Origin of the sequence: Phyllobacterium chamaecytisi, assembly GCF_020164455.1 — a bacterium.
GTDB classification, from domain to species: Bacteria; Pseudomonadota; Alphaproteobacteria; order Rhizobiales; family Rhizobiaceae; genus Phyllobacterium; species Phyllobacterium chamaecytisi.
Genome location: NZ_JAIQWW010000012.1, coordinates 1 through 56,908, shown reverse-complemented (window position 1 = coordinate 56,908; position 56,908 = coordinate 1). Strand labels below are relative to the sequence as shown.

Here is a 56,908-nt window from a genome sequence, read left to right as displayed (position 1 = left end):
TTGGACCGAGCCCGCGGATCTGATGCTCGGCCGGAACAGGGCTTCTGTCCCACGGGTGCGACGCTCCGGTGCCGCCATCATTGATGAGCCGGAACCGTTGTCCTTCGCCATCTTCAAAATCGAGCGAGTCATAGCCACCAATTTCGGCAATATCACCGGACTTTACGCCGAGTTCGGTAAAGCGAGCTTTCCACCAAACCAGACTTGCTTTGCTGGCCACACGCAAACCCGTACGCGAAATGCTGTGCGTACCGCGACTTTCGGGTCCAACCGGCCAGTCGAAGAACGTGAGATCGGTGCCAGGCGTTGCCTCTCCATCTGCATAGAAGAGGTGATAGGCGCTGGTGTCGTCTTGATTGACGGTTTTCTTGACCAGTCGCAGGCCAAGCGTTTGCGTATAGAACCGCAGATTTTCCGGCGCATTCGCCGTTACAGCAGTCAAATGATGAATACCTGTCAGTTGTAAGGTCATCGAAGCCTCCTGAATTGGTTCGTTCGGGCATAATCGCCGTTGGCCTCAATATCTGCGTTGTGTAGAGGCCGATAAAGAGCGGATCTCTGCAACTTGTGTTCGACAGAAACGAACCAAGGAGGGATACAGGTGTTTTAAATCGGCCTAACGTCCACTATAACCAAACAATGAAATGGCGCTTTGATGATCTTCTCACTTTTCTCGACGTAATGGAAACCGGCAGCGTCACCGCGACTGCCGCGCGCCTCAACCTTTCGAAATCAGTAGTGAGCAAGCGCATTTCTGATCTTGAAGGCGCACTGGGTATAGAACTGTTTCAACGTTCGCCACGCAAGTTACTCGCATCTGACCACGCCCGCGACTTTGTCGAGCGTATCAGGCCCTTGGTTAGGGAGATCGTTGAGGCCGCCGATACCGTTGGTGAGCGACATAGCGCCATCAGGGGCAGTTTGAGGATTGCCGCTCCGATGTCATTCGGCACTCTTTATCTTGGACGAATGATTGCCGATTTCGCCAGACAATATCCTGATCTGGAAGTCGCGGTAGAACTTGAGGACCGCATGGTTGATCTGGTGCGTGGTGGTTATGATGTCGGCATCCGTATCGGCATCCTCAAGGATTCAAGCCTTATTGCCCGCAAGCTTTGCACGGACGCCCGGGTTATTTGCTGCAGCCCGGCTTTCGCCGCAGCCAATGGCTTGCCAAAGCGACTCGAAGAACTGAGCTCTTTCGCCTGCATCGACTACTCAAACGTTAATACCAGCCAGCTATGGCAATTCGAAAACCCGGCTTCTCCCAATGATCCGATCTCGGTGGCCATGCATGGCCGCATCGTCGCCAATAATGGCGAAGCCATGCGCGACATGGCAATTGCCGGTCTGGGGCTGGTCCTACTTCCAATGTTCATTGCCGCCGACGCCCTGCGAGCGGGTACTCTCATTCCGGCGCTGCCAGATGTGACGCCAGTTCCCTACAAAATATATGCGGTGTATCCGCCTACACGGCATGTCGCGGCCAAGGTTCGAGCGTTTGTAGACCACCTTGTGCGCCATATCGGCGACCCGCCCATCTGGCAAATGATGGATCCTTTCCATGCTGAACGGCCCTAATTGAAGCCCACACTCTGCGAATCACTTGGCGCGGTTTGCGAGCCTCTTCAGAGCGTAATCTTGAATTTCATAGCCGGTTTTGAAAAAAACCCTGTAAACACTGGGTATAAACCCGCTTTTTGGGCGTTCTTACTGATGACAGAGCGGGAATCGCGTGCCATACAGACGCCTCCGATCAACGAATATACTGAGGAAACCGCCAAAATGAATACGTCCGATCTCATTGAAAAGCTCGTCGCTGATCAGGGTCTTACAAAAGTTCAGTCCAAGGCGATTGTTGATAGCGTTCTTAAGGGTATCACTGATTCCGTCGTAGCCGGCGATGAAGTTTCGCTGCCTGGCTTTGGCAAGTTCAAGGTCCAGTCGCGCGCCGCTCGCGAAGGCCGTAACCCTGCTACGGGCGCAACGATCAAAATCGCAGCGTCCAAGAAAGTTGCTTTCCAGCCTGCAAAGGCCCTGAAGGACGCGTTGAACGGCTAATTCGTTCGTCGTAAATTCAAAAAAAGGCGGTGCAGGTGCGCCGCCTTTTTTGTTCAACTCGGGCCAAGGCACATCACGGGATTTAGGAACACAGCGCTTCGCCATAAATCCGCCCTGTCTTCGTTGCAGGTCACGTATGTGCAATTGAGCAATTTGCTCAAGCGAAGTAAGGCTTTATCAACTATAACAGATGCATTTATGATGTGGCGGACCAGAGATCCGTACGTTTTAGGGGCCCTCGCGAACACAATTGATGGACTGGCAACAGCTGCAATAATGAAGACACTGGCACATATCCTTGCGGCATTCATGCTAACCCTGCTTGTTGCGGGTTGCCAAAACTCGTCGATCGACGACCTGTCTCCTAATGGTGCCGGAACGCAGTTGCCGGAGAAACTCGTCCGCAGCATGAAGGCGAAGGGCATGAGCCTTACATCGCCCGTCATGTTTCGCATATTCAAGGAAGAAAACGTCCTTGAAGTGTGGAAACGCAAGGACAATGGCCGTTACGACATGGTCACGAACTACCAGATTTGCAAATGGTCCGGAAAGCTTGGCCCCAAGTTCATCGAGGGTGACCGTCAGGCACCTGAAGGATTCTACGCAGTTCGACCGGCGCAGATGAATCCGAAATCGAGCTATTATCTCTCTTTCAACACTGGCTTTCCCAATGCATTGGACCGCGCCCTTGGCCGAACCGGTGCCAATTTGATGGTCCATGGCGCGTGCTCGTCATCAGGTTGCTACTCAATGACTGATGCACAGGTCGCGCAGATTTATGCTTTTGCCCGGGATGCATTTAAGGGCGGTCAGGAATCTATCCAGCTTCAGGCCTATCCTTTCCGTATGACCGCAGCCAATATGGCGCGCTACAAGGATGATCCGAATTACACCTTCTGGAAAAACCTGAAAGAAGGTTACGACCACTTCGAAATTACCAAGGTGCCCCCTAAGGTGGATGTCTGCGAGAAGAAATATGTCTTCAACCACACGTCCGATCCTAACGCGCCGATTGCAGCGACCGCAACCTGTCCGCCTTCCGATCAGCCAGAATCGCTAAAAATGGCGTATCAGTCGTATCAAACCAGCTACGAGACAGCGTTCTCTACAATGGTCGGCAAAGGCAAGATCACACCACCCAGCCGCTCCATCCAGGGCATTGCAGAAGCCAAGATCATTGCTGACTGGAGCGCTCGCCGTGCTCGGGGTGAGCGCGTGACGCAAGAACCGCCGTCTCTTTCGCCGCAGGACAAGGACTCTGCAACCAAGCCACAGGTCATGGTTCGGCTGGCTTCCGCCGTCGCAGCGGACAAGGCACGTGAGGAGCGTGACGCTTCTAAAAGAACGCGAATGGGAAAGAGCATGGCCTCCGCTGCGCCAGCACCCATCACCCTCGCACAGCCATCAGCTCCATCAACTCCAGCAGCCACCCAACAATTGACGCCTGCCCCGCAAACCACTGCCGCTGTTGCACCGGAAGCCCCTGCTGCTGCCGTCGAGCAGCCGGCGCCGGCGAAGAAGGCCTGGTGGAAGATTATCGGCAACTAGCGACCAGAAAAGTGATCATGCCGGAAAAAGCAATCATGAATGCCGCGATATATGACCTTCGCGGCTTGAATTGCCCCTTGCCGGTGCTCAAAACCCGCAGGAAGCTTGGCGATATGGTTGCCGGCAGCCGCCTATGGGTTGAAACAAGCGACCCGCTGGCTGTCATCGACATGCCTAATTTTTGTCTGACCGAGGGTCATAGGCTGATCGAAACACTCAGCGTCGACGGTGGCCACCGATTCCACATCGAATGCGGCTGATTTAGCCTAGTTTTACACCAGAAATTGCCAAGGGATTGTCAAAGAGCGCAGCACGGTCCGGCATATCGACCTGTGGCCGATCAAGAAATGCGTTGAAGAGCTGGCTGACATAGCTCTCGGGCAAATCCTTGACGATCATCACCAGGCGTGTTTCGCGAACGCCATCCGGCCACGCTGCCAGCCGCGCCGGTGGATGAAAAATCTGCTGTACGCCGTGTATGACAAGCGGCCGTTCCGGATTGTCCTCCAACTGCACGATACCCTTTACCCGCAGCAATTTTTCACCATGGGCCGAACGCAACAGGTCAAGGAACATGTCGAAGCTGGCCAGCGGTATCGGGGTATCGTGTTTCAACGAGAATGACCGGATATTCGCGTCGTGCCTGTTGACGTCGTGATGATGGTCCTCGCCGTGGTCATGGTGGTGCCCATGATCGATCTTGGCGTGTTCATACTCGCGATCACGGTAGGCTTCCGCCTTTAGCCAACGCTGAACATCGACGGTCTTGGTTTCTGGATTATAGACGCCGCATTCGAACAACGCCGCGTATCCGGTGCGCGGGTTAGCGACATCGATCAGGTCGGCCCCTGGATTTAACGCAGCGAGCCTTGCGCGCAGAACTGGGAGGCCTTCTTGTGCTTCCGGCAAATCTGTCTTGGTTATAACGATGCGATCGGCAACAGCAGCCTGCTTTATCGCTTCCTCGTGCGCGTCGAGCGTTGCCATGCCATTGATCGCGTCGACGGTGGTGATCACGCCATCAACGCGAAAGGCCTGCAACAACACCGGATGTCCCATGACGGCATGCAGAACCGGTGCGGGATCGGCAAGCCCGGTCGTCTCGATTATGACCCGTTTCAATCGCTGCAATTTGCCCGTCTGCAATCGGTCGATCAGATCTGAAAGCGTGTCGACCAGGTCTCCGCGTACGGTACAACACAGACAGCCATCGGAAAGCTCTATGATGCCGTCTGTGGCTTTCTCGACAAGTAGATGATCAATGCCCACATCACCGAATTCATTGATAATCACCGCCGTATCGGAGAGAGCCGGATCCTTCAGCAGCCGGTTGAGCAACGTCGTCTTTCCCGACCCTAGAAAGCCGGTTAGTACCGAGACCGGTATGGGAGCGTCGACCATTAATTCACTGCCTTCAAGGCCTCGCTTGCATCCGTCACCGACGAGCGATCTGGCCGCGGCATCGGAACAGGAACCCGGTTCAACTCCATCCCCAATGAATTGATCTTCGCCGGCAGCAGCGCAACTTTTTCCACTGCCGGTTCATGTTCCATCCTTTTCATATAAGGTGACCCCTGAACGATGTGCCCTTCGAGGTCCTTGCCATCCCAGGTATCGGACCCCGATGCCTCCTTCGAACAAACACTCGGCCGCATGTTGACAGCCACGTCGCGTGTAGGTGCACCATAGGGCTGCAATGTATCGATCGTCGTGCCACTGCTCTGAGTCTCGAAACCTTTGGCAAGAAGTTCCGCTGCCTTCGTAGCCCGCGTTGTTAGCTTTAATTCGCCCAGCACCACCGTGATAATCGTCCTGCCGTTGCGAGTTGCAGAGCCGATCAGATTGTAGCCTGAGGGGCAAACAAATCCGGTCTTCATGCCATCCGCACCCTCAAACCGACCGATAAGCGCGTTCAGATTGGGCTGAAGCTTCTTGCCGCCATAGTCGATGGCTTCAATATCGAAATAATGCGCGTACTGCGGAAATTCACGGCGCAGCTGCAGTGTCAGGATCGCGAGATCCCGCGCAGTCGTATAATGGTCATCCGAGTGAAGACCGTTTGGATTAACGAAATGCGAACCTGTCATGCCGAGACGTTTGGCTTCGGCGTTCATGAGCACAGCAAACTTGTCGGAAGAACCGCCCAACGTCTCACCCACCGCCATGGCGATATCGTTGGCGGACTTGACCATCATGATCTTGAGCGCATTGTCCAATGTCAGCTCGGAGCCAACTTTGTAACCCATCTTGCTTGGAGGCTGTTTGGCGGCAAGCGCAGTGATCTTGATTGGCGTATCCAGGGTAACCTGGCCCGATTCAATCATCCGGAACACCACGTAAACGGTCATCAATTTGGTCAAAGACGCGGGATACCAGCGCTGGAAAGCGTCCTCTTGCGAGAGGATTTCGCCGCTGCCGGCATCGACTGTAATGTTCGCACCAGCAAGGGCCGCCGATGCAGCGGTCATCGATATCACGCAACACGAAAGAAAGAGCGCTACAGTTTTCCGCATTCCTGAAATCCGACCTGTCTATATAAACAACCTGGAAAGGCGTTAAGCCGCGCTTCACACCGGGCTGCAATGCCCTTATCTATCTTATGTGGCAGGCAAAAGGCAAAACACCTTTATTCTGTTCACTGAAATGTCAGACCTGGATTTTGGAGTTGCCCTCGAATGCCTTTGCTCAATCGCGCGATCGAAATGCAGGACGAGGTTTCCGCGTGGAGGCGTCATCTGCATGAGAACCCAGAAATAATGTTCGATGTGCACGAGACAGCGCGGTTCGTTGCAGAAAAGCTGCGACAATTCGGTTGCGACGAGGTGGAGACCGGCATTGGGCGTACCGGTGTCGTAGGAATCATTCGCGGGCGTCATGGCGAAGGTCCGACTGTGGGCTTGCGCTCCGATATGGATGCGCTGCCACTCACTGAAATTACCGGAAAGCCCTGGGCATCCCGTACGGACGGCAAAATGCACGCCTGCGGACATGATGGCCACACCGCAATGCTCTTGGGTGCCGCGCAATATCTGGCCGAGACCCGTAACTTTGGTGGTTCAATCGCGGTTATCTTCCAGCCCGCGGAAGAAGGCGGTGGCGGTGGCCGTGAAATGGTCAAGGACGGCTTGATGGAGCGCTTCTCCATATCGGAAGTCTATGGCATGCACAATATTCCCGGACTTGCCATTGGTCAGTTTGCCATTCGCAAGGGCCCGATAATGGCAGCAACGGATGAGTTCACCATCATTGTCGAAGGTCGCGGCGGCCATGCAGCGCAGCCGCACCGGACGATTGACCCCGTCGTCATCGGCGCTCAATTGGTCAATGCCCTGCAAACCATCGTCTCGCGCGGTACAGACCCACTTGATTCTGTCGTTCTGTCCGTCACCAAGTTTCATGCCGGCGATGCCCATAACATTATTCCTCAACGGGCCGAACTCGCTGGCACCGTTCGCACCTTGCGCCCAGAAATGCGCGACTTTGCCGAAAAGCGCCTGATCGAGGTCGCTGAAGGCGTTGCCGGAGCTTTGGGCGCAACCGCAACTGTCAATTATGCCCGCAACTATCCAGTAACGTTCAACCATGCTCGAGAAACCGACTTCGCGGCTAATACCGCTCGCAGGGTCGCTGGAAATGATGCGGTCAACGAGGAAGTCGCGCCCATGATGGCCGGCGAGGATTTCTCCTACATGCTGGAAGCACGTCCAGGCGCGTTTATTTTCATAGGCAATGGTGAAAGCGCCTCGCTGCACAATCCCTCCTATGATTTCAACGACGATGCAATCCCGCACGGCATCAGTTACTGGGTGCAGCTGGCCGAAGCAGCTCTCCCCCCGTCATCCTGATTGGCACCGGACTGCTGGAAATTTCCACTGATCTTGAGACTTGGCGACCGCCGCGAAAAACAGTATGTCAGGTCAGTTGGTCCCGTAGCTCAGTAGGATAGAGCGACAGATTCCTAATCTGTAGGCCACTGGTTCGAATCCAGTCGGGATCACCATACTGCCTTCCACCACATTTTTCGGTCAAGGAACGATCCAGAAAGCGTCCGTGCTGTATTCATTCGAAAGCGGTACTTGCAGTTGCAAAGCAAATGCAATATCGTGTAGTGATATGCCCTATACTAAGTTTATGGCCGCTTCGATCTGTAGTCGAAGCGGTCCTTTTTTGATGTCCGGGGTCAACGAGGCGTTGTTGTCTGGTTGTTCGCCAAATTAGCGATTCGACTCTGCTTTAGCTGCCATCGTAGCCCGCACGCTTTTGTTAAGATCGGCTTTGGCAGACTGATATTCGTTGACTGAAGTCCAGTAGCGTAATGTTATTGCTGCGGTTGCATCACCCAACTCGGCCACAAAGGCTGAAGGAGTCGGGTCTTTCTTGACTCGCTTGTCGGCTTCAGTCAGCTCAATCAAGGATTTCTGCACCTGGTCCAAATCATCCTCGTTGGAAACAGTAATTGTGATGTCATTGCGACGAATACCGTTTCGGGTAAAGTTTTTCACGGGCAAGGTCCAAAGCGTCGAATTTGGCGCAAGGATGTATATGCCATCCGCCGCACGCAATCGCGTCGCAAAGAGTCCAATTTCTTCGACTGTACCGCTTATGCTGCCCACCTCCACATATTCGCCAATGCGAAGGGGACGGAGCGCCAACAGCATGATGCCTGCGGCGATATTCTGCAGAGTTCCCTGTAAAGCCAGCCCGATTGCTAAGCCAACGGCACCGATGGCGGCAATAACCGAGGCCGTCTGGATGCCGAATTGACCGAGCACCATAACCACGACAAGGCCGAGCACCACATAGCGCGCGATCTTGGAAAAAAAGCGGCGTAATGTCAGGTCGAAGCCGCCGACTTGCCCAAGCCCGGCATAGACCCAACGCTCGACGAGACCTGCAACGACGAATCCGATAATCAGCAAGAGAACCGCGCCAATTACCGAGAACGCGTAAGCAACAACAAGGGCGCTTGCCTCGCGAATACCAGTCTGAATTGCGGAAAACGCGTTCTGAGGATCAAGTTCCATGAGAGATTCCTTTCCGGCAAGAAAACACCAACCTTAAAACTGCGATGTTGGTTCCCCTATTGAAGGCAAAACGCCAGTAAATACTCGTAATGTTTCCTGCATTGAACGCGCAATCACATCGGCTTGCGAACCGCATAGACAGTAACTGGCAGGGCAGAACGCCAAGCATCGAAACCACCGAGAGGTTGCGCGTACGAAACAGCAAGCTTTGTGAGTTCGCCGCCATGGGCGGAGCGCCAGCCAACGATTGCCATTTCACTCTGAATTGTCACAGCATTGGCAACCAGGCGCCCACCTGGCTTGAGGCCCTCCCAGCACGCCTCCATTACCCCCTCATCGGTAACGCCGCCACCGATGAAAACGGCGTCGGGTTCTGCAAGCCCCTGCAAAGCCGCCGGTGCTTCACCGCGTACAAGTTGAAGGTCCGGCACACCCAATGCCCGGCTGTTGCGCAGGATCAAATCCTGCCGCTTGTCATTGGCTTCAATTGCCAAGGTCTGGCACGAGTTGTGTGCGCGCATCCACTCAATGCCGATCGAGCCACAACCCGCCCCGACATCCCATAAGAGTTCGCCCGGGAGCGGCGCAAGACGCGCCAGAGTAATGGCGCGGATATCCCGTTTGGTCAATTGTCCGTCATGTTCGAACGCTTCGTCGGGCAGACCGGCAAGCATAGGATAAAGCCGGGCTGGTGGCATCGCTTTGCCACAATCCACAGCAAGCACATTGAGATCGGCACAGCGAGGATGGTTCCAGGCATTTGCAGTCCCGTCAATTCGCCGCTCCGTCGCACCCGCCAGATGCTCCAGCACGGTTAATCGCGCTGAGCCGAACCCAGCGTCGCTCAGCATCTGCGCAACCTGGGCAGGTGTGCCGCCATCATTGCTGAGAATGAGCAACTTTGCCCCTGGCGCGAACGCCTTGAACAACGTCTCGATTGGCCTGCCATGAACACTCAGCAGTTGTGTTTCCTGTATCGGCCAGCCCATGGCAGCGGCCGCCAGCGAGAATGATGAAGGAGCCGGAATTATTCGCATCTCATCGGCCGCGAGATATCTCGTCAGAGTGGCGCCCATGCCGAAATGCATCGGATCGCCGCTGGCCAACACAGCGACAGGCTGGCCGCGCGAGGCAAGGAGCATGGGGTACGCATCTGAGAATGGGCTGGGCCATGCGATGCGTTCACCAGTCAGCCCTTTGGGCAGCAAATCCAGATGGCGCTTGCCGCCGAAAATCGTTACGGCCCCTGCCAGTGCATCACGGGCGTTCTGACCGAGACCACTATATCCATCCTCGCCGATCCCGATAATCGTCAGCCACCGCGCTATCATACATTCCATCCTTTTGTGCCCACCATGCATGCCCCAAACCGCTTGATGGGTCAACGAAGCGGGGCGCTACGAGAAAGGTTGGCACGCCCCGAGGCATCCTGTAAAACCGACAACGCCATGAGCCATCTGACAACCACTATCCAACGATCAACCGTCGAGGCGCGGCGCTCTGCCTGCCCGGGGTTGTTCCGCATGGCAAAGGCCCTCGACGGCGGTATCTGCCGTTTGAAACTGACCTTTGGCGATCTGAGCGCAGTGCAGGCGCGGTGCGTCGCCGATGCGGCACAGCGTTGCGGCAACGGCACGATCGAAATCACCAATCGCGCCAATCTGCAAATTCGCGGTGTGCGTCCGGAAATGGAAGAATCGTTAATCACGGCTTTGCTGGAAGCAGGGCTCGGCCCATTGAACGACCGAGGCGATGACGTTCGCAATGTCATGATCAGCCCGTTTGCCGGATTTGACCGGACGAGGCTGGACGTGCGGCCATTGGCCTTGCGCGTGCTGACGATCCTGCAGACGAATCTGCTCTACCAGACTCTTTCGCCTAAGTTTTCCATTCTCATTGATGGAGGCGAAAGCGTTGCGATGGTTGATCACCCCCATGATCTTTGGCTCAGTCCTATCGATCTGGAAAGTAGTGCGCCGCGCTTCGCCTTCGGCGTTGCAGGTGTGCCGCCCACACAAGCCGATGCTCAGCCTGCTCTAGGCAGCGTTGCAACCGGGCAAGCATTGGGGCTTATCACTGGCATTCTCGATATCTTCATCGAATGGCGCCGTGCACACCCGCAAGCTTCGCGCCTGCGTCATATGATAGGCGAGACGGGGGCAGACTATCTCGTAGACCAGCTCGAACTGCGCCTCGGAGCTCCGTTGCGAAGTGAGAAGATTGCGAACTGGCGCAGAGCCCCTGCCCGGGAAAATGGCCATCTTGGGCTCTGGCCGGAAGTGGACAACTCAAACTGTTTCGTGGGCGCCATGCCTCTACTCGGCCGCCTTGATCCGTACCTTTTGCAATCGCTTGCGGAACTTGCCGCCAAGTATGGCAACGGAAAACTACGCATGACGCCCTGGCAAAGCGTTCTCTTGCCGCAAGTTTCAATCGACGATGCAAAAACTACGCTCGCTGCGCTCGAAGCACTCGGACTTGTCACCAATCCTAAAAAGGTTCTTGCGACGATGATCAGCTGTTCGGGGTCGGCGGGATGCGGTTCGGCTTTGGCGGCCACCCAGTCAGACGGGCTGAAGCTGGCGTCACTATTACAGAGTAGTCCGGCAGTTCCGCCAATCCATATGAGTGGTTGCAGCAAATCCTGTGCGTCGCCCTCGGCAAAACCCATCACGCTCGTGGCAACTGCGGCCGGACGTTACGACATCTTTCTGTGCGCGACCAATGGACCGTCGCGTTTTGGCAAGCTATTGGCTGCCAATGTCACTATCGACGAAGCTGCCGAATTGATCGGTGAGAATTCCGGCTCCGGGGGGCCACTATATGCTTGACTATATCCGCGATGGTCAGGCGATCTATGATCGCTCGTTCGCTATCATTCGTTCCGAAGCCGATTTGAAGGGCATTCCAGCCGATCTGGAAAAGCTGGCCGTGCGCGTCGCCCATGCTTGCGGCATGGTCGATGTGATACAGGATCTGGCGTTTTCCGAGGGTGCCGCAGCGGCTGGTCGCAATGCATTACTGAGCGGCGCACCGATTTTGTGTGACGCACGTATGGTTGCGGAGGGTGTCACACGGTCGCGTCTGCCGGCCGGAAATCAGGTGATTTGCACGCTAGGAGATCCCTCGGTTGCCAAATTGGCGCTCGACATGGGAAATACCCGCTCCGCCGCAGCGTTGGAACTATGGCGCCCATACCTACCGGGCGCAGTTGTTGCCTTCGGCAATGCGCCCACTGCCCTTTTCCGATTGCTCGAAATGATCGACGAAGGTTCTGCAAAACCGGCGCTGATTCTCGGCTTTCCAGTCGGCTTTGTCGGCGCGATGGAATCCAAGGCGGCGCTTGCCGAGGACAGTCGTGGGATTCCCTATGTCGTCGTGCACGGCCGCCGCGGCGGCAGTGCTATGGCTGCTGCAGCCATCAATGCTCTCGCTTCGGAGAAAGAATAATGCCGAATCCCGGGCGACTTTTTGGACTGGGCGTTGGTCCCGGCGATCCTGAACTCATTACATTGAAGGCGTTGCGTCTGCTTCAGGCTGCCCCCGTGGTCGCTTATCATGCAGCCAAAGGCAAGAAGGGCAACGCCCTAGCTATCGTCGAGCGCTATCTCGATAACAAGCAACTCCTCGTCCCGCTGATTTATCCAGTCACGACGGAGATACTACCCGCTCATATGAATTACGATGCTATCGTCAGCGATTTCTACGGCGAGATAACTACGCTTTTGCGTACCCATCTCGACGCGGGAACGGATGTCGCGGTCATCGCCGAGGGGGATCCATTCTTCTACGGCTCCTTCATGTACATCCATGACAGACTGGCTGAAGACTACGAAACCGAAGTCGTGCCAGGTGTCTGTTCCATCCTGGGCGGAGCCGCCGTGCTTGGTGCACCCCTAGTTTATCGTAATCAGACGCTTACCGTTCTTTCCGGAGTGCTTTCTGCACAAGATTTGAAGACCCGGCTCGCCGCCACCGAAGCCGCAGCGATCATGAAGCTTGGTAAAAACCTCGCGAAAGTGCGCGGTGTAATCGAGGATCTTGGCCTGCTCGATCGGGCGCTTTATGTCGAACGGGCAACGATGGAGGCACAACGCATCATTCCACTGGCTGAAGTCGATCCGGAATCCTCGCCCTATTTCTCATTGATTCTCGTGCCGGGAGAAAAATGGGCGGGTAGCGCCGGATGACATATCCAATAGCCATATTGGTCCTTTCGGCGCTCGGCATGAAAACCGCATTGCGAATCAAAGCGAGCATGCCAGAAGTAACTATTTATGGGCTGGAAGCCCGTGTCGAAGGCGCCGATTTCTCCTACACGAACTTCGGCGAAACAGTCCGACAGCTCTATCAGAACGGTCATGCAGTCATCGCTCTCTGCGCCGCCGGCATTACTATCCGCTCCCTCGCCCGGGTTCTTGGTGACAAGGGAGCCGAACCGCCCGTTCTGGCGATAGCCGACGATGGCAGTGCGGTTGTTCCCCTCTTGGGTGGCACAACGGGCGTGAACGTTCTTGCCCGGCAGATTGCAGCTATTCTCGAGGTCTCACCAGCAATAACGACATCAGGTGAACTGCGGTTCGGCACTTGTCTGCTCAATCCTCCCCCGGGCTTCGAATTGAAAAATCCCGAGGACGCCAAGACATTCATTGCTGATTTGCTTGGAGGCAAAACTGTTAGAATAGAGGGGGACGCGCCCTGGCTTCAGGACGCTAACCTTCCTCTGGATGACGACGCGGAACTGCGCATTCTGGTGACGTCTTCGGATGTTGCACCCCACAAAGGCGATCTGGTTTTTCAACGCAAGCCGACAGATACCAAGAGCGTGTCCTCCGCGGAAGCTACCACCCTTGCTGGCCACAAGCATGGGCGACTCGCAGTGGTCGGTCTAGGGCCAGGGAACCCCGATTTCATGATTCCGGCGGTCAAACGCGTATTGAACAACGCCGACGATGTGCTTGGCTACGAAACCTACGTCCGCATGGCGGGACCTTTCCGCTCAGACCAAACCTTGCATATGACCGACAATCGCGAGGAAATGCAGCGCGCGCGACGCGCTTTCGAGCTCGCCGCAACGGGCCGGTCCGTCGTGATGGTTTCTTCCGGTGATCCAGGTATTTTTGCCATGGCTACTGCGGTGGTCGAGGCATTGCACGAATCTGTCGATGCTTCCTGGCACGCGGTGGAGCTGGAAATCCTGCCCGGAGTTTCCGCTGCGCTGGCGGCAGCCAGTCGCAGCGGCGCACCGCTCGGTCACGATTTCTGTGTTCTTTCGCTTTCCGACAATCTGAAGCCCTGGGAGATCATTGAAAAACGCATTTCATTGGCGGCCGAAGCGGACCTTGCGATGGCTTTCTACAATCCGATTTCAAGGCATCGTCCCTGGCAATTGCCACGCGCCATCGATATCCTGCGCAAGTACCGGAATGTTGATACCCCTATCGTCCTTGGCCGTGATATCGGCCGGCCTGCGGAAACCTTGCGTGTCATCACGCTTGCCGAGCTAACCCCCGATCAGGTGGACATGCGAACGGTGATCATCGTCGGATCATCGCTCACGCGCAGTTTTGAACGCAGGGACGGCGGCAAATGGGTCTATACGCCCCGCTGGTATGGAACCAAGCCCGAAAGTTGAACAGAAAGCCGTTCATTATCCGACTGGGGTCCATGCCGGAAAAAGGACTGAGCGCTTCGCTTTTGTATCGACGCCTTTCAATGCCGCTCACTATGATCCTGCAAGATCAGATCGCCTGCACCCGGAGTTATCATGCCAGACAAAAATTATGTTCTTACCCTTTCCTGTGAAGATCGACCGGGTATCGTTGCGTCGGTAACGACGGAGCTTGCCGGCATGGACGCGAATATTGCCGAGAGCAATCAGTTCTGGGACAGACAGACGAACCGCTTCTTCATGCGCATCGCCTTCACGGCGGCCGAAGGCACAACCAAGGATGATGTCGAACGGGCTTTGAAACCCGCCATTCAGCGCTTCGACATGAAAACCAGCCTTGTTGACCAATCGAAAAAGCCGAAGATCATCATCATGGTATCCAGGTTCGACCATGCGTTGTTGCATCTGTTCTACCAGATCAAGGTTGGCTGGCTGGACGCCGATGTTGCTGCGATCGTCTCCAACCATGAGGACAGCCGTCGCTTTGCCGAACATGAGAGCATCCCTTATCACGTCCTGCCGGTCTCCAAGGACAACAAGATCGAGCAGGAAGAGGCTCTGCTCAAGATCGTCAAAGACACGGGCGCAGACCTCGTTGTTCTGGCCCGCTACATGCAGGTCCTGTCAGACAATTTGTCGAAACGGTTGTTCGGCAAAGTCATCAATATCCACCATTCGTTCCTGCCGAGCTTCAAGGGTGCCAAGCCCTATCACCAAGCTTTCGAGCGCGGCGTGAAGCTTATTGGTGCGACAGCGCATTATGTGACGCCTGACCTCGATGAGGGTCCCATCATCGAGCAGGAGACCGAACGCGTTACCCATGCCATGAGCGCCGAGGACTTTGTCGCCACTGGCCGCGACATCGAAAGCCGCGTGCTGGCGCGGGCAGTAAAGAAACATCTTGAATCGCGCGTCATGCTCAACGGTCACAAGACGGTTGTATTCGGATAATCGCCAGCGGCTTCACCTGGCTGAAAAGTAGTTGTCCAGATTGGAAACGACACGGTCGGCCATCGCCTTGCGCGTTTCGACCGTGGCACTTCCCATATGCGGCTGCAGCACCACATTATTCAGTGCAAACAGTGCCTCGGGAACGTTCGGTTCGTCGACGAACACGTCGAGGCCCGCGCGCCCCAGTTCTCCCGATTGCAAAAGCTCGACCAAGGCAGTTTCATCGACGACGGTGCCGCGTGCGATATTGACAAAGGTTCCCTCGGAGCCAAGCGCCTGCAGGACCTCGCGCGAAATGACACCTTTCGTTGCATCCCCGCCGGGCAAAATTGCGATCAAGGCAGAACACCTGCGGGCCATTTCGACCAAATCGCTGTAGTGCTCGTATGAGACGTCGTGTTTCTTGTTGCGCGTGTGGTAGACGACCTCGCAACCAAAAGCAGTCAACTTTCTTGCGATGACGCTACCAATCCGGCCGAGCCCCACCAGTCCGATCTTCTTGCCTTCGATTCCCAACGCCAGGGGTGGTGTTTCCCCTCTTGCCCAGCGTCCCTCCCGAACGAACCGATCATTTGCAACGATGTCGCGGGTCGCAGCCAACAGAAGCGTGATCGCCATATTTGCCGTGTCTTCGTTAAGAACATCCGGCGTGTTGGCAATCTTTATTCCCTTGGTCTCTGCGTATGCAATATCGAGCGAATCCGTGCCGACACCAAACGAAGAAACGATCTCGAGTGCAGGCAGCAAATCGATCATATCCGCCTTGAGGCCAGTGAACGTACTCGTGACCGCCGCGCGAAAGCGTTCTGCATTTTGCTGCAGAAAGCCCAGAGCGTCTGTTTCCTCATAGAGCTTTTCAATTGCGTATCGCTTCTCCAACTCCTCCGTCAGGTAAGGCATGAGAGGGCCAAGCAAGAGGAGAGGTTGTTTTTCCATCAAATCGTATCCTGTCGAGTGCTTCCAGACCGAGTTAGGACAATAGCTATACTCGGGCATTAAAGACAAACCATTTGCTTATGAAGTATGCCTTTATCTGTGGTCATTTCGTGAGTTGGCGCTTGCCTTTTTGGATGCATTGGTGTGAAAACCATCGCACCATTGCTGCGGGACGGAACATGATAAAGACAGTTGAAATTGCCGATCTGAAAGAAATCGCCAAGCGGCGCGTACCAAAAATGTTCTTCGACTACGCCGATTCCGGTGCATGGACGGAAAGCACCTATCGCGCGAACGAAGAGGATTTCCGCAAGATCCAGTTGCGCCAGCGTGTTGCGGTCGACATGACCGACCGTACCCTCGAAAGTACGATGGTCGGTCAGAAAGTTTCCATGCCTGTCGCTCTCGCACCAACCGGCTTGACGGGTATGCAGCATGCAAATGGCGAGATGCTGGCGGCGCAGGCGGCCGAAGAATTCGGCGTTCCGTTCACGCTCTCAACAATGAGCATCTGTTCAATCGAGGATGTCGCATCGGTTACAACCAAACCTTTCTGGTTCCAGCTCTATGTGATGCGCGACCGCGACTTTATCTATAATTTGATCGACCGCGCCAAAGCTGCCAAGTGCTCGGCCCTGGTTCTGACGCTTGATCTGCAGATTCTGGGTCAGCGCCACAAGGATTTGCGTAACGGTCTTTCTGCACCCCCCAAGTTTACACCGAAACACATCTGGCAAATGGCCACTCGTCCACAATGGTGTATGGAGATGCTCAGGACCAATCGGCGTACATTCGGCAATATCGTCGGCCACGCGAAAGGCGTGGGCGATTTGTCATCCCTGTCAGTCTGGACAACCGAACAGTTCGATCCTCGCCTCTCCTGGAACGATGTCACCTGGATAAAGGAACGGTGGGGTGGCAAACTTATCATCAAAGGCATTCTCGATGTCGAAGATGCGAAAATGGCGGCGGCGACTGGAGCCGATGCGATAATCGTATCCAATCATGGTGGCCGCCAGCTTGATGGTGCACCCTCGTCCATATCGGTTCTTGCAGATATCGTCGACGCCGTTGGCGACAAGATTGAAGTGCACTTCGACGGCGGTATCAGATCTGGACAGGACGTGTTGAAGGCGCTCGCCATCGGGGCCAAGGGCACATATATCGGTCGAGCCTTTCTTTATGGTCTGGGTGCCGGCGGAAAAAGAGGCGTCACCGAGGCATTGGAGATCATCCGCAAGGAGCTCGATATTACGATGGCCCTATGCGGTGAGCGCGACGTCAAGGTTCTCGACCGAAACAATCTCTACAAGAGCGGGCTCGAAACAAAACCCCGAATGGCCGAGGTGAGGAAGAAGCGCGCCCGCACAGCCGACGCGTGAAATCTAAAACACGCTTTTGAAGAAGCCAAGACCGGACAACTGCTTCGAGTTCTCGAACTTTACGGAGACATCCGAAGTAAGGTTGTCGAGCCTGCCAGCCGTGATTGCCTCCAGCATGGTCTTGTAAGCGCGAGAACCCTTGAAGTATTGGCCGCCTTCTATCGCCTTTTTTACGAACTCTTCTGTTTCACTGAAGAATTTGAAATGCAGCAGTGAGCCGTAGATGGGAGAAAAGTTGCGGTGGAATGGCCATGGCTTGTGGATGCTGATGGTAAACGCGATGTCATGTTCCACGTAGAGCAGCGGGTATTTCATCAATTCATCGTAGTGTTCGGGATAGTCCAACAACCGCTCTCTTGGCCCTCCCATCATCGACATGGCCGAGTTGGTGCGGAACAGCCGATACCCTTGCCGGTCGAAGGTGTTGGCGATCTCCCAAGGCATGACGTCCGAGGAGCCGTCGAAGACCGCAGACTTGAGCGAGGCCGATGGATAGCAATCGATCATCGGTGCCGGGCAATGCAGCACTCCCTTTGCTTGCAATCCCGCAATTAGCTCGGGCAACTTTTTCGTCTCACACTCGTCGTAAATAAAGTACTCGTCGCAATCGACATTCATGTACCAGCGCTTGGTCCCATAAATCCGGACCAGAGCCTCACGCCAAAGATTGCCGCCGTTTGCCTGGCGATACCGGATATTCGAACCAAAGAGATCGACATCATTTTCGTCGAGCAGTTTTTCTCGAGTACCATCTGTCGATTGGTCATCCACGCACAAAAATCGCGTTATTCCCAATTTGCGGTAGTGTGCGAGGAACGACGGCAGAAACTGAATGCTGTTATGCGTCAGAAAGATGAGTGGTATGTCTTTCGGCCCAAGCCGGCGGATGTCGCCTTTCCTTAAAGACAATAGTTGAACCGGGTCATGACGCTTCTTTACATTGAAGTTGCGCCAACGCGTGAGCAAGGACTGGCTTCGACTGCTCGGGAAAGCGACTGGACTGTCAGGACGGTATGGAAAGGGAATTTCCGGTCTTGGAAACAAGAAAGATTGGTGTCGTTTCAACAGTGGTTCCGCCTTGAACGAGAGTCAGTTCTTTGGTGAGTGTGACCCCAGGAGGCCGACCGATTAAACTTGCGCGTGTGGAAGGTCAAGTGCAGCCAGATGAGCGCCGGCGCCCGGCATTACTGACTTGAAAGCCGGAATGTGTGCCGCAATTTGGCGGCAATGAGGGGTTTTCCTTTTCCGCATTTGGTTTAAAACCCTACCCTGACTCTCAGAATATAAAGCGAGGCATTATGCAGAATGAACTTGATATCTATGTGGGATGGGACTCACGCGAACCGATCGCCTATGAGGTCGCCAAGAGCACTGTATTGAAACATGCGACCATCCCCGTTCGAGTAATTCCGATCAAGTTGGAAGAGCTTGTGGAAAAAAGCGCGTATACGCGTGACATCGACCCCCTCGCCTCGACTGAGTTCACCTATTCTCGCTTCTTCACGCCTTGGCTCGCCGGCTATAGGGGTTGGGCACTATTCTGCGATTGTGATTTCCTGTTTTTCGGCGATGTGGCGAAACTGCTCGAATACCGAGATGAAACGAAAGCGGTGGTCTGTGTCAAGCACGACTATACGCCGAAGGAAGGCACGAAGATGGACGGCAAAGTCCAGACCAGCTATCCGCGCAAAAACTGGTCATCCTTCATGCTATTCAATTGCGATCACCCGTCGACACGCCAACTCACCCCGGAACTTATCAATCGGGAGAGCGGTGCTTATCTGCACCGGATGCAATGGGCGCAAGACAACGAAATTGGCGAAGTTCCGGTTGAATGGAACTGGCTGGAAGGCTGGAACGAAAAGCCGGCGGACGGTTATCCAAACGCTGTCCACTTCACCAATGGCGGACCTTGGTTCAAGGATTGGCAAAATGTGGACTACGCCGACGAGTGGCGCGCGGCCGCCAGCGCGGTCGATCCGAATTGGAAAACGATCTGAATCTCAGATAGTCCGGATTTGCAATAATAAACCGCGTTGATATGGCGCGCGGTTTAAACTGCTAAGCGCCAAGCGATGCGTCCGCATTTACCGCATTGAATCTGCTGAAAGTCGCGTCTGTCCATAAGGGAAGGCCGGAGTTTTTGGCGACTTCGTGGTCAGCGGTGTATATCGGATATCCTCGATCGATAAGCATCTGTAGTATTTGCTTGTCGGTACCCGCGTGCAAACGTTTCAGATTAGCGTCGTTGTAAACATGTCCTGACGAATCGGGATTGATCCCACTGATGATTACAACCTTGGCTCCGCTCAGAATGGCATAAAAGACTGCCGTAATCCCATTTGAGAACTTCATATTATCGTCGATTTCGACATTGAGGCCTCCCATGACAGCCTCATACATTGCCATGCGCTTGAAGCGGTTGATCACCTTCACGTCGTCATAAGAATAGTTGAACGCGGCGAGCCCCTGTTTAAGCAGGTCCAAGCTTTTAGGCCAGCGTACGACGTAGAGGAGCCGCGTACGTTTGCCGTCAAGCACCTTGCGAACGTGCAAAGCGTTGGTCGTTTGTCCCTCGACCTGATTGAACTGCATGAAGGTCGCATCAGGAACGTCAACTCCCCACTTGTCCAGAATGCTTTGCGAACCGTTGACCGTGATCACATGAAACTGTGTGCCGAAGCCGGCGGGAACCGTCGAAACGGGTGCCGACCCTACGACAACGACTGGTCCCGCGAATTCAACCGGATGCGTGGGCGCACGGGGTCGCAAAATCCAGTAAATCACAGACCGCCGGATCTTGGTCAGGATTTCAAACCGAGGCAACCTCATAAAGCGCAGCCTTTCACAATGCGGTTCGAACATCCTCGCGCACAAAGGTAATGATATGCGGATATACTGGTACGCCCAAGGGGAATCGAACCCCTGTTTGCGCCGTGAGAGGGCGCCGTCCTGACCGCTAGACGATGGGCGCGTCGCAGGTAGCTATGAGGGGGTATAATCAAGCGTACGGCAAAGTGCAATAATGATTTCTCATCGGCTTTCAACTCACCCCTCGCCCATTCAATTGCCAGCGGCTTCTGAAATTCGTGCCACCACGCGTTTGGTTGCAATATCGTAGAGAAGGATTTGCCGTGTTCCGTCAGCCAACCTCGTTTCCAAAGAAAGCGTATTGTTTGCTAGATTGTGGGAAAGTATCCGCGTCCCTGGATCGAGCGTTATGGCCTCTCCGGTCAGCGCCGTACCGAGAGGTTGTCCAAGAACCTCGGAACGAACAGCCGTAGCGACTTCAGGAACCGGCTGGCTAATCTTGTAGACAATGGCCGCCAGCACCGCCATAAGACCGATCACCATGATACCGATGGAAACAGCCAATAGCCGGATCATCTTGCGCCGGACCCGTTCCATTGCCGGATCAAGGGGCTGTTCGTCCCCATCGATGTCCGGGTTGATGTTGGCCATAAATAGTGTTCTCCGAGGTTTCAAACCAAGCCTCCTGTAACGAAGGGACCGAGGTTTTGAAAGAGCTAATTACCGATACTGATTCAAGCGGCAAGAGACTGGACGCCTGGCTTTCGGCACAGCTGACGCCAGATCTTTCCCGCAATCGCATCCAATCGCTCATCAGCGGAGGCCAGGTCAGCATTGACGGTAAACCAATCCGCGAGACCAAACACAAGTTGCGCGAGGGTCTTCGCGTTACAATCGAGATTCCCGAGCCTGAAGATGCGGCTCCCAAGGGCGAAGATATCGCACTCGACATACTCTACGAGGACGCAGACCTCATCGTCATCAACAAACCTGCCGGCCTTGTGGTCCATCCCGGAAATGGCAATTGGACTGGTACCTTGGTCAATGCGTTGATCCACCATTGCGGCGATACACTGTCTGGCATCGGCGGCGTCAGGCGGCCCGGCATCGTACATCGCCTCGACAAAGAAACCAGCGGCATCATGGTCGTTGCCAAGAACGATCTCTCTCATCGCCATCTCAGCGCTCAGTTTGCTGATCACGGACGCACAAACGATCTGGAACGCGCATATCTCGCCATTGTTTGGGGAACACCTGATCGGACAACTGGTACGATCGATGCTCCGCTTGGCAGATCACATCGAGATCGCACCAAGCAAGCTGTTGTCCATGAAGAACGCGAGGACGCCCGTCATGCAGTGACGCATTTCGAGGTTAAGGAGCGATATGCTGCCAAGGAGGATGCAACCGCTCTCGCATCGCTCGTGGAGTGCCGCCTGGAGACCGGCAGAACGCATCAGATCCGCGTCCACATGGCTCATACGGGACACCCGCTGGTAGGCGATCTGGAGTATGGCAGTTCTTACAAAACCAAGGCCAACAAGCTCGACGAACCCTTGCAAAGCATTGTCAAAGGGTTCACCCGGCAGGCACTGCATGCCAGGCTTCTTGCTTTCGAGCACCCATCGACCGGCGAGCTTCTGCGGTTTGAAGCACCAGCACCGCAGGACATGGCCGAATTGATCAAGGCTTTTCGGGAAAGAACATGATATAGTTGGCGCGACGGAACCTTTGGCGCGGTTGGGAGTTCGTTAAACGAGGCTAAAACCTGACCTTATTGTTCACATTTATGTGACGGATTGTTTCGCTGCTTAATGCACCGTGTTTTTGACAAAATGATACCTATATATTGATAGCGCTAATCTGTCCGCGCCAAGCTATTGGGTGGGCAGTCGATGCGGACCTGCCGATAATGGGGGTCTATTCCAAAATGAGGAGGGGTGCTCAGTGGCCCAAAATCTTCCAAGTATTTTAGGTGGTGACGGTGGGTTGACCCGTTACCTAGAAGAAATTCGTCGCTTTCCGATGCTCGAACCGCAGGAAGAGTATATGCTCGCCAAGCGGTATCTTGAGCATGCCGATCCGAAAGCGGCGCACAAGCTTGTCACAAGCCATCTGCGTCTCGTTGCCAAAATTGCAATGGGTTATCGCGGCTATGGCCTGCCGATCGGCGAAGTTATATCCGAAGGAAACGTAGGTCTGATGCAGGCCGTAAAACGCTTCGAACCGGAACGCGGCTTCCGTCTTGCCACCTACGCGATGTGGTGGATCAAGGCTTCGATCCAGGAATATGTCCTGCGTTCGTGGAGTCTTGTCAAAATGGGCACGACCGCAAACCAGAAGCGTCTTTTCTTTAACCTTCGTAAGGTGAAGAGCAAAATTCAGGCGCTCGATGACGGCGATCTCAATCCTGAACAAGTCAAGGAGATCGCCACACGTCTCAGTGTTTCTGAAGAAGAGGTGGTTTCGATGAACCGCCGCTTGTCTGGCGACGCGTCGTTGAATGCGCCAATTCGTTCTTCCGATGGTGAAGCCGGTGGTGATTGGCAGGATTGGCTTGTCGATGACCACGACAGCGCTGAAACGATGCTGATCGAGCAAGACGAGTTGGAAAATCGCCGTGAGATGCTCACGGGGGCGATGTCGTCACTCAATGACCGCGAACGTCGCATCTTTCAGGCACGGCGCCTTGCCGATGATCCTGTAACCCTGGAGGATCTTTCAACGGAGTTCGGCATCAGCCGCGAACGTGTTCGCCAGATCGAAGTTCGCGCGTTTGAAAAAGTGCAGGACGCCGTTAAGGCGGCAGCTATCAGGCAGCAAAAGGCACTCGTTTCGACGGGTTCTGACGCGCGCTGAACTGGTTTGCCGGTTCAAAAAGGCCGCCTAGGCGGCCTTTTTTTGCGTCTGCTTAGCCTCCGGCCTTCGCGGCCCAGGACTTTAAAACCTCATCAAACGCTTTCTCACCAGGTAAGCCCTTCTCAAGCGTAATCAGGGCGCGCCTACCCGTCTTATAGGCGATAGGTATGTCGATCCACGATTGGCGCCGTATCAGTGACATGTTGGTGTCGACGGCTGTCTTTGCGTCGTTCATGGCAATGATGAAAAAATTATCGGCGATCTTGGCCGGAATAGCGACAAGCGGGCTTCCCGGAGCTTGTTCGGTGTCCTTGAAGGTCATGCGCGAGACATTATCGATCGATCCGCCTGGAAAGCCTTCCGGCACGGTAAAGATCATCTCCACCAGATGGCTGGCGGGAAGGGACTTATCGCCATTGCGCCGTATGATCATGCGCAGATTAATACCCCGGTCGGGAATCGCGACGTCAGCCTTGATGGCCGGCTCCGGCGGAAGATCATTGCCAGGAGATTCTTGAACAACAGACCAGACTACACCGCCTGCATCGGCAGTCCCTGCATCCTGCCCGGAGCGCTCTTCATAGAAGAAGGCTTTCTGGCCGATAGGCAGAGCCGCAGGTGGCTGTGATTGGCCAGCGGCTTGCTCCTGACCTTGCGCCTGAGGTGGCTGTGCCGGCTGATCCGGCGTCGACGCGGCTACGGAAGTGCCCTCTCCCAATGAAGGAGTGTCATTCGCAGGGCCAGGATTAATCTCTTGGCCGTCCGGGAGGAGACGTTGAGTAAGCTTTGGTTCAGGCTTTGGCTCACCGGTCTCGGGCTTGGATGACGGACCAGGCGTGGGCTGAGCCGGCTTGGCCGGTGATGCTGGAGTGGCTGGCTCGTTCGTCGCGGTCTTGGCCGGCGTCGTATCCCTGTTGGTCAGATTGGCCAGGTAGGTTTTTAAGGCAGTCGCCTCTTGAGCAATTCGGTCGCGATAGTTCCAGCCCGCATAACCGGCGCCAGCTATGATCAGTAGCAACGCTGCTATACCAAGCAGAGGCACCAGCGAACGTCGTTGCGCCGGTCGTTTAAGGGGACCGCGCGTATAGACACCATAATCGCCTGAAGAGCGATCCTCGGTGGCGATGCGCAGATCATCATCCTGTTCCTCAGGACCGCGTCCTGAATCCACAGACGACCTGGCTACGGGAAAGCCGTCATGATTGTCTTTCTCGCCACGTGTTGATCCGCCCGCATCGTGGCTTGACAGAAAGTCTTCCAGTGCATCCGGCTGAGTTTCGACTTTGGTAAAGGAGGGCGCAGCAGATTTGGTCGAAGCAGCGGGCGCCAAAGTTGCCGATGCCGGTACTGATACAGGTGTTGGAATGGGTGGAGGCGACGAAACCGGAGTGGGCTCGGGTATGATATCCTCGACTGCAGGCGCAAAATCGGACTCGACCTCGGCAATGGCGTCTTCAAGCGCCTTTATCTGACGTGTGGTCACGGCCTCTGGAGCATTCAGCGTTACAAGCTTCTGCTCAATCGTTGCACGAGCTTTCGCATACACACGCTGCCGTAGCGCTGGCGTTGGGTCTGCCAGCCCGTCAATTGTCTTTCTCAATACCGCAACGAAATCTGCCATTCACCCAAACCCATGGTTTTGTTGTGAGATTATCTCCAGGACGCGCTCCTGACTCTAATCATGAAACGGGTCAGTAACAAGTATCGTATCGTCGCGTTCAGGGCTGGTGGACAGAAGCGCGATCGGCGCACCGATCAACTCTTCTACATAACGCACGTACTTGATCGCCTGCGCCGGAAGTTCGCTCCAGCTGCGGGCACCGGCCGTGGTCCCTTTCCAACCTTCCAGTGTCTCGTAGATCGGCGTCACCCTCGCCTGCTGGCCTTGACCCGCCGGGAGATAGTCAATGACTTCACCATCGAGCTCATACCCCGTACAGACCTTGATCTCATCGAGCCCATCCAACACGTCAAGCTTGGTCAAAGCGATACCGCTGATACCGTTATTGGCAACCGCTTGGCGGACCAGAACAGCATCGAACCAACCGCAGCGGCGCTTGCGCCCCGTAACGGTCCCAAATTCATGGCCGCGTTCGCCGAGAAATTGTCCAACTTCATTTTGTTGTTCCGTCGGGAAAGGACCCTCTCCAACGCGCGTCGTATAAGCCTTGGTAATACCAAGAACATAGTGCAGTGATCCTGGGCCAATCCCGGACCCGGCTGACGCCTGTCCAGCAACCGTGTTCGATGAGGTCACGAATGGGTAGGTGCCGTGGTCGATATCAAGGAGGGTCCCCTGCGCGCCTTCAAAGAGGATGCGTTCACCGGCTCGTTTCTTCTGGTCGAGCACATACCAAACCCTATCCATAAATGGCAAGATATGTGGTGCAGCTTCATTGAGTTCAGCAAGCAATCTTGCGCCGTCGACTTCCTCTATGCCGAGACCGCGTCTTAGGGGATTGTGATGCGCAAGCAAACGTTCGATCTTGGCAGGCAGCGTGTCCGGATCAGCAAGATCGAGGACGTGGATTGCGCGGCGGCCCACCTTGTCTTCATAGGCCGGTCCGATGCCGCGGCCTGTCGTTCCGATCTTCGTACCCGAATTGGAAGCTTCGCGTCTGCGATCGAGCTCGCCGTGAATTGAAAGAATTAGCGTCGTGTTTTCGGCAATCTTCAGCGTTTCGGGCGTAATAACAACGCCCTGCGCTTCAAGTTTCTTCTTTTCAGCGATGAATGCGTGTGGATCGAATACTACACCATTGCCGATAATTGAAAGCTTGCCCTGGCGCACGACGCCCGATGGCAGGAGCGACAATTTATAGGTCACGCCATCAACCACCAGCGTATGCCCTGCATTGTGACCGCCCTGAAAGCGAACAATGACATCAGCACGTTCTGAAAGCCAATCGACAATCTTACCCTTGCCCTCATCACCCCACTGGGAACCGATCACAACAACATTTGCCATCCAAAACTCCTCAAGTCACAATCTCGTAGTGCTTATGCTCGACTACCTCTCGGATGCAGCAACAACACCTTAATGGCGCACAATCCTTCGAAAAACCGATTCTCGTTTGAGGTTATGCGCTAAATGCGGTGCTTCTATACAGGCTGGTTCATAAAAGCGCGACAATTCTTTCGATTGCCAACCGACCAATTTGGCTTTATCGCGCGATTAAACCTGTCGTCTCGGTGATTCATGCGGGATGATCAATTGTAGGCGACAGAGCTATGAACCGCACGGCTTACGTTTTTCTTTTGACGACCGCCCTGTTATGGGGCGGCAATGCTGTTGCGGGCAAATTCGCTGTTGGTCATATTTCCCCAATGCTTCTGACGCTGTTGCGTTGGCTGCTTGCCTTCCTTTTTATTAGCGTTTTCAGCTTGAAGCAGGTTCGGCGAGACTGGGAACAGTTGCGACCAAATCTACCCATGCTGGCCGCACTAGGCGCTTTCGGCTTCACATTTTTCAACATGGCCCTCTACAGCGCACTAAATTACACCTCGGCAATCAACGTCACGATCGAGCAAGCAGGCATACCGATGGTAATTTTCGTAGCAAATTTAATGTTGTTTGGCACACGTGTGCAACCAGGACAGATTTTTGGGTTTAGCCTCTCGCTTGTTGGAGTCGCCTTGACAGCCGGCCATGGAAGTTTCGTACGTTTGGCTAGCCTCGACGTCAATTTTGGCGACGCGCTGATGCTTCTCGCGGTACTTCTCTATAGTGGCTACACCGTTGCGCTACGCTTTAGACCAAGCATCAATTGGCAAAGCCTCATGACGGTAATGACCTTTTCTGCTTTTGTTACGGCCATTCCGTTCACGATTTGGGAATGGCAGAATGGGACGATGACCCCGCCCGACCCAACAGGAACAATGGTTGTCCTTTATACCGCCGTCTTTCCTTCGCTCGCGGCACAGGTACTCTTCATCAAGGGCGTCGAATATATCGGTGCGAACCGCGCGGGCTTATTCATCAATGCAGTTCCGATTTTTGGAACATTGCTCGCAGTTGCATTGCTGGGTGAGGACTTCCAAATCTATCACGGTATAGCCTTGGTCCTCGTCCTGGGCGGAATCTGGATAGCCGAACTCAGCGGACGCAAGCATGCCGGTACTAGCGAAGCTGGCGCAGCATGAAACAGGCGTCATCAGAATAGGTTGCAAGCTTTTCAACTAGTTCCGGTCGATCAACCGTCTCAAATCCGTGTCTCTTCCAGAAAGCCGATGATCCATTGACTGCAACGAGCGAGATCGTTTGGCAGCCGAGCTGTCTGGCGTGGTCGATAACCGTTGTTATGATTTCACTTGCGGCACCATGGCCCCGTCCCTCATTCACCAACGCTATGTCGTGGATATAATAATTATCTGGCCAATCCGCCAAAGCCACGAGCACCGTGTTCAGAGGCGGAATGTCAAAGCTTTTCCACGGGTGAGTGATCGCATAACCAAGAGTGGTTGCCCCGTTCTCAAAAACATATGCACCTTGCCCGTGCAATGAAAAACGATTGAAAAAAACCGCGTCATCTTCCGGAAAATGGGGATGAACCTCAGCCGCAACCGCGCTGACAGAAGCAAGATCGCTTGCTTCCATCAAACGCCAGCGCGGCACATTTCCGACGGACTTCATAGCCGGGCGTCCATATGATCAACCGATGTCGAATTCCAACGGTTTTGCGGAAACGATCGCCTTGTTAACGCGCAATTCCTCCAAAACATGGTCCGGAATCCGTTCATCAAGATAGAGCATGGCAATTGCGTTTCCACCGGGATTGTCACGACCAAGCGAGAAGTTCGCGATATTGACATTGTTGTTGCCGCAGATAGTACCGAGCAAGCCAATCATTCCCGGCGTGTCATTATTGGTTGTGTAGAGCATATGCTGACCGACTTCGGCATCGAGATTGATACCCTTGATCTGGATGAAACGTGGCTTGCCATCCGAGAAACAGGTGCCGGCAATTGACCGCGTCAACGATGCAGTCTTCACGGTGAGCTTTATATAACCATCGAATACGCCGGATTTATCGCGCCTTACCTCGGAAAGAACGATACCACGCTCCTTCACCATGACCGGCGCCGAGACCATGTTCACATCGGCCACCTGAGGACGAATAAGGCCGGCCAGAGCAGCGCTTACCAGCGCACGCGTATTCATTGCAGCAGTGGAGCCATCAAACAGAACCTCCACTTCCTGAATAGGATCTTCTGTGACCTGGCCAACAAACGCGCCGAGCACCTCTGCCAGCTTGACGAATGGCCTCAATCGCGGCGCCTCTTCTGCAGTGATGGATGGCATATTGATCGCGTTCGAGACAGCACCCTTGATCAAATAGTCCGACATCTGCTCGGCCACCTGCAGCGCGACATTTTCCTGTGCTTCGCTGGTAGAAGCACCAAGATGCGGCGTGCAGACAACGTTGGGAAGATGGAACAATTCATTCTCGGTAGCAGGTTCCACCTCAAATACATCAATGCCAGCGCCGGCCACTTTGCCGGACTTCAATGCGGCAATGAGGTCCTTCTCGACGATGAGTCCGCCGCGAGCGCAATTGATGATACGCACGCCATCCTTCATCTTTGCGATATTTTCTGCATTGATGATGCCCCGCGTTTTGTCGGTCATCGGCGTATGCAAGGTTATGAAATCAGCGCGCGCCAGCAGCTCATCGAGTTCGACTTTCTCAACGCCCAGCTCTTCGGCCCGGCCTTCCGAAAGGAAGGGATCGAAGGCAATCACATGCATTTTGAGGCCGACACCACGTGTGGCGACGATGGACCCGATATTACCACAGCCGACGATTCCAAGCGTCTTGCCCGTGATCTCGATACCCATAAAGCGGTTCTTCTCCCATTTGCCTGCGCGCGTGGACGCATCGGCCTCGGGCAATTCGCGCGCGACTGCAAACATCAAGGCAACGGCATGCTCGGCCGTCGTTATAGAGTTACCAAACGGTGTGTTCATTACGATAATGCCGCGCCGTGAGGCGGCTGGAATATCGACATTATCAACGCCAATGCCTGCGCGCCCGACAACCTTCAGATTCTTTGCAGCAGCAATCAGCTTCTCCGTGACCTTGGTCGCAGAGCGAATAGCCAGCCCGTCGTATTGGCCGATCACTTCGAGCAGTTTTTCCTTATCCGGACCAAGGTCTGGAAGATAGTCGACTTCGACACCGCGGTCCTTGAAGATCTGGACCGCTGTAGGAGAGAGTTTATCGGATACGAGTACACGTGGTGCCATCATGGCCTCCATCTTTCAATAAGTAGCGTTGAACCGGAATGATGCGATTGACGGCGGCCGTAATGCTGCGGCCGCATCGGCCGGAATTCAGGCCGCCTGTTTCAAAGCGGCTTTTTGCGACTGGAAAGCCCAGTCGAGCCAAAGCGTCAAAGCTTCAAGGTCAGCCGCCTCGACAGTGGCACCCGCCCAGATGCGTAGGCCCGACGGCGCATCGCGATAGGCGCCAATGTCATAGGCGACGCCCTCTTTCTCCAGCACCGCCACAAGGTTCTTGGCGAAATTTGCCTGGGCTTCTGCATCAAGAGCGATAATATCCGGGTCGACGATCGTCAGGCAGACAGAGGTGTTGGATCGCGTTGCCGGAACCCTCGCGAGATTGGCAATCCATGGCGTCCGCTCGACAAAAGCATCTAGAACAGCAAAATTTTGGTCTGCACGGCCAACTAGTCCATCAAGCCCCCCGATGGACTTCGCCCAGGCCAATGCATCGAGGTAGTCTTCAACGCATAGCATCGAGGGCGTATTGATTGTCTCGCCAGCGAAGATGCCTTCGATCAGCTTGCCCCCCGAGGTGAGCCGGAAGATCTTCGGCAAAGGCCACGCGGGCTTGTAAGTGAGCAGCCGTTCAACCGCGCGGGGGCTAAGGATCAACATGCCATGCGCACCTTCGCCACCGAGCACTTTTTGCCAGGAGAACGTCACAACGTCGAGCTTGTCAAAATTTAGTCGCTGCGCAAAAGCCGCGGACGTCGCATCGCAAATGGTGAGTCCTTTGCGATCAGCGGGAATGAAATCACCATTCGGTACCCGCACGCCCGAGGTCGTGCCGTTCCAGGTGAAGACCACGTCGCGGTCGAAATCTACTTTGGAAAGGTCGGGTAACTCGCCATAGCCTGCTTCAATGGTGCGTGCATCGCCAAGTTTAAGCTGCTTGATAACATCCGTCACCCAACCGGAGCCGAAGCTCTCCCACGCGACCATATCAACGCCGCGCTCGCCGAGCAGCGACCAGAGTGCCATTTCGACGGCGCCAGTATCCGAGGCCGGCACGATACCGATGCGATAATCGGCGGGAACCTCTAGAATTTCGCGAGTGAGATCGATCGCCTGTTTCAGCTTGGTCTTGCCGACCTTGGCGCGATGGGAGCGACCAAGCGGGGCGCCGGAAAGCGCGTCGAGCGACCATCCGGGACGTTTTGCACAGGGACCTGATGAAAAATTAGGATTAGCCGGGCGCTGCGCCGGCTTTGATAGCGTCGTCATTTTTTCTCCTATCCTTACAGATAGCTCGCCTCTCGTTGGGGAGAGGTGGCCCACTCCGGGAACTAGGAGAAATGTCGTTGACAGTCAAGAAATATGTTTGTGCGCGACATCAAAATTGTGCGGAGCACAGTATAGGCAATAAAGAAAACACAAAACGCCGACGGCAGGAGAAACCTCCTGCCGCTCGAATTTCCATTGGAAAATCAATCAGAATGCGTAGCGCACGCCAACCTTGAAGTCATGCGACGTAATGTCCTTGAATTTGAACGGTTCCGGGTTGGGCCGCGTTTGCGAGGGGATGAAGTTGGATGCATTAGCTGTCTGTCCGTCTCCAAGATCCAAGTAGCTGTAACCGAGATCTATTGTCATGCGGTCAGTCGCCTTGATGCCCACACCGGCATGCAGCGCCCATGCGAATTCCCACTGGGAATCCGAACCAGCAAAGCCGCCGCCCCCGGTAATTGCGTTATTGTCCGTGAAATTCGAAATTGTATTTCGCGATGCACCAATGCCTGCACCGACGTATGGTGTGAGGCCGGCATAGGTGCCAAGGTCGGTATAGGCGTTGGCCAAGAACAGCCATTCTGACTTCTTCGCGTGGTATTCGTTCGTTGCCTCATCGCCATTGTCCGGAATGCCATCCGTGTCATAAAAGTCCAAGGCGCTAAACTCGGTCTTACCACGATACTGGCCCGTGACATCTGCGCGAAACCAATCGTTAAACTGGTATCCGACACCTATCTGTCCGGTTATGCCGGCATCGAAATCTCCCTCATCGTGCCAGCCGTGAACGGCAGGATCCGCGAAGCCCACATAATCCAACCCGTCGAACTGCTGGTTGCTCATGCCGATGTCGCCGCGCAAGTACCATCCGCCAAACTGTTGGACTTCCACTACCTGCGGATCCTGTATGTCGGCCGAATATGCCGGGACAGCGCCCAGGCACAGAAGCGCTGCGCTCATGGCAGCATGTTTGAAAGTGCTCATTTCCGTTTCCCTCACGAAGCCCAATGATTGAAGTGCAGCGAATGCTACTAAGGTGTTAGAAACCAATATGAGGGGGAAAAGTTAAATCTCGCTTAACCGTATTTCTTCACCATATCCATTAACGTTAATGAATTGGAAACAACGTTCTTTGCTGTCCAAATACAAAATGGGCCCGAGTGGGCCCATTTTGTATTTAGATGCAAGTACTGCTCTATGCCGCTGAAGAAATCACTGAAATGATATCGTTGACGACGGTCTCGACAAGTTTGCGGTCGTCGCCTTCTGCCATGACGCGGATCAAGGGTTCCGTTCCGGATGGCCGGATTACAAGACGACCAGCCTGCCCCAGACGGTCTCGAGCCTCGTCGATGGCGCTCTTGACCTTCTTATTCTCCAACGGTTTTCCGCCAGTCGTTCGAACGTTTTTCAACAACTGCGGCACAGGATCGAACTTGCGGCAAACTTCACTAACTGGCCTGTTCTGTTCCTGGACCACCGCAAGGATCTGCAGGGCCGATACCAGGCCATCGCCGGTTGTGGAAAAATCGGACAGCACGATATGGCCGGACTGCTCGCCGCCAATATTGAAGCCATGGCTGCGCATATGCTCGACTACATATCGATCACCTACCTGCGTGCGTGCCAGCGTCAAACCACGATCCACCAGGAAGCGCTCAAAGCCGAGATTGGACATGATTGTCGCAACCACGCCGCCACCGACCAGGCGGTTTGACTCTTGCCAGGATTGGGCGATGACGGCCATGAGCTGGTCGCCGTCGATGATCGCACCGTTCTCATCCACTATCAGCACGCGGTCGGCGTCGCCATCAAGCGCAATGCCGATATCAGCCCTGACTTCATGCACTTTCTTGATCAAGCCTAGAGGATGAGTTGAGCCGCAATCCTCGTTGATGTTCGTGCCATTGGGCTCGTTGTTGATCGTAACGACGTCTGCGCCAAGCTCCCACAATGCTGCGGGTGCAACCTTGTATGCCGCTCCGTTGGCGCAATCGACCACAATCCGCAACCCAGCCAGCGAGATGTTCTTTGGCATCGTCCGCTTGGCGAATTCGATATAGCGATAGATATCGCCGTCAACACGCTTCGCCCGGCCAAGCGCATCGAAACTGGACAGCCGATCTGTCAAATTCTCTTCCATCAATCGCTCAATTTCGAGCTCGATCTCATCGGAGAGTTTGAAGCCATCCGGGCCAAACAGTTTGATGCCATTATCATGGTAAGGATTATGCGATGCCGAAATCATGACGCCAATGTCGGCGCGCAACGACCTGCAGAGCATGGCGACAGCCGGCGTCGGAATCGGGCCGAGAAGAAATACATCCATGCCTGTCGAGGTAAACCCGGCCACAAGAGCCGTCTCGATCATATAGCCGGAAAGCCGTGTGTCCTTTCCGATCACGACGCGGTTGCGATGTTGGCCGCGCTTGAACGCAAGGCCTACAGCCATACCCACCTTCATCGCGATATCGGGCGTCATCGGATAGGCGTTTGCCTGCCCGCGAATACCATCTGTCCCAAAATACTTGCGAACCATTTTTATTATCCAACGCTTGGGGACTCTGGCTCTATCGTATGGCCAAGAGTAGCCCTCGTTTGCTCGTGCTCGATCTCCGCTTATTGCAGAAGACCAGCGATTTCGCATCTCACAATTTGTGTGGGGATTATACTTGACGCAAATGAATGAACAATTCGTACAAACGGCCGGTTTTCACCGGCCGTTTGTATAAGTTGGATACCCCATTCAGGACTGTGGCTGAGGCTCTAGACCCTTGTCCGGTTCATCGCCTTTGCGTGGTTTCTTGGCACCAGCCTTCGGGACAGCCGAGCCGCGTGACGGTGGCGTATCATCGCCGAGATCACGAGCGGGCTTGTTGCCTGCCATCAACGCCTTGATCTCTTCGCCAGTAAGCGTCTCGTATTCAAGCAGCCCTTCCGCGATGGCGATCCATTCCTTCTTCTTCTTGGTCAGGATCGTGCGGGCATGGGTATAGGCATCGTCGATCAGTTTACGCACTTCTGCATCGATCAATTGTGCAGTCTCTTCCGAAACGTTCTGCGTGCGTGCAACGGAGTGCCCGAGGAAGACTTCCTCCTGATTCTCGCCATAGGCAACTTGGCCAAGCTTGTCCGAGAAGCCCCAGCGCGTAACCATGGCGCGCGCAAGCTTGGTTGCCTGCTCGATGTCGGAGGATGCACCCGAAGTGATGTTTTCCTTACCGAACTTCAGCTCTTCGGCAATGCGGCCACCCATCATGATGGCCAGTCGGGAAATCATCCACTTGTAGCTCATTGAGTAGCGATCACCTTCAGGCAATTGCATGACCATGCCGAGGGCACGGCCGCGCGGGATGATGGTCGCCTTGTGCAACGGGTCGGCCACCTCGACATTGAGCGCGACAATGGCGTGGCCCGCTTCATGATAGGCAGTCAGTTCCTTTTCCGCCTGGGTCATGGCGGTCGAGCGACGCTCTGCACCCATCATGATCTTGTCTTTGGCGTCTTCAAATTCGAGCATGGTGACAAGGCGCTTGTTTCGGCGCGCCGCCATCAATGCAGCCTCGTTGACAAGGTTCATGAGGTCGGCGCCGGAAAATCCGGGGGTACCACGAGCCAAAACCTTCAGATCAACATTCGGTGCCAGCGGTACATTGCGTGCATGCACCTTTAGGATTTTTTCGCGGCCCGTAACATCCGGGTTTGGTACGACGACCTGACGGTCGAAGCGGCCCGGACGCAATAGCGCAGGATCAAGCACGTCCGGCCGGTTGGTTGCAGCAATGAGGATCACGCCCTCGTTGGCTTCAAAACCATCCATCTCCACCAGCAGCTGGTTGAGAGTCTGTTCGCGTTCGTCATTGCCACCGCCAAGGCCAGCGCCACGATGACGGCCAACCGCATCGATTTCATCGATGAAGATGATGCATGGCGCATTCTTTTTCGCCTGTTCGAACATGTCGCGAACACGCGATGCGCCGACGCCAACGAACATTTCGACGAAGTCCGAACCGGAGATGGTGAAAAAAGGCACATTTGCTTCGCCAGCGATAGCACGCGCGAGCAGCGTCTTACCGGTACCGGGAGGGCCAACCAACAGCACTCCGCGTGGAATACGTCCGCCGAGCCGCTGGAATTTCTGTGCATCGCGCAGGAACTCGACGATTTCCTCAAGATCTTCCTTGGCTTCATCAACGCCAGCGACGTCCTGGAACGTCACACGTCCATGCGCCTCGGTGAGAAGCTTGGCTTTGGACTTGCCAAAGCCCATGGCACCGCGTGACCCCCCTTGCATCTGGCGCATGAAGAATATCCACACACCGAGAATAAGGATCATCGGCAGCCATGAAATCAGCATGCCAACGAGCGATGTCGAACCATCGGATTCAGGCCGCGCGGCAATCTGAACACTCTTGCTTTCGAGGCGGCCGACAAGACCAGCATCCCCGGGTGAGTAAGTCTGAAAGCTTGCGCCATTGTCGGAATAAGTACCCGTGATCCGGTTGCCCGCGATCGTCACCGATTTAACTCGGCCGCTGTTCACGTCGTTGATGAACTGCGAATAAGGTACATCGCTCGACGCCGAACGAGAGCTTGGACTTTGGAAAAGGTTGAACAACGCAATTAGAAGCAAGGCGATAATCGCCCACAGTGCGAAGTTCCTATAGTTAGGATTCATATCGGGTCCCATCAAAACATAACCGCAAGGACGCGGAATTTATACGTAACATAGGTTCGAAGCATGTCCTTGCCAAGGCTGGCGTTCAAACTCACGTCAATTCTTATTAATCTGGTTTACCGGAGAACGCTTGTACTCCTGTAGTTGAAAGGTTTCTGCAACGGATTGAGCAAGGATTTCATCATAGCCCGAAAGAATATGGTCGAACAGGGCAAGGTGCCGCGTCAAAGAAATTCCTTCAGCCAATTTCGCGTGATTACCGAAAGCCGGAACGTCGACAATGTCGCCGTCGAGAAATACGGCAGGGCTCGACAAAGTCGATGGTCGGTGAAAATTGGCTGGGTGGGTATCACCCAGGAACTTCAGCCCCAACACACCGGTCGCGCTGATCCTGATTAATCTGTTGGTATGATTGCCGATCCGGTAGCGACCATCCCAAATGGCAATCCCGTCTGGTTCAATGGCGATGTCCGGCAAAGAGCGCATTTCACGATAGATGACAGCTTTGTTCTTGCAGAGTTGAATAACGCAACGGTTCATTGTGATACGCCCCGACAACCGTTGCGAACAAATATGCTCGAGAGCTCTCTCGCAATTTTCGACCGGCGGCAGATATGATTGCCCGCCCATCGCTGCCATTAGTATGGCCACGACAAGTTGTCGGACGCCCTGCTCTTGCAAAACCAAGTCTGCGCGGCTGACCTCAGCGCGGATTCCATGGTAAATAGTCACGCAATCCGGTAGAAATTCCGCAACCTTATCGTTCAGCGCGCGTCTTCTGCTTGCTTTTTCAACGATCTCGCAGACCATTTCCCGGGAATCCACGAGCCGCAGCGCCTTGCGAATTCGAACGCGCTCGTATTTTGGGTTGTCATTTGAAGGGTCCTCTCGCCAGGCAATTCCTCTGGCGCGGAGATAATCGCGCAACTCTTCCCGTGAGACATCGAGCAAAGGTCGCATGAGCCAAACCTCGCGATCAAGCAAGGTCACCAATGCCATACCGGCCAATCCCCGTTCGCTCCCTCCTTCACCCGTTCGTGCTGAGCGCATGACAAAGGTCTCAATCTGATCGTCAAGCGTATGGCCTGCAAGAATCACGTCGGTACCTGCATCGCGCGCTGCGCGACACAGGAGTTTATAGCGGACATCGCGCGCCTTGGCGGACAGGCCCGTATCCGGTTTGGGTCCGTCCCAGTTCAAGATCCGGTGTTCAATTCCTGCTGTTTTGCAGAGTCCTGCGACAAAATGCGCTTCATCAGCAGATTCAGGTCGAAGTCCATGGTCAATCGTAACGGCAATGATTTTTGGAAAGGTGCTTTGTGCCGCGCGATAGCTGATCAGAAGGTACAACAAGGCCAAGGAGTCACTTCCACCCGACACAGCAACCATGACAGATCTCAGCTCCCTGAAATCAATCGCGTCGAAAACGCTGGCAGGATCAATATCCTGGTCAGCATTTGTTGGCGGCACGTTCATTCTTCACGCGCTCTTTGATCGCTGCAGAAATATTTGGATAGCGGGAATTGACCGAGGCAAACGTCGCACAGGCAACCTCATGATCCTGCATTTTTGCCAGAGTCATGCCAAGCTTCAGAAGATTTTCGGGGCTTTTCTTGGCGTCAGGAAATTGCTTGTGATTATCGAGGAAGACTGAGGCGGCCTCCTGGAAACGCCCTTGGCTGTAAAGCGATTCACCGAGCCAATATCGCGCATCAGGATCCGCCGGATCTTTCGGGAAACGATCCACGTGGCTGCGAAACGCCGCTTCAGCGCTTTTATAGTCTCCAGACAGGAACAGTTGATAGGCTTGGCTATAGAGCACCTTTGGATCATCGGTGTCCGGTAGCGCTGCTACCGTCGTGTTATCTGAAGACGGACCAGCCGGGGTATCATTTCTGGAACCACCAATTACGTTGCCATTGGCATCAAACTCGATTTGTCCAAGCGGACGTGGCGGCTCGCCAAGCTGTGGTGAGCCGGAAGCATCGGTTTGTGGGTCAATGGCAGCGGAATCAGTGGCGTCGGGCAACGAGTTTATTGTGGGCGCAGTTGAGTTGGTGGAGGCATCGGTCGATGCCTCCCCGGTTTTCCGCGAGGGCGTTACAGAGGCAACATTGCGGTCGCTTTTGCCGCCAGCATCGGAGCGCTTGCCCTTTTCCAGTTCCTGGAACCGGAATTCATTGTCTTCCTGTACCTTGCGCATTTGCTCCTGCATTTGCAGAATCTGGAAGTTCAGTTCCTCGATCTTGCCGGTAAGCTGCCTGATCTGTTCCTCCAGCTGGCTGACACGCGGATCGCCTGCCTGCGCCATCAGGACGGGCGCATCGCTCATCATAGTGGTTGCCTTTGGCGTCAGCGAGGGGAAACCATCCTCAACGCTGGAAGCATGGCCCACGCCGGTCGCCAGAAATGGCAGCACCGTCATTGCCAGCACCATTCTCTTCAGTCGTTTATTCATTCCTTTTACCGCCCTGATGTGGGAAATAGAAACACCGCTGGGATTTGCGGCAGCTTATCTAACACGAGCAACGTGACTTCGGCCAAATTTTGTTTTGACCGGAGACCAAACAAAAAAAGCGGCCCGAAAGCCGCTTTTCCCGGATAGAACCAACGGGTTTTTAGCTGCCAGCGCCGCCAAGAACTGTAATGGCGCGACGATTCTGGGACCAGCACGATTCGCTATCGCAAACGGCGACCGGACGCTCATTACCGTAGGAAAGTGTCTTGATGCGCGCTGCAGGTACACCCTGCGATGCAAGGTAGTTGCGCGTCGCTGCCGCACGCCGTTGGCCAAGAGCCAGATTGTATTCACGCGTGCCGCGCTCGTCCGCATGGCCTTCGACCGTGATCGCATAGTTTGGATAGCGCTGGAGCCACTGTGCCTGCTTCGCCAAAGTCTGCTGTGCATCAGCGCGAATGACGGAAGAGTCAACGTCGAAGAAGATACGGTCGCCAACGTTGACTGTGAAATCTTGAGTGGAACCAGGTTTTGCGCTGCCGGCAAGACCGAGATCACCGGCACTGTTGGGCATGTTTTTCTTCGAAGCACAACCCGCAATGGCGAGAGACAGGAAGAGTGCAACGAAAACTGGACTGCGGGCGATCATTTCGAAGCGGCGCATAGCCTGGACTCCTTAAGAATTGAATTGTTTCGGTGAACAAGCAGTAACCATATCGAGGTTAAGGCCCGGTTCAGAAACAGGGTTAATCCACTCTTAACACCAGGATTAACAGCGAATTTCAGAATGTGTTCTGCACCCTAGAGGCACAAATTGAGGCGGAAAGACGACATTCGCGGCAATGTCTTGAAACACGGACGCGATTGTCAGCTGTTATTGGTTTATCCACCGATTCATTCAAGCAGCGGCGACCAGGCAGGATCCGACGCGAGGTTTGGCGTTTGTATCTGGCGCAGATTTCGACCAGTCAGATCGACCGTCGACAGCTTGGGGCTATTGGAACCGGGCGGCAGGCGGAAGAACATCAGCACACGCCCGTTCGGAGCCCAGGTTGGACCCTCATCATGATAGCCGCTGGTCAGAATTCGCTCTCCCGATCCATCGGTCTTCATCACGCCGATGGAGAACTCGCCACCGGATTGTTTGGTGAAGGCGATAAGATCGCCGCGAGGAGACCATACCGGCGTCGAGTAGGAACCGTCTCCGAAAGAAATCCGCTGCGGGTTGGAGCCGTCAGCACCCATCTTGTAGATCTGCGGACGGCCGCCGCGATCCGACTCGAACACCACCTGGCTCCCATCGGGGGAATAGGATGCACCCGTGTCGATAGCTGATGTACTCGTGAGGCGCGTCGTGGTCCGGCTACGCAGATCCATCGTATAGACATTCGCGCTCCCATCTTCCTGCAACAGGCTCATGACGACCTTCTGACCGTCTGGCGAAAAGCGCGGCGCAATCGTCATACCCGGAAAATTGCCGACAAGCTCGCGCTGACCTGTTTCAAGCTGCAGAAGATAAATCTGTGGCTTGCCGCCCTCGAAAGACATGTAAGTGATTTCCTGACGGCTTGGCGAAAACCGCGGCGTCAGGACAAGGTCCTTGCCATTGGTCAGATAGCGCACATTGGCGCCGTCCTGATCCATGATCGCGAGGCGTTTGATGCGCTTTTCCTTGGTACCGGATTCATCGACAAAGACAACGCGTGTATCGAAATAGCCTTTTTCACCGGTAAGCTTCTCATAGATTGCGTCTGCAATAATATGGGCAACACGGCGCCAGCTTTCGGGTGAAGTAAAGAACTGTTGGCCATCAAGCTGCTGCCCGGCGAATGTATCCCAAAGGCGGAATTCGGCCTTCAGACGGCCATCGCCTTGCTTGGTAACGCGGCCCGTTACAAGGGCCTGAGCATTGATAACCTTCCAGTCCTCAAAGCGGGGTGATGCATCGGGATTCGAGATCTTCTCGATGAAAGCCCCTTTGTCGACAGGTGCAAACAACCCGGATCGCTCAAGATCGGCAGCAATCACATTAGAAATATTCGTACCCAATTGATCGCCGGAAAGAAAATCCGTAATTGCTATTGGCATAGGCTCGACAACACCCTTGGTGATATCGAGTTTCAGCTGGGCTTTCGCAGGTAGCGTCGCCACGATCAAAGTTGCTATGACCATCGCGAAAGCTGCACATAAAGTCCGGAGTATTTTTAACATTAGTTCAGGGCCCTCTTTTGGCTGGCCTATAATCGACATCAGGTAGCACCGGGGTGGAACGTCAGTTCAACGCTCGACCAGGTGTCGTATTTATCTTGAGGCAGGTTAAACGGCGCTGATTTCATCACCGCTCGCAGGGCGCTGCTCTTCACGGCGTTCAATAACGCTGTGTCGCCCCCGCTCCCGCTCACCTCTGGCCGGCCGTCAATCTCGCCGCTCTGTGTTAGCTTGAACTTGACGACAATTGTCATTTCAGGCGTTTCCTCGGCGCCAACCGGTTTGTTCCAATTTCCTTCGATGAGTCCACGCAATGCATCCATCTCGCTCTGGCTCAGCTTCGATCCACCCGTGGCTTGGTTTGCCCCTCGAGACGCCTGATCACTTGATCGTTTGGCGCCTCCAGCGGAAGGCTTTTGTTTGTTCAGCAGCTCCGCCACTTGATCAGCGATGCCGTCTTTGTCCTTCGAAGGAGTGGACGCTGTCTGCGTCGGCTTCGGTTTCTCCTGGACCTCCTTGCGATCCGGTGTCTTCGCTGTCTGCGCCGGCGGTGTCGGCTTGGCCTCAGGCTTTGCCACTGTATCGGGCAGTTTGAACGCTTCCTCAGCAGGCTTGTCCACCGGGGGTGTCGGCGTAGGCTTCGCTTCCTCTTTCGGTGCGGGGTCCGATTTGACCTCGTTGATCGCTTCAGCCACCGGATCCGGCTTTACCTCTTCCTTCGGAGCGGGGTCAGTCTTTACTTCCGTCGCAGGTACCGGGATTGGCTTCGGCTCGGGTTGGACTACCGGCTTCGGTTCTGGCTGCGGATCGGGTTTGGCGACAGGCGTCTCAGAAGGCTTAGGTGCTTCGGCGGCCTCTACCGGCTTTGGTTTCGTCTCGGGGGTGGGCTTGGTTTCCACATCCGTTTCGCTGTCACCAACATTTTGAGCGTCAGGTATCGTCTGGGGTTTTTGCGTGGGCTTAGGCATCGGCTTCTCGGCCTTGGGCGCCTTTTTATCACCCTTCTGCAATTGGCTTATATCTGAAACGATATCGATCGGCATCGACTCCGAATTCGCCATATCCATGGGCGTCGGCGAGGAGAACGACAGGAGCCCCCAGCCGATGACCACAGCGTGGATAATTGCGGAGGATGTGACGCTAGCCCGCATGGTTTATCAGTTAACCTCCGGCAGACTGACGAGACCGATATTTTTGAAACCCGAACCAGAAATCTGTGCCATGACCTTCATGATCGTGCCGTAGTCGGCGGATTTGTCACCCTTGACGAAAATGCGTTCGTTGTAGCCAGTCTTGGCAATTGCCTGAAGTTTCGGAACGATCTCCTCCAGCGGAATCTCGGTTTCCTGCAGGTAGATCTGCCCCTGCTGATTGATCGTGACGTAGATCGGGTCAGATTCGCTGTTCAGGGTCTGCGCCGATGTCTCTGGCATGTCGATGGGAACGCCGACCGTCATCATCGGCGCCGTCACCATGAAGATGATCAGAAGCACGAGCATCACATCGACGAGAGGTGTGACGTTGATCTCGCTCATCACGCCCTTGCTGGAGCGTCCGCGTCGCCGCCGTCCACCCGACGAACCGTTGTTACCTATCGACATGCCCATGGCATTAAATCCTGCAATTAACGTATCGGTTTCTCAAATGCGTCCTCAAGTCCGCGGCAGCTTCTCATCGATTTGCCGCGAGAGTATGGCGGAGAACTCGTCGGCAAAGCCTTCCATGCGCGCGGTCAGTTTTCCCGCGTCGCTCGAAAGCTTGTTATAAGCGATGACCGCCGGAATGGCGGCGACCAGGCCGATAGCCGTTGCCAGCAGTGCCTCGGCGATACCCGGCGCGACTACGGCAAGGCTGGTGGACTTGGAACCAGCAATGCCCATGAATGAGGTCATGATACCAATGACTGTGCCGAATAGACCGATAAATGGTCCAGCCGAGCCGATGGTTGCGAGGAACGTCAGTCGTGCTGCGAGGTAGTCGCTTTCCCGGGCCAGCGCCACATCCATCGCCTTGTCGATGCGCATTTGCAGTGCGATTGGCGAACGCGCGCCTTTTTCGAAGGATTTCTTCCATTCCCGCATCGCAGCAATGAAAATTGAACCCATGCCGGTGGTGCGTTTATCACCGAGGTTTCGGTAGAGCTCTTCAAGGGATTGCCCTGACCAGAATATTTGCTCAAACCGGTCGAAGGCGCGCTTTGCCCGGCCAAATCCAAGAATCTTGTCTATGATGATCGCCCAGGTCCAGATCGATGCGCCGAGCAGACCCACCATGACAAGCTTGACGACAAATCCGGCCTGCCAGAACAGCCCCCACAAGGACATGTCCGATGTCTGAACGGCAACCGCTAAATTTTCCATATCTACAATCCTCGAATCCGAAAACCCGGCGTGTCGACCGGGGGCGCAATCGTCTCAATCCAGATGAGCCACGCTTAAAACCGGAATTTTCCAGTAACCATAACGCGGCTTCTTTACGTTAATTTTGGTAAAACGAAGGCGTTAACGTGAAACCTGTCGTCTGCACGTCTTATTCATGATTTGTTATGGTTAAGGATGAGTTTATGTTTTGAGGGCAGCGGGCAATTATCAGCGCTTATTTCTTCGAAGCTGGCTGAAAAAGTTTGATCCACTCCGGCGGGAATCGTCGTGGCCGGCCGGCACCGTTAATCATCGCCGCCTCTACCATCGCCGAAATAAGGAGATCGTCTCCCCGTTTTATGGCCTGCGCCATCCGCACCCTTGCGCCAGATATTTCCGCTGTTCGCGTCTCGATCGTCAACACATCATCGATCCTTGCCGCAGATTTGAAGTCTATTTCCATGCGCCGGACTACCCAAACGATGCTTTCGCCGAGTTTCCCGTCAACAAGCTCTGAGTGGTGAACGCCAAGAAGGCGCAGGTAATCGGTACGGCCCCGTTCCAGAAATTCAAGATAACGTGCGTGATACACAACGCCGGAAAAATCCGTATCGGCATAGTAAACGCGCGCCAGCAAACGGTGGCCGGTATAGGTAATTTCCCCGGCCAGTCCAGTGGCTATTAATGATGAAGAATTGTTTTCGACCATGGCCCTTCCTTTTTGCAGGCTTGGTAGGCATTTTGTCCATAGCCCCCACGAAATAGGATGCGAAGAATTGATTTTCACATTGTTGCGCGTCCTTCTCTGTCTCTTCTGTTTGGTTGCGAGTTCAACGGCGGGGTCAGCCACAACTTTCACCATGGAGCGCGGTCTCAATCTCGAGCTATGGACCACATGGCCCAAACCCGATCGCTGGGACGAACCGGCTGTCCTCGATAATTTCCCCGAATGGCGGCAGGGAACTACCATCAGCGATCTGGAGCATATCCGAACGGCGGGTTTTGATTTCGTCCGCATGCCAATCGATCCCGCCATTTTCCTGGAGGATGCGTCGGAAAACCGCGTTAAAAAACTGATCGCGGAAACGCTCAAAACAGTCGACATGCTGCACAAGGCAGGACTGAAGGTGATCGTCGATTTTCATTCAATTCCGAGCGACGATCGTAAGGTCGATACAAACCACATCCTGGCCGACGAAACACTTTTCGCGCGATACCTGCAGATGGTCGGGCGGCTCGGCAGAGCGCTATCCGAAACGGATGCGGCAACCACTGCGTTTGAACCGTTCAATGAGCCGGTGATCGACTGCGACCCCACACTTTTCCCTAAATGGCCCGCGATGTTGATGCAATTGCATGCGGCTGCTCGTAGCGCGGCGCCAAACCATACATTGATCTTGTCTGGCGGCTGCTGGTCGAGTGCTTACGGGCTGGAAAAGGTTGATCCCGCTCCCATCGGCGATGACAATGTCATCTGGACCTTTCATTCCTATGAACCTTATGTCCTGACGCATCAGGGTGCCGACTGGACAGGAGATTCAATGAGCTATGTGGAAGGCCTGCCCTATCCGCCGGATCTGATGGGCGAAAAAGCATTTGAAGAGCGCCTTGCAGCGATTCGGAAAACAATCGAGACCAAAGCCCCCAAGGAGCGTCGGGAGGAACTGCTCGTCGGGTTCAATGAAATGGCTGGCGGCGTGACTACCTATAAACAAGTTCTCGCCGCCTTGGATGAACCATTCGAAAAGGCGGCAGCGTGGGGAAAGAACAACAACATCCCCCCCGAGCGCATTTTCCTGGGTGAGTTCGGCATGATACGCAGGGAGTATCAAAAAAAGTTTCGCATGCCGTCAGACTGGCGCGCTTCTTATATGAAAGATATGACCGACGCTGCGCACAAACGCGGCTTCCCCTGGTCAGTGTGGTCATGGGGGGGTGCTTTCGGCATTACACTCGATGACAAGCAGCGAGCGCTCGATCCGGTTATTCTGAAAGGTTTGGGGCTAAAGGCCCAGTAATCAGCTGTCTTCCTGGAAAAGGTTGATCTGCTGCTGGATAATATCTGCCGGAGCGTTAAGGCCAAGGTGTTTCCAGGCATTGGCGGTCAGAACTCGCCCGCGTGGAGTACGCTGAATAAATCCCTGCTGGATCAGATACGGCTCGATGATGTCTTCGATCGCATCACGAGGTTCCGAAAGCCCGGCGGCAATCGTTTCGATACCAACCGGCCCGCCGCCGAAATTGTGCGCTATCATCGCAAGATAACGCCGGTCGAGCTGGTCCAGCCCGAGCGAATCGACCTCGAGGCGCAACAGTGCGGAATCCGCCGTTTCGCGGTCGATCTTGTCCTTGCCGTCGACAATAGCGAAGTCCCGCACGCGGCGTAGAAGACGTCCGGCGATACGGGGTGTGCCGCGTGCACGGCGAGCGACTTCCAGCGCTCCGTCATCGGTGACGCCAATACCCATGATCCGTGCCCCGCGCCGCACGATATGTTCCAGTTCTTCGACCGTATAGAAATTGAGCCGGATAGGGATACCGAAGCGATCTCGCAACGGCGTGGTCAAAAGCCCCAGCCTTGTTGTCGCTGCAACCAGCGTAAATTTGGCGAGATCAATTTTTACTGAACGGGCCGCAGGTCCCTCACCGATGATCAGATCGAGCTGATAGTCTTCCATTGCCGGATAGAGAATTTCTTCGATAGCCGGATTGAGACGGTGGATTTCATCGATAAAGAGAACATCGTTCTCTTCGAGATTGGTCAAAAGCGCGGCGAGATCGCCAGCCTTTGCAATAACCGGTCCCGAGGTCGAGCGAAAGTTGACGCCCAGTTCCTTGGCCATGATCTGCGCCAAGGTGGTTTTGCCAAGTCCAGGGGGCCCGACGAACAAGACATGGTCGAGTGCTTCGCCACGCGACTTTGCTGCTTCAATGAACACCTTCAGATTTGCGCGTGCCGCCGCCTGGCCAACAAAATCGGCAAGGGTCTGCGGCCGCAGAGAGGTATCGAGATCCTCGCCGCGCTTGTCCGGCGAAATAAGGCGGCTGGCATCACTCATTCGCGTGTCTTGGCATAGGCCGCTTGTTCACACAACCGCATTAGCGTGACAACTCCTTCAGGCCAAGTCGGATCAACTTGGTGGAATCGGCCCCCTCTCCGGCATCCTTCATCGCAGCGGCAATGGCATTGGCCGCCTGATCGCGCGAATAACCGAGATTAGTCAAAGCCGACACTGCGTCCGTCACCGGAGCGGGAGCAACGCCCTCGCCCAATTCCTGTTTGAGCCCAATCGTCCCCATCGCCTCACCGGCAAAGGCTGGCGCCTTGTTCTTCAGTTCCGTTACGATGCGTTCCGCGACCCGCTTGCCAACGCCCGGCGCCCGGCTGACCATGGCGATATCGCGCAGCGCTATGGCATTAGCGAGGTCGGATGGCGTTAACGTACCCAGCACGCTCAAGGCCACCTTTGCGCCAATACCCTGAACGCCCTGCAACAGTCGGAACCACTCGCGCTCAAGCGCAGTGCCAAACCCGAACAGACGTATCAAATCTTCGCGCACATATGTTTCAATAAGCAAGACGACTGCCTCGCCTTGCCCCGGCATGTTGGAAAGTGTCCGAGCCGAGCAAAAGGCGACGTAACAGACTCCGTGCACATCGACGATCACATGGTCCTCGCCGATTTCGTCGACAGTACCTTTGAGCTTTCCGATCATCCGAGTGCCGCCAGTTTCTGTTCGATGGCAATACGCCCGATTGCGCTTTGCCGATGATGTGCGTGGCAAATGGCAACTGCCAGTGCATCTGCGGCATCGTCGGTGTCGAATATAGCCTTCGGCATCAGCACTTTCACCATCATGTGAATCTGTTTTTTCTCCCCGTGCCCGACACCGATAACAGCTTTCTTGACTGCATTAGGCGCATACTCGGCAACATGGAGCCCGGCAAGCGCAGGTACGAGCAGTGCGATCCCGCGAGCTTGACCGAGCTTGAGCGTCGCCGTGGCATCCTTGTTGACGAAGGTATGTTCTACGGCTGATTCATGCGGCATCATCGCGTGAATCACACCCGCGAGCCCATCATGCAGTTGACAGAGACGAGAGGCGAGGTCGAGCTTTGCGTCTGAAAGAACGGTGCCTGCTGCAACAAAACGTAGTGAATTCCCCAGCGTCTCGATAATACCCCAGCCTGTCCGCCGGAGGCCTGGGTCAATTCCGATAATACGAATCGCTTCTTTCATGCCCGAACCTTATCCATGTGTCGCTCATCTTGACAGCAGAAAGGTGAACAAAAGAGAAACGAATCTGTGCGTTGTTAGCGATGGCCGAACGCGGTCGCCAACAAACTGATCTGATCGGATACAGGATTGATTGAGAGGACCCGCTTTTGCTCGGTACCAGCACCATCATTGTAAATTTCATCGTCCATTTGGCGAACGCGCGCCTGCAGGCGCAATGAGCGGTGCACGATATCGCAATAGGACAGCGGAATTTCATCCCAGCCAACAACTGTTTCAGGCGCCGAATCCGTATCAAGCCGAACTTTGGCTTTTTCTGAAAGTACCTGTTCGAGTGTCATCTCACCGCTACGCGACGCCCGTTGCAAAAGCAGCCACGATGCCACCTGCATCAGACGCGTCGTCAACCGCATTGATTCAGCCGCATAAAGCGTCGCCGCTATGCGCGACAGACGTTTGGCCTCCTCGCGGCCCTCGCCATCAAGGTAGAAAGCCGCTTCTTCCACAAGGCTCATGCCTTCATCGTAGAGATGATTGAAACTCCCCGAGCGGACCATGCGCTCTGCAAGTCTTATCGTGTTGTCTACGTGGAATTCCTGTTCGGTCATCATATGCCCTGTTACCTAAAATGCGCTGCCACGATCCGCGATTTTTCCAAAGCAGTGCTCCCTTACTGGAACAGCAAGCGAGGTATCACAACGGTCGGCTAGCAGTAGTCCCCAGCAACCTGCCTGCATCCTCACAGGAGCGCAAGTTTATCCTTAATAAAGGGTTAACGGCAGGGTTAAACTTTGGATATGAACATAAAAAAAGAGCCGCAAAAACGAGGCGGCTCTCAGGAGTCTAACAGGGAGGCGTCAAACAAAGTGGCCAAACCACTTGGTAAGAATCCAGAAAACTGGATGATCAATTTATAGATTGTAATGCTTAACGACTGGTTAACGACAACAAGAAACTTGAGTTTATCGCGAGGCAACCGCTCTCGTCGCCGGCTTCATTGTCCCTTCCCTCACCTTGCCGGCAACCGCAATTTGAGGCTTGACCGGCTTTTGCAACGGACGCCCGCCCCAACCGATGCGCGGCAGCCATTCGAGATAGTAGGCCAAGGCAAATTGCGCCATGATCCCGCTCGCGATCAGAAGCGTATCGTCCAGCAAACCACCTGGATTCAGGACCTTGACGACCTGTGCCACCATAGCAAGGATCGTACCGGCGACAAAAACCGGCAGCGAATGTTTACCTAGAATGGCCAGCGGATGATCTGGGGCGCGACGGGCGAGATTGGAGATCGCCGGCACGGAGACAATCACATAGGCGAGTGACAGGACATGGGCCAATCGGGTCAACGACAGGAACGTTTTGTCGAAGCCCGTTAAGACCGCCGGCAGGCCCAAGGACGTATCGACACCCCATAACGGCCAACGCACCCAAACCAGTGCAATCAGGATATAAGCCACGGAAAGCCCGAACAAATACTTGTTGAACCCAATGGTACCGCCTCGGCGCACATGCATGATTCCTGCTATCCCGATAACGAACAGGAACTGCCACGACAGGGGATTGAGAAACCACACACCATTAGTTGGATAGTTTGGCGGGGCAATTTGGTACACGCCAGAAACCAGCCACAGCGTCCCTGAGAGCACAACCATGGCAGAAATGCTGATTCTTGCGATTATCAGGAATATTGGGAGCATCAGCAACAATACGCCATACATTGACAGGATATTATTATAGCCGATCTGATGGCCCATCGTCGCAATGCCGATGAGCGCCTTTGCCGGCTGGTCCATCAGCGGACCTATATTGATGAACGACATGAAGTCGGGGCGTTTCAGATAAATGCCTGCAGCACAGAAAATCGCCAGCGTAGCGATTGTCGTGAGAATGTGAGCGCAGTAGAGGGTTGTAGCCCGCCGCCAGGCCTTGAGCGTTATCAGAAGGCGACTGCCCGATTTGAACTTCGAACCATAGGCCAGACCGACCGCGATACCGGAGATCAATACGAACGCCTCGGCGGAGTCGGAAAATCCAAAATTCTTGTGAGTGAGGTTCTCATAGACCGTCCCCGGAATATGATTGATGAAGATCGTCAGAAGAGCCAAAGCTCTGAAAACGTCGATACGGGTGTCCCGCTGTTTGAGCTGGTTCTGTGTCATAGCGTTCACCAATATCCTGTCATGCACGGTCATTCCGCTTCCGGCCTCGATGGAAGCGACTCGCCTGGGAGGCTGTGATTGATAATGTTGACATAGGGCAAAAGTTGCGGTTGCGCCGATCAACTTTCGTTCAAAAATATGACAAGTGGGCAATTCCGTCATAGGTGAGCTTCAGGCCCATCAGCAAAATCATTGCATACATGAATGGATAAAATACCTCCGGTCGCATGCGCTTGACGATCCAGGCGCCAGCAAATGTCGCAAGGGGCGCAAGGGGTACGAGCACAGCGGACGCTTTCAAATTCGTCGCGTCAAATTGTCCAAGAGCAAAGTAGGGAATGACCTTGATCGCATTGATAACGGCAAAGAAAATAACACTGGTGCCATTATAAATCTTCGGATCCTGTCGCAGCGGAAGGGTATAAACCTGGTAGGGCGGGCCACCAGCATGGGCAACAAAACTCGTGAATCCGGCAATCGTCGACCAAAGCGTGGCCGAGGCGCCGTTGTGGGATTGTGCGGTCGCGCGCTGCGTTGCGCTTGCGAAGACATAACGCGCAAAGAAAATGATCGCAACGAGTCCAACGATCAGCTTCACCATGTCGTCCGTCACGATGGAAGCCGTGAGCCAGCCAATACCGACGCCGAGCAGACCGCCGGGCAACATCAGTTTCAATGTGGTCATGTCACGATAGCCGCGCCACGACCAAAGGCTTGCAACATCCATGATGATCAGAATGGGTAGCATGATCGCCGCGGCCTGAACTGGCGGCATAACCAACGCCATGAGCGGGACACCGACCTGTCCCATAGCACCACCAAGCCCACCTTTGGAAAGCCCGATCAGAACCGTGGCCGGGACAGCAGCAGCATAGAACCACGGGTTCATCAGAAGGTCGGGCATGGCGGGGAATCCGGCAGGAAGTACTTCTCCCTTTAACGCTGCTCATGACGATTGAAAAATGCTTTTTTGGAAATATGCTCCGATTTGGTACATAAGATGTTGAATTTGCAACAAGGCAAATCGAAACCTTTGGGTCTGTTCAAACCATCCGCCATCCTCTATGCCCGAATTCCATCACGATTGCCCGGTCTATGAAGAACGATTGTAAGGTCGCAACCCATGAACATCGAACCGACACCTCGACGCTGCCGTATCGTTTTGATCGCCCCTCCGGCTGCAAGCGGGGATGAACTTGCCACGCTACTTGACGATGCGCTTTCCGGCGGAGATGTTGCTTCGGTATTGTTGCCCGCCTATGAAGCGGATGAGGCTTTGTTCCAGACCCTGGCTGAAATTGCCGTTCCGATCATCCAGAACGCCGGTGTAGCAGCAATTATCGTCGGCAACACCCAGATCGCTGGCCGGGTTAAGGCAGATGGTCTGCATATCGAGGGTCCGGCAGCTGACATTGCAGCCAATGTGACGCGCTTTTCGCCCAAAATGATCGTCGGGACCGGCAATATCAAGAATCGTCACACCGCACTGGAAATCGGTGAAGCTCAACCGGACTATGTTCTGTTCGGCAAAATTGGCGCTGACAACAAGCCGGAAGCGCACCCGCGCAACATCGATCTTGCCGACTGGTGGGCTTCCATGGTTGAAATTCCTTGTATCATTCAGGCGGGCAACACCCTCGACAGTATCGCCGATGCCGTAGCAACAGGTGCGGAATTCATCGCTCTTGGTTCGGCCGTTTTTGATGGTGCAGATCCGGCAGGGGCTGTCCGGGAGGCCAACCGGCTTCTTGACGAGCACGCGCCTAAATTTGAGGAATAATTCTATGGGAGCAAGATCAGGAAAGCTCGTCTGTTCTGCTGCGGCCGCACTGATGGCCATGCCGGTTTTTGTCGCGGGAGGCCTTGCCCAAACCTCTCAAACACCTGCGGTGGAACCGACGACGACTCCTGCACCCGCCACGCCGGCCTCGCCCGAAACGACTCCGAAGCAAGCCAAGCCTAAATCACCCAATGATCCCGCTCTCGATACGATCAACCCGACGCGGTTTGGCAAAGGTCCGGAAGATGACGCCTTTGGCGCCTACCAACGCGGTCTCTACAAAACGGCTTACAACCTGGCTTTGCCGCGGGCGGAGGCCGGCGATCCAAACGCCCAGGTCTTGCTTGCAGAAATTCTGGCCCGTGGTCTTGGTGTCCCGATTAACATGCAGGAATCCGCAGACTGGTATGGTAAAGCCGCCGATCAGGGATTGCCAGAAGCTCAATTCCGCTACGCGGTAATTCTGCTCCAGGGGAAATATGCTCCAAAGGACCCCAAGAGGGCCAAGGAATTGATGAAAGCCGCCGCAGACGCTGGAAATGCTCCCGCAGAGTTCAATTTCGGTCAAATCTTGCTGCAAGAGCGACCAGGCGCCACAGGCGTCGAAAACGCTTATCCCTGGTTCCAGAAAGCTGCAGACAAGGGGCTTCCCGATGGCGAATATGCGCTCAGCCAGATTCTCGCCAACGGCACACTGACTATTCCGCGCGATGACGCCAAGGCGCGGCAGTACCTGGCGAAAGCCGCTGTGAAGGGATACGACACGGCTCAACTCGACCTCGGGAGCTGGCTCGTTACAGGTCGTGGCGGAGCAAAAAACTATAAAGCTGGGTTCGGCTGGATGTTGCGCGCGGCAACGGGCGGCAATGTCGCAGCGCAAGCGCGTCTCGCCAAACTTTACCGCGACGGCATTGGCGTCGAGGGCGATTTCATCAAGGCTGCTGCATGGTACATCGTGGCCAAGCGTGCGGGGCTGAATGATCCCGAGCTTGAATCATTCATGGCCGGACTTGATGATAGTCAGACCCAAGCCGCAATCACGGAAGCAAATAAATTGCAGTGAACTGGCCTTGATCCAAGACGTTGACGCGCTGATCATCGACGCAATAGATTTCGGAACGTACCGACACTGCAACCAGCCGATGGGAATCCAAAAATGCCGTTGATCAACCGCGCTCACGAGATGCAGCAACACGTCGCGGAATGGCGCCGGCACCTGCACGAGAATCCGGAGCTCATGTATGACGTGCATGAAACGTCGCGGTTTGCCGCCGAGAAACTGCGCGACTTCGGCTGCGACAGCGTCGAGACCGGCATTGGCAAGACCGGCCTGGTCGGCATTATTCGTGGGCGTCATGGCGATGGGCCAGTGATCGGGTTTCGCGCGGACATGGACGCTCTGCCGATAACCGAAGCGAGCGGAAAATCCTGGACATCCAATATACCCGGAAAGATGCACGCGTGCGGCCATGATGGCCACACCGCAATGCTACTTGGTGCAGCACAATATCTTGCCGAAACCCGTAACTTCAAAGGTACGATCGCTGTCATTTTTCAGCCTGCCGAAGAAGGCGGCGCGGGCGCGCTTGCCATGATCGACGATGGTTTGATGGAGCGTTTCGGGATCAGCGAAGTTTATGGCATGCACAACGCCCCCGGCCTGCCAATTGGTCAATTCGCTACCCGCAAGGGTTCGATCATGGCGGCGACGAACGAGTTCGAGATAACGGTAACTGGTCGCGGCGGCCACGCGGCAAAGCCTCAATCGGCGATCGATCCCGTGGTGATTTCCGCCCATATCATTCTCGCCCTGCAGTCGGTCGTGTCCCGTGAGACAGATCCTCTGAATTCACTGGTCATATCCGTGACACAGCTCAACGGGGGCGACGCATCCAATGTCATCCCGGATATCATTAAGCTTGGCGGTACAGTAAGGACCCTTTCGCCGGAGGTTCGAGCGTTCGCGCAACAACGGCTGACCGAAGTCGCTGAATCGACTGCTGCGGTCTTTGGCGGCAAGGCAGAAGTCAAATATCATCAAGGTTATCCCGTAACGTTCAACCATGAGCGGGAAACCGAGTTCGCGGTCAGCGTCGCCCAGACGATTGTCGGCAACGCTGCAGTGACGACGGACATGCCGCCCGTGATGGGCGCTGAGGATTTCTCCTATATGCTGGAGAAACGGCCCGGCGCCTTTGTTTTTATCGGCAATGGCGATACCGCGAGCCTGCATAATTCAGCCTATGACTTTAACGATGATGCAATTCCTTATGGCATCAGTTACTGGGTATCATTGGCGGAAACGGCGTTGGCCGCCTGAGCTCGCGGGTAAAAATCGGAAGAACGCCTTATGGCTGTTTTCGTGCCCACTCTTGCCTATTTGACGAATTTGTGGTCTTGGAGCGCCATTCTTGACCGCCGCCGCAGGACTGGCGCGGATATCCAACACAAATCCGAGTAGACAAATGAAAATCAACGGCAATGAAATCCGCACCGGCAACGTGATTGAACATGATGGCGGCCTCTGGGTTGCTGTCAGGACCAATCATGTCAAACCCGGCAAGGGTGGTGCTTACAATCAGGTCGAACTGAAAAACCTCATCAATGGTACGAAGCTGAATGAGCGTTTCCGCTCTGCGGAGACCGTTGAGAAGGTTCGTCTTGAGCAGAAGGATTTCTCCTTCCTCTATGAGCAGGGCGAAGCGTTGATTTTCATGGACACCGACAGTTACGAACAGCTCGAACTGCAAAAAGATTTTGTTGGTGACCGCGCCGCCTTCCTTCAGGACGGTATGATGGTGACGGTCGAGCTTTATGATGAGCGCCCGATCGGCATTTCGCTTCCGGACTATGTAACGCTGGCAATCACCGAGGCCGATCCGGTCGTCAAGGGTCAGACAGCGGCGTCTTCCTATAAACCGGCAGTCCTGGAAAACGGCATTCGCGTTCTTGTGCCCCCCTTTATCTCGTCGGGCGAACGTATCGTCGTTGATACAAACGAACTGACTTATGTTCGTCGCGCCGACTAAGCAAATTTTGAATTGACGGAGAAATAACCCGAAATGGCGCGTTCAGCGATTCTCAACGTAATGGTGCAGGCTGCTATGAAAGCCGGCCGCTCGCTCGCTCGCGATTTTGGCGAAGTACAGAACCTGCAGGTCTCGTTGAAAGGACCTGGCGATTATGTCAGCCAGGCCGACAAGAAAGCCGAAGAAATCGTCTACAACGAACTGCGCCGGGCTCGTCCCGACTACAGCTTCCTGATGGAAGAATCGGGCGTTGTCGAGGGCACTGACGGCCAACACAGATGGCTGGTCGATCCGCTCGACGGCACCACCAATTTCCTGCATGGCATTCCGATTTTTGCCGTTTCGATTGCACTTGAGCGCCAGGGCCAGATTGTGGCCGGCGTTATTTTCAATCCAGCCATGGACGAGCTTTATACAGCGGAGCGTGGCGGTGGCGCATTTCTCAACGACCGCCGCCTTCGCGTTTCGGGGCGCAGCAAGCTGGTCGACTCTGTCATAGGTACCGGCGTTCCCCACCTAGGTCGCGGCGATCACGGCAACTACCTCTTGCAGATGCGCAATGTCATGGCCGAAGTATCCGGTATCCGCCGCATGGGCGCGGCCGCTCTCGATCTGGCCTATGTAGCAGCAGGCCGCCTCGACGGTTTCTGGGAAGAAGGTCTTTCACCGTGGGATATTGGCGCCGGTATCATCATGATCCGTGAGGCCGGAGGCTTCGTCACAAATTTCCATGGCGAGCAAGATGTGATCGAAAGTAAAGCTATTATTGCGGGTAATGAGGCAATTCAGCGCGCTCTTCTAAAGACCTTGAAAAAACCAATCTAATCGCTGCATTTGTTGCATGTCCGGAACAACAACGAAGTTTTGCTCAAACAAGAGCAAATTCAGTCTTTCGGGCACCTTTCAATTTCACCATAATTTCGGTTAGGGTCGCAGAAATCGATTTGACTTGCGCGAAAAGCGTGCAGGCAAAGTGATTTTATGTTCATTGTGCACCGGTTAGGTGCACCGGATTGCGATGCGGAGACGACACGATGGCTGATTTCAGTTCGACCCGCCAGGGTATGGACGGCGATGATTTTGATCCTTACCGGCTCTCCAGCCCGCGGTTCGTGCTTTTATCGATGGCGATCTTTCTGGCAATCGTTGCCTTTCTTGCCGCCATTCTATTTCGCCAGATATCGGTCTTCTTCACCACCAATCCCGGTCTCAATGGCTTGATCGTCGGCGTTCTTGTCGTGGGTATCCTCCTTGGGTTTGGCCAGGTAATTCGGTTGTTTCCCGAGGTTCGCTGGGTCAATTCTTTCCGGAAGGGCAACAATGATCCGAATGCCAAGCCAATCATGCTCGCGCCGATGCGCGCCCTCATCGGACGACGCCAATCCATGGCGCTTTCAACCAGCGCGATGCGTTCCATGCTTGATTCCATCGCTGCACGGCTTGATGAAACCCGTGATATCTCCCGTTATCTCATCGGCCTCCTGGTGTTTCTCGGTCTCCTGGGAACCTTTTGGGGACTTCTCGAAACGATCGGCTCCATCGGCCAGACCATCCAGTCCCTCGACCCGCGGGCGGGCGATGCCAATAGCGTCCTCGACTCGCTGAAGGCCGGTCTCCAGTCCCCGCTCCGCGGTATGGGTACGGCGTTCTCCTCCTCCCTCTTCGGCCTTTCCGGATCGCTCATATTGGGTTTTCTCGATTTGCAGGCGGGTCGGGCTCAAAACCGCTTCTACACCGAGTTGGAAAACTGGCTATCAAGCGTCACGGATCTTGGCTCCGACCTGCACGCGCTCGATGCCGCCAGCAGTGGTGCCTCCGATGAACTGCGCGCATTGTCGGAACGCCTGCAAAACATTCAGGAGACCGGCGGCTCGAGCCAGCGCACAACGGCCGCTCTGGCAAGCCTTGCCGAAGGTATCCAGGGGCTTGTGAAGAACATGCGGTCCGAGCAGCAGATGATGCGCGATTGGGTGGAAAAACAGTCCGACGAACAAAAGGCCATACGTCAGACGCTTGCTAAATTGGGCGATGCTATCGCTCGCGACAAGGCAAACTGATGGCCCTAGGTCGCAACCGCAAAGCCATTCGCCATGTTGATTATTGGCCGGGCTTCGTCGACGCGCTGTCGACGCTGCTCCTGTCGATCATGTTCTTGCTCTCGGTATTCGTCCTTGCACAGTTTCTCTTGAGCCAGGAAATCACCGGCAAGGATGCGGTTCTGAATCGGCTTAACTCGCAGATCAATGAGCTTACACAACTATTATCGCTGGAACAGGGCAACAAGCAGGATCTCGAGGATACAATCGCCAACTTGCAGGCTTCACTGACGAGCGCGCAGAATGAGCAGTCGCGGCTTCAGTCGCTACTTTCCCAAGGCGCTGGCGCCGGGGCGGCGGCGGAGGGCAAGATCACCGAGCTGTCGACCGGGCTTGAGAACGAAAAACAAATCAGCGCTCGCGCACTTTCGCAGGTCGAAATTCTTAATCAACAGATCATGGCGTTACGCAAACAGATCGGTGCCCTCGAGGAGGCGCTCAATGCCTCGGAGTCGCGTGACAAGGAATCGAATGCCAAGATTGCTGACCTCGGCAAACGGCTTAACGTCGCTCTTGCGCAACGCGTGCAGGAGCTTAATCGCTACCGCTCGGACTTTTTCGGTCGTCTGCGGGAAATTCTTTCCGACAGGGAGAACATCCGCATAGTCGGCGACCGTTTCGTCTTCCAGTCTGAAGTGCTGTTTCCATCAGGAACAGCGATCCTCAATCCGGCCGGTTCCGAGGAGATGAAGAAGCTTGCAGCTGCCTTGATCGACTTGCAGAAGGAAATCCCTGATGACATCAATTGGGTTCTGCGCGTCGATGGCCACACAGACGACGTCGCTCTTTCCGGGACTGGCCAGTTCAAGGACAATTGGGAGCTTTCATCCGCACGCGCCATTTCCGTCGTGAAGTTCCTGATTGCCAACGGTGTTCCGGCAAACCGCCTCGTCGCCGCGGGCTTCGGCGAGTTTCAACCGCTTGAGCCTGGTGGCACACCGGAAGTACGAGCCCGTAACCGCCGTATTGAGCTGAAATTGACTGAACGCTAGAGCGCTCCCATCATGTCAAAGAACCGGGTGTGCTTTCCCCTTGCCACGCCCGCTTTCGCGTCTGGCCATTGTTTGGATGTTGGGAAGACGGGCGGTCGTCGAAGCGCGTCTTTGTAGATAAGTAGTGCGATCCGAAGACCGCCCGCTAACGTTT

At 54.9% G+C, this 56,908-nt stretch carries 54 protein-coding genes and 2 tRNA genes (1 of these 56 cut by a window edge); 24 read left to right on the top strand and 32 right to left on the bottom strand.

The features are described 5' to 3' along the window. Positions 1-472: the start of a ring-cleaving dioxygenase gene (locus tag LB462_RS18355; RefSeq protein ID WP_224510988.1), read on the bottom strand. The gene continues 482 nt to the left of window position 1, outside the view; the window shows 472 of its 954 coding nt (coding positions 1-472); its start codon is at positions 470-472; its stop codon lies beyond the left edge, outside the window. A gap of 167 nt (positions 473-639) precedes the next feature. On the opposite strand from LB462_RS18355, the gene LB462_RS18350 reads away from it, so the two are divergent. The 4 genes from LB462_RS18350 to LB462_RS18335 all read left to right on the top strand — a co-directional run bounded on the left by LB462_RS18350 (position 640) and on the right by LB462_RS18335 (position 3,869). Further along, the gene (locus LB462_RS18350; RefSeq protein WP_224510986.1) at positions 640-1,581 is read left to right on the top strand and encodes a LysR family transcriptional regulator; all 942 of its coding nucleotides are present in this window, start codon (positions 640-642) and stop codon (positions 1,579-1,581) included. Between the two features lie 204 nt (positions 1,582-1,785). Beyond that, entirely contained in the window at positions 1,786-2,061 is a 276-nt protein-coding gene (locus LB462_RS18345; RefSeq protein WP_099997835.1) for an HU family DNA-binding protein, read from the top strand. A gap of 276 nt (positions 2,062-2,337) precedes the next feature. Further along, positions 2,338-3,609, top strand: coding sequence for a L,D-transpeptidase family protein (locus tag LB462_RS18340; RefSeq protein ID WP_224510984.1), 1,272 nt, complete (start codon positions 2,338-2,340; stop codon positions 3,607-3,609). Further along, positions 3,585-3,869 carry a sulfurtransferase TusA family protein gene (locus tag LB462_RS18335; protein ID WP_370637224.1) on the top strand — a complete coding sequence of 95 codons (285 nt, stop codon included), beginning with the start codon at positions 3,585-3,587 and terminating at the stop codon, positions 3,867-3,869. Before LB462_RS18340 ends, LB462_RS18335 begins: the two co-directional genes overlap by 25 nt. A gap of 1 nt (position 3,870) precedes the next feature. Here the strand turns inward: LB462_RS18335 and LB462_RS18330 are convergent, their stop codons facing one another. Beyond that, the gene (locus tag LB462_RS18330; protein ID WP_224510981.1) at positions 3,871-5,010 is read right to left on the bottom strand and encodes a CobW family GTP-binding protein; all 1,140 of its coding nucleotides are present in this window, start codon (positions 5,008-5,010) and stop codon (positions 3,871-3,873) included. Further along, on the bottom strand, positions 5,010-6,122 hold the full coding sequence (locus LB462_RS18325; RefSeq protein WP_370637218.1) for a D-alanyl-D-alanine carboxypeptidase family protein: 1,113 nt from the start codon (positions 6,120-6,122) through the stop codon (positions 5,010-5,012). Before LB462_RS18325 ends, LB462_RS18330 begins: the two co-directional genes overlap by 1 nt. A gap of 162 nt (positions 6,123-6,284) precedes the next feature. Between LB462_RS18325 and LB462_RS18320 the strand changes: the two genes are divergently transcribed. Beyond that, positions 6,285-7,454, top strand: coding sequence for a M20 aminoacylase family protein (locus LB462_RS18320; protein ID WP_224510969.1), 1,170 nt, complete (start codon positions 6,285-6,287; stop codon positions 7,452-7,454). A gap of 78 nt (positions 7,455-7,532) precedes the next feature. Further along, a tRNA-Arg gene (locus LB462_RS18315) sits at positions 7,533-7,609 on the top strand. Between the two features lie 214 nt (positions 7,610-7,823). On the opposite strand, the gene LB462_RS18310 is transcribed toward LB462_RS18315, so the two are convergent. After that, positions 7,824-8,633 carry a mechanosensitive ion channel family protein gene (locus LB462_RS18310; RefSeq protein WP_224510967.1) on the bottom strand — a complete coding sequence of 270 codons (810 nt, stop codon included), beginning with the start codon at positions 8,631-8,633 and terminating at the stop codon, positions 7,824-7,826. A gap of 113 nt (positions 8,634-8,746) precedes the next feature. Further along, complete coding sequence (gene cbiE, locus LB462_RS18305; protein ID WP_224511176.1) at positions 8,747-9,961, bottom strand: precorrin-6y C5,15-methyltransferase (decarboxylating) subunit CbiE; 1,215 nt, start codon at positions 9,959-9,961, stop codon at positions 8,747-8,749. A gap of 120 nt (positions 9,962-10,081) precedes the next feature. On the opposite strand from cbiE, the gene cobG reads away from it, so the two are divergent. From cobG to purU, 5 genes are all read left to right on the top strand, one after another. Beyond that, a complete protein-coding gene (gene cobG / locus LB462_RS18300) occupies positions 10,082-11,464 on the top strand; it encodes a precorrin-3B synthase (protein ID WP_224510965.1) in 1,383 nt (460 codons plus the stop codon). Next, a complete protein-coding gene (locus LB462_RS18295) occupies positions 11,457-12,083 on the top strand; it encodes a precorrin-8X methylmutase (protein ID WP_224510963.1) in 627 nt (208 codons plus the stop codon). Before cobG ends, LB462_RS18295 begins: the two co-directional genes overlap by 8 nt. After that, positions 12,083-12,823 (top strand): precorrin-2 C(20)-methyltransferase, encoded by a 741-nt coding sequence (locus LB462_RS18290; RefSeq protein WP_224510954.1) that lies wholly within the window; start codon positions 12,083-12,085, stop codon positions 12,821-12,823. Before LB462_RS18295 ends, LB462_RS18290 begins: the two co-directional genes overlap by 1 nt. Beyond that, positions 12,820-14,268 (top strand): precorrin-3B C(17)-methyltransferase, encoded by a 1,449-nt coding sequence (gene cobJ, locus LB462_RS18285; RefSeq protein WP_224510952.1) that lies wholly within the window; start codon positions 12,820-12,822, stop codon positions 14,266-14,268. The genes LB462_RS18290 and cobJ overlap by 4 nt, the downstream gene beginning before the upstream one ends. 132 nt (positions 14,269-14,400) lie before the next feature. Beyond that, positions 14,401-15,255, top strand: coding sequence for a formyltetrahydrofolate deformylase (purU, locus tag LB462_RS18280; protein ID WP_224510951.1), 855 nt, complete (start codon positions 14,401-14,403; stop codon positions 15,253-15,255). Between the two features lie 12 nt (positions 15,256-15,267). Here the strand turns inward: purU and LB462_RS18275 are convergent, their stop codons facing one another. Next, a complete protein-coding gene (locus tag LB462_RS18275; RefSeq protein WP_224510949.1) occupies positions 15,268-16,191 on the bottom strand; it encodes a 2-hydroxyacid dehydrogenase in 924 nt (307 codons plus the stop codon). A gap of 179 nt (positions 16,192-16,370) precedes the next feature. On the opposite strand from LB462_RS18275, the gene LB462_RS18270 reads away from it, so the two are divergent. Next, positions 16,371-17,573, top strand: coding sequence for an alpha-hydroxy acid oxidase (locus LB462_RS18270; RefSeq protein ID WP_224510947.1), 1,203 nt, complete (start codon positions 16,371-16,373; stop codon positions 17,571-17,573). Positions 17,574-17,576: 3 nt separating this feature from the next. Here LB462_RS18270 and LB462_RS18265 read toward each other — a convergent pair whose 3' ends face one another. Continuing rightward, positions 17,577-18,344 carry a glycosyltransferase family 2 protein gene (locus LB462_RS18265; protein ID WP_505483630.1) on the bottom strand — a complete coding sequence of 256 codons (768 nt, stop codon included), beginning with the start codon at positions 18,342-18,344 and terminating at the stop codon, positions 17,577-17,579. Between the two features lie 527 nt (positions 18,345-18,871). On the opposite strand from LB462_RS18265, the gene LB462_RS18260 reads away from it, so the two are divergent. Further along, the gene (locus LB462_RS18260) at positions 18,872-19,573 is read left to right on the top strand and encodes a glycosyltransferase (RefSeq protein WP_224510945.1); all 702 of its coding nucleotides are present in this window, start codon (positions 18,872-18,874) and stop codon (positions 19,571-19,573) included. Between the two features lie 61 nt (positions 19,574-19,634). Here LB462_RS18260 and LB462_RS18255 read toward each other — a convergent pair whose 3' ends face one another. From LB462_RS18255 to LB462_RS18245, 3 genes are all read right to left on the bottom strand, one after another. Next, complete coding sequence (locus LB462_RS18255; protein ID WP_224510943.1) at positions 19,635-20,405, bottom strand: membrane-anchored protein; 771 nt, start codon at positions 20,403-20,405, stop codon at positions 19,635-19,637. A 67-nt stretch (positions 20,406-20,472) separates the two neighbouring features. Continuing rightward, positions 20,473-20,547 (bottom strand) — tRNA-Glu (locus tag LB462_RS18250). Positions 20,548-20,636: 89 nt separating this feature from the next. Next, entirely contained in the window at positions 20,637-21,035 is a 399-nt protein-coding gene (locus LB462_RS18245; protein WP_224510940.1) for a fimbrial protein, read from the bottom strand. A 56-nt stretch (positions 21,036-21,091) separates the two neighbouring features. Between LB462_RS18245 and LB462_RS18240 the strand changes: the two genes are divergently transcribed. Together LB462_RS18240 and rpoH are read left to right on the top strand one after the other, a co-directional pair. After that, positions 21,092-22,093: an RluA family pseudouridine synthase gene (locus LB462_RS18240; RefSeq protein WP_224510938.1), complete on the top strand. Its 1,002-nt coding sequence runs from the start codon at positions 21,092-21,094 to the stop codon at positions 22,091-22,093. Positions 22,094-22,331: 238 nt separating this feature from the next. Continuing rightward, complete coding sequence (gene rpoH, locus LB462_RS18235) at positions 22,332-23,243, top strand: RNA polymerase sigma factor RpoH (protein WP_209999339.1); 912 nt, start codon at positions 22,332-22,334, stop codon at positions 23,241-23,243. Between the two features lie 52 nt (positions 23,244-23,295). Here rpoH and LB462_RS18230 read toward each other — a convergent pair whose 3' ends face one another. Beyond that, positions 23,296-24,864: a transcriptional regulator gene (locus tag LB462_RS18230; RefSeq protein ID WP_224510936.1), complete on the bottom strand. Its 1,569-nt coding sequence runs from the start codon at positions 24,862-24,864 to the stop codon at positions 23,296-23,298. 54 nt (positions 24,865-24,918) lie between these two features. After that, complete coding sequence (locus LB462_RS18225) at positions 24,919-26,211, bottom strand: adenylosuccinate synthase (protein ID WP_112523709.1); 1,293 nt, start codon at positions 26,209-26,211, stop codon at positions 24,919-24,921. A 263-nt stretch (positions 26,212-26,474) separates the two neighbouring features. On the opposite strand from LB462_RS18225, the gene LB462_RS18220 reads away from it, so the two are divergent. Further along, positions 26,475-27,386, top strand: a complete 912-nt coding sequence (locus LB462_RS18220) for a DMT family transporter (protein ID WP_224510934.1) — start codon at positions 26,475-26,477, stop codon at positions 27,384-27,386. Here LB462_RS18220 and LB462_RS18215 read toward each other — a convergent pair. From LB462_RS18215 to ybgC, 14 genes are all read right to left on the bottom strand, one after another. Beyond that, positions 27,364-27,876, bottom strand: coding sequence for a GNAT family N-acetyltransferase (locus LB462_RS18215; protein ID WP_224510932.1), 513 nt, complete (start codon positions 27,874-27,876; stop codon positions 27,364-27,366). The two genes, LB462_RS18220 and LB462_RS18215, sit on opposite strands and share 23 nt — an antisense overlap. A gap of 18 nt (positions 27,877-27,894) precedes the next feature. Continuing rightward, positions 27,895-29,490 (bottom strand): phosphoglycerate dehydrogenase, encoded by a 1,596-nt coding sequence (gene serA, locus LB462_RS18210; RefSeq protein ID WP_224511172.1) that lies wholly within the window; start codon positions 29,488-29,490, stop codon positions 27,895-27,897. Positions 29,491-29,577: 87 nt separating this feature from the next. After that, complete coding sequence (locus LB462_RS18205) at positions 29,578-30,753, bottom strand: phosphoserine transaminase (protein WP_224510930.1); 1,176 nt, start codon at positions 30,751-30,753, stop codon at positions 29,578-29,580. A 207-nt stretch (positions 30,754-30,960) separates the two neighbouring features. Then, the gene (locus LB462_RS18200) at positions 30,961-31,740 is read right to left on the bottom strand and encodes an outer membrane protein (protein WP_224510928.1); all 780 of its coding nucleotides are present in this window, start codon (positions 31,738-31,740) and stop codon (positions 30,961-30,963) included. Between the two features lie 211 nt (positions 31,741-31,951). After that, positions 31,952-33,295 carry a phosphoglucosamine mutase gene (glmM, locus tag LB462_RS18195; protein ID WP_224510926.1) on the bottom strand — a complete coding sequence of 448 codons (1,344 nt, stop codon included), beginning with the start codon at positions 33,293-33,295 and terminating at the stop codon, positions 31,952-31,954. Positions 33,296-33,502: 207 nt separating this feature from the next. Beyond that, positions 33,503-35,434, bottom strand: a complete 1,932-nt coding sequence (ftsH, locus tag LB462_RS18190) for an ATP-dependent zinc metalloprotease FtsH (protein WP_224510924.1) — start codon at positions 35,432-35,434, stop codon at positions 33,503-33,505. 96 nt (positions 35,435-35,530) lie between these two features. Further along, positions 35,531-36,910 carry a tRNA lysidine(34) synthetase TilS gene (gene tilS / locus LB462_RS18185; RefSeq protein ID WP_224510923.1) on the bottom strand — a complete coding sequence of 460 codons (1,380 nt, stop codon included), beginning with the start codon at positions 36,908-36,910 and terminating at the stop codon, positions 35,531-35,533. Further along, positions 36,885-37,892 (bottom strand): tol-pal system protein YbgF, encoded by a 1,008-nt coding sequence (ybgF, locus tag LB462_RS18180; RefSeq protein WP_224510920.1) that lies wholly within the window; start codon positions 37,890-37,892, stop codon positions 36,885-36,887. The genes tilS and ybgF overlap by 26 nt, the downstream gene beginning before the upstream one ends. A 160-nt stretch (positions 37,893-38,052) precedes the next feature. Beyond that, entirely contained in the window at positions 38,053-38,556 is a 504-nt protein-coding gene (gene pal, locus LB462_RS18175; protein WP_112523733.1) for a peptidoglycan-associated lipoprotein Pal, read from the bottom strand. A 230-nt stretch (positions 38,557-38,786) separates the two neighbouring features. Further along, positions 38,787-40,103, bottom strand: a complete 1,317-nt coding sequence (gene tolB, locus LB462_RS18170; protein ID WP_224510919.1) for a Tol-Pal system beta propeller repeat protein TolB — start codon at positions 40,101-40,103, stop codon at positions 38,787-38,789. A 38-nt stretch (positions 40,104-40,141) separates the two neighbouring features. Then, entirely contained in the window at positions 40,142-41,251 is a 1,110-nt protein-coding gene (gene tolA / locus LB462_RS18165) for a cell envelope integrity protein TolA (RefSeq protein WP_224510917.1), read from the bottom strand. A 6-nt stretch (positions 41,252-41,257) separates the two neighbouring features. Further along, on the bottom strand, positions 41,258-41,707 hold the full coding sequence (gene tolR / locus LB462_RS18160; RefSeq protein WP_112523739.1) for a protein TolR: 450 nt from the start codon (positions 41,705-41,707) through the stop codon (positions 41,258-41,260). 45 nt (positions 41,708-41,752) lie between these two features. Continuing rightward, positions 41,753-42,460, bottom strand: coding sequence for a protein TolQ (gene tolQ, locus LB462_RS18155; protein WP_106667006.1), 708 nt, complete (start codon positions 42,458-42,460; stop codon positions 41,753-41,755). Positions 42,461-42,695: 235 nt separating this feature from the next. After that, positions 42,696-43,169, bottom strand: coding sequence for a tol-pal system-associated acyl-CoA thioesterase (gene ybgC / locus LB462_RS18150; RefSeq protein ID WP_224511162.1), 474 nt, complete (start codon positions 43,167-43,169; stop codon positions 42,696-42,698). Positions 43,170-43,320: 151 nt separating this feature from the next. On the opposite strand from ybgC, the gene LB462_RS18145 reads away from it, so the two are divergent. Beyond that, entirely contained in the window at positions 43,321-44,478 is a 1,158-nt protein-coding gene (locus LB462_RS18145; protein WP_224510915.1) for a glycoside hydrolase family 5 protein, read from the top strand. On the opposite strand, the gene ruvB is transcribed toward LB462_RS18145, so the two are convergent. The 6 genes from ruvB to LB462_RS18115 form a co-directional block, all read right to left on the bottom strand. Continuing rightward, entirely contained in the window at positions 44,479-45,519 is a 1,041-nt protein-coding gene (gene ruvB / locus LB462_RS18140; RefSeq protein WP_224510913.1) for a Holliday junction branch migration DNA helicase RuvB, read from the bottom strand. It lies immediately after the preceding gene. Between the two features lie 40 nt (positions 45,520-45,559). Beyond that, positions 45,560-46,177 carry a Holliday junction branch migration protein RuvA gene (ruvA, locus tag LB462_RS18135; protein ID WP_224510911.1) on the bottom strand — a complete coding sequence of 206 codons (618 nt, stop codon included), beginning with the start codon at positions 46,175-46,177 and terminating at the stop codon, positions 45,560-45,562. Continuing rightward, positions 46,174-46,701, bottom strand: a complete 528-nt coding sequence (gene ruvC, locus LB462_RS18130; RefSeq protein WP_114431563.1) for a crossover junction endodeoxyribonuclease RuvC — start codon at positions 46,699-46,701, stop codon at positions 46,174-46,176. Before ruvC ends, ruvA begins: the two co-directional genes overlap by 4 nt. A gap of 74 nt (positions 46,702-46,775) precedes the next feature. Then, a complete protein-coding gene (rcdA, locus tag LB462_RS18125; protein WP_162701766.1) occupies positions 46,776-47,309 on the bottom strand; it encodes a protease adaptor protein RcdA in 534 nt (177 codons plus the stop codon). A gap of 351 nt (positions 47,310-47,660) precedes the next feature. Then, a complete protein-coding gene (locus LB462_RS18120; RefSeq protein WP_224510909.1) occupies positions 47,661-48,857 on the bottom strand; it encodes an OpgC family protein in 1,197 nt (398 codons plus the stop codon). A 130-nt stretch (positions 48,858-48,987) separates the two neighbouring features. Next, on the bottom strand, positions 48,988-49,761 hold the full coding sequence (locus LB462_RS18115; RefSeq protein WP_224510907.1) for a sulfite exporter TauE/SafE family protein: 774 nt from the start codon (positions 49,759-49,761) through the stop codon (positions 48,988-48,990). A 219-nt stretch (positions 49,762-49,980) separates the two neighbouring features. On the opposite strand from LB462_RS18115, the gene LB462_RS18110 reads away from it, so the two are divergent. The 7 genes from LB462_RS18110 to LB462_RS18080 all read left to right on the top strand — a co-directional run bounded on the left by LB462_RS18110 (position 49,981) and on the right by LB462_RS18080 (position 56,754). Further along, positions 49,981-50,637 (top strand): thiamine phosphate synthase, encoded by a 657-nt coding sequence (locus tag LB462_RS18110; RefSeq protein WP_224510905.1) that lies wholly within the window; start codon positions 49,981-49,983, stop codon positions 50,635-50,637. Between the two features lie 4 nt (positions 50,638-50,641). After that, positions 50,642-51,700 (top strand): tetratricopeptide repeat protein, encoded by a 1,059-nt coding sequence (locus LB462_RS18105; RefSeq protein WP_224510903.1) that lies wholly within the window; start codon positions 50,642-50,644, stop codon positions 51,698-51,700. A 93-nt stretch (positions 51,701-51,793) separates the two neighbouring features. Further along, positions 51,794-52,957, top strand: a complete 1,164-nt coding sequence (locus LB462_RS18100; protein ID WP_224510901.1) for a M20 aminoacylase family protein — start codon at positions 51,794-51,796, stop codon at positions 52,955-52,957. 145 nt (positions 52,958-53,102) lie between these two features. Next, on the top strand, positions 53,103-53,666 hold the full coding sequence (gene efp / locus LB462_RS18095; protein WP_106719145.1) for an elongation factor P: 564 nt from the start codon (positions 53,103-53,105) through the stop codon (positions 53,664-53,666). A 33-nt stretch (positions 53,667-53,699) separates the two neighbouring features. Further along, on the top strand, positions 53,700-54,491 hold the full coding sequence (locus tag LB462_RS18090) for an inositol monophosphatase family protein (protein WP_224510899.1): 792 nt from the start codon (positions 53,700-53,702) through the stop codon (positions 54,489-54,491). Positions 54,492-54,700: 209 nt separating this feature from the next. Further along, on the top strand, positions 54,701-55,723 hold the full coding sequence (locus LB462_RS18085) for a MotA/TolQ/ExbB proton channel family protein (RefSeq protein ID WP_112523768.1): 1,023 nt from the start codon (positions 54,701-54,703) through the stop codon (positions 55,721-55,723). After that, complete coding sequence (locus LB462_RS18080) at positions 55,723-56,754, top strand: peptidoglycan -binding protein (protein WP_224510897.1); 1,032 nt, start codon at positions 55,723-55,725, stop codon at positions 56,752-56,754. The genes LB462_RS18085 and LB462_RS18080 overlap by 1 nt, the downstream gene beginning before the upstream one ends. Positions 56,755-56,908 lie beyond the last annotated feature (154 nt).

Excerpts from the sequence above, each read along its gene's own strand:
- tolQ (WP_106667006.1), bottom strand. The coding sequence starts at position 42,460 with ATGGAAAATTTAGCGGTTGCCGTTCAGACATCGGACATGTCCTTGTGG.
- LB462_RS18215 (WP_224510932.1), bottom strand. The coding sequence starts at position 27,876 with ATGAAGTCCGTCGGAAATGTGCCGCGCTGGCGTTTGATGGAAGCAAGC.
- ruvC (WP_114431563.1), bottom strand. The coding sequence starts at position 46,701 with ATGAAAGAAGCGATTCGTATTATCGGAATTGACCCAGGCCTCCGGCGG.
- LB462_RS18345 (WP_099997835.1), top strand. The coding sequence starts at position 1,786 with ATGAATACGTCCGATCTCATTGAAAAGCTCGTCGCTGATCAGGGTCTT.
- LB462_RS18295 (WP_224510963.1), top strand. The coding sequence starts at position 11,457 with ATGCTTGACTATATCCGCGATGGTCAGGCGATCTATGATCGCTCGTTC.
- tilS (WP_224510923.1), bottom strand. The coding sequence starts at position 36,910 with ATGAACGTGCCGCCAACAAATGCTGACCAGGATATTGATCCTGCCAGC.
- purU (WP_224510951.1), top strand. The coding sequence starts at position 14,401 with ATGCCAGACAAAAATTATGTTCTTACCCTTTCCTGTGAAGATCGACCG.
- LB462_RS18325 (WP_370637218.1), bottom strand. The coding sequence starts at position 6,122 with ATGCGGAAAACTGTAGCGCTCTTTCTTTCGTGTTGCGTGATATCGATG.
- LB462_RS18080 (WP_224510897.1), top strand. The coding sequence starts at position 55,723 with ATGGCCCTAGGTCGCAACCGCAAAGCCATTCGCCATGTTGATTATTGG.
- ruvB (WP_224510913.1), bottom strand. The coding sequence starts at position 45,519 with ATGAGTGATGCCAGCCGCCTTATTTCGCCGGACAAGCGCGGCGAGGAT.
- LB462_RS18105 (WP_224510903.1), top strand. The coding sequence starts at position 50,642 with ATGGGAGCAAGATCAGGAAAGCTCGTCTGTTCTGCTGCGGCCGCACTG.
- tolR (WP_112523739.1), bottom strand. The coding sequence starts at position 41,707 with ATGGGCATGTCGATAGGTAACAACGGTTCGTCGGGTGGACGGCGGCGA.
- LB462_RS18330 (WP_224510981.1), bottom strand. The coding sequence starts at position 5,010 with ATGGTCGACGCTCCCATACCGGTCTCGGTACTAACCGGCTTTCTAGGG.
- LB462_RS18310 (WP_224510967.1), bottom strand. The coding sequence starts at position 8,633 with ATGGAACTTGATCCTCAGAACGCGTTTTCCGCAATTCAGACTGGTATT.
- ybgC (WP_224511162.1), bottom strand. The coding sequence starts at position 43,169 with ATGGTCGAAAACAATTCTTCATCATTAATAGCCACTGGACTGGCCGGG.
- LB462_RS18230 (WP_224510936.1), bottom strand. The coding sequence starts at position 24,864 with ATGGCAGATTTCGTTGCGGTATTGAGAAAGACAATTGACGGGCTGGCA.
- LB462_RS18085 (WP_112523768.1), top strand. The coding sequence starts at position 54,701 with ATGGCTGATTTCAGTTCGACCCGCCAGGGTATGGACGGCGATGATTTT.
- LB462_RS18350 (WP_224510986.1), top strand. The coding sequence starts at position 640 with ATGAAATGGCGCTTTGATGATCTTCTCACTTTTCTCGACGTAATGGAA.
- LB462_RS18340 (WP_224510984.1), top strand. The coding sequence starts at position 2,338 with ATGAAGACACTGGCACATATCCTTGCGGCATTCATGCTAACCCTGCTT.
- LB462_RS18320 (WP_224510969.1), top strand. The coding sequence starts at position 6,285 with ATGCCTTTGCTCAATCGCGCGATCGAAATGCAGGACGAGGTTTCCGCG.
- ftsH (WP_224510924.1), bottom strand. The coding sequence starts at position 35,434 with ATGAATCCTAACTATAGGAACTTCGCACTGTGGGCGATTATCGCCTTG.
- LB462_RS18200 (WP_224510928.1), bottom strand. The coding sequence starts at position 31,740 with ATGAGCACTTTCAAACATGCTGCCATGAGCGCAGCGCTTCTGTGCCTG.
- LB462_RS18290 (WP_224510954.1), top strand. The coding sequence starts at position 12,083 with ATGCCGAATCCCGGGCGACTTTTTGGACTGGGCGTTGGTCCCGGCGAT.
- LB462_RS18205 (WP_224510930.1), bottom strand. The coding sequence starts at position 30,753 with ATGACGACGCTATCAAAGCCGGCGCAGCGCCCGGCTAATCCTAATTTT.
- LB462_RS18225 (WP_112523709.1), bottom strand. The coding sequence starts at position 26,211 with ATGGCAAATGTTGTTGTGATCGGTTCCCAGTGGGGTGATGAGGGCAAG.
- serA (WP_224511172.1), bottom strand. The coding sequence starts at position 29,490 with ATGGCACCACGTGTACTCGTATCCGATAAACTCTCTCCTACAGCGGTC.
- efp (WP_106719145.1), top strand. The coding sequence starts at position 53,103 with ATGAAAATCAACGGCAATGAAATCCGCACCGGCAACGTGATTGAACAT.
- LB462_RS18100 (WP_224510901.1), top strand. The coding sequence starts at position 51,794 with ATGCCGTTGATCAACCGCGCTCACGAGATGCAGCAACACGTCGCGGAA.
- LB462_RS18275 (WP_224510949.1), bottom strand. The coding sequence starts at position 16,191 with ATGGAAAAACAACCTCTCCTCTTGCTTGGCCCTCTCATGCCTTACCTG.
- LB462_RS18115 (WP_224510907.1), bottom strand. The coding sequence starts at position 49,761 with ATGCCCGACCTTCTGATGAACCCGTGGTTCTATGCTGCTGCTGTCCCG.
- LB462_RS18245 (WP_224510940.1), bottom strand. The coding sequence starts at position 21,035 with ATGGCCAACATCAACCCGGACATCGATGGGGACGAACAGCCCCTTGAT.
- ruvA (WP_224510911.1), bottom strand. The coding sequence starts at position 46,177 with ATGATCGGAAAGCTCAAAGGTACTGTCGACGAAATCGGCGAGGACCAT.
- glmM (WP_224510926.1), bottom strand. The coding sequence starts at position 33,295 with ATGGTTCGCAAGTATTTTGGGACAGATGGTATTCGCGGGCAGGCAAAC.
- cobG (WP_224510965.1), top strand. The coding sequence starts at position 10,082 with ATGAGCCATCTGACAACCACTATCCAACGATCAACCGTCGAGGCGCGG.
- LB462_RS18220 (WP_224510934.1), top strand. The coding sequence starts at position 26,475 with ATGAACCGCACGGCTTACGTTTTTCTTTTGACGACCGCCCTGTTATGG.
- LB462_RS18255 (WP_224510943.1), bottom strand. The coding sequence starts at position 20,405 with ATGAGGTTGCCTCGGTTTGAAATCCTGACCAAGATCCGGCGGTCTGTG.
- LB462_RS18110 (WP_224510905.1), top strand. The coding sequence starts at position 49,981 with ATGAACATCGAACCGACACCTCGACGCTGCCGTATCGTTTTGATCGCC.
- LB462_RS18090 (WP_224510899.1), top strand. The coding sequence starts at position 53,700 with ATGGCGCGTTCAGCGATTCTCAACGTAATGGTGCAGGCTGCTATGAAA.
- LB462_RS18145 (WP_224510915.1), top strand. The coding sequence starts at position 43,321 with ATGGAGCGCGGTCTCAATCTCGAGCTATGGACCACATGGCCCAAACCC.
- tolB (WP_224510919.1), bottom strand. The coding sequence starts at position 40,103 with ATGTTAAAAATACTCCGGACTTTATGTGCAGCTTTCGCGATGGTCATA.
- LB462_RS18260 (WP_224510945.1), top strand. The coding sequence starts at position 18,872 with ATGCAGAATGAACTTGATATCTATGTGGGATGGGACTCACGCGAACCG.
- rcdA (WP_162701766.1), bottom strand. The coding sequence starts at position 47,309 with ATGATGACCGAACAGGAATTCCACGTAGACAACACGATAAGACTTGCA.
- tolA (WP_224510917.1), bottom strand. The coding sequence starts at position 41,251 with ATGCGGGCTAGCGTCACATCCTCCGCAATTATCCACGCTGTGGTCATC.
- LB462_RS18270 (WP_224510947.1), top strand. The coding sequence starts at position 16,371 with ATGATAAAGACAGTTGAAATTGCCGATCTGAAAGAAATCGCCAAGCGG.
- LB462_RS18120 (WP_224510909.1), bottom strand. The coding sequence starts at position 48,857 with ATGACACAGAACCAGCTCAAACAGCGGGACACCCGTATCGACGTTTTC.
- cobJ (WP_224510952.1), top strand. The coding sequence starts at position 12,820 with ATGACATATCCAATAGCCATATTGGTCCTTTCGGCGCTCGGCATGAAA.
- pal (WP_112523733.1), bottom strand. The coding sequence starts at position 38,556 with ATGCGCCGCTTCGAAATGATCGCCCGCAGTCCAGTTTTCGTTGCACTC.
- ybgF (WP_224510920.1), bottom strand. The coding sequence starts at position 37,892 with ATGAATAAACGACTGAAGAGAATGGTGCTGGCAATGACGGTGCTGCCA.